Source organism: Nocardioides sp. IC4_145 (assembly GCF_011250565.1).
Lineage (GTDB): Bacteria > Actinomycetota > Actinomycetes > Propionibacteriales > Nocardioidaceae > Nocardioides.
The window spans coordinates 57,672-100,190 of sequence record NZ_JAANMS010000009.1 but is presented as its reverse complement, the minus strand read 5'-3'; the positions used below and the strand labels follow the sequence as shown (position 1 = coordinate 100,190).

The 42,519-nt window shown below is 73.4% G+C and carries 39 protein-coding genes, 1 tRNA gene and 3 pseudogenes (1 of these 43 cut by a window edge); 22 read left to right on the top strand and 21 right to left on the bottom strand.

Annotation, left to right across the window (positions count from 1 at the left end; all coding sequences use genetic code 11):
- The 6 genes and pseudogenes from G6553_RS06580 to G6553_RS06555 all read left to right on the top strand — a co-directional run.
- Positions 1–241, top strand: a pseudogene (locus G6553_RS06580) (DNA polymerase III subunit gamma/tau); the annotation flags it as partial.
- A gap of 120 nt (positions 242–361) precedes the next feature.
- The gene (locus tag G6553_RS06575; protein WP_166190290.1) at positions 362–745 is read left to right on the top strand and encodes a YbaB/EbfC family nucleoid-associated protein; all 384 of its coding nucleotides are present in this window, start codon (positions 362–364) and stop codon (positions 743–745) included.
- Positions 746–759: 14 nt separating this feature from the next.
- Positions 760–1,359 (top strand): recombination mediator RecR, encoded by a 600-nt coding sequence (recR, locus tag G6553_RS06570; RefSeq protein WP_166190288.1) that lies wholly within the window; start codon positions 760–762, stop codon positions 1,357–1,359.
- Positions 1,352–2,113 (top strand): DUF5063 domain-containing protein, encoded by a 762-nt coding sequence (locus G6553_RS06565; protein WP_242680068.1) that lies wholly within the window; start codon positions 1,352–1,354, stop codon positions 2,111–2,113. Before recR ends, G6553_RS06565 begins: the two co-directional genes overlap by 8 nt.
- Before the next feature lie 42 nt (positions 2,114–2,155).
- Positions 2,156–3,430 carry an aspartate kinase gene (locus G6553_RS06560; protein WP_166190287.1) on the top strand — a complete coding sequence of 425 codons (1,275 nt, stop codon included), beginning with the start codon at positions 2,156–2,158 and terminating at the stop codon, positions 3,428–3,430.
- A 73-nt stretch (positions 3,431–3,503) separates the two neighbouring features.
- Positions 3,504–4,544 carry an aspartate-semialdehyde dehydrogenase gene (locus tag G6553_RS06555; protein WP_166190285.1) on the top strand — a complete coding sequence of 347 codons (1,041 nt, stop codon included), beginning with the start codon at positions 3,504–3,506 and terminating at the stop codon, positions 4,542–4,544.
- Positions 4,545–4,573: 29 nt separating this feature from the next.
- On the opposite strand, the gene G6553_RS06550 is transcribed toward G6553_RS06555, so the two are convergent.
- The 3 genes from G6553_RS06550 to G6553_RS06540 form a co-directional block, all read right to left on the bottom strand.
- Positions 4,574–5,398 carry a hypothetical protein gene (locus tag G6553_RS06550; protein WP_166190283.1) on the bottom strand — a complete coding sequence of 275 codons (825 nt, stop codon included), beginning with the start codon at positions 5,396–5,398 and terminating at the stop codon, positions 4,574–4,576.
- A gap of 85 nt (positions 5,399–5,483) precedes the next feature.
- Positions 5,484–5,557: transfer RNA gene (locus G6553_RS06545), tRNA-Pro, on the bottom strand.
- 138 nt (positions 5,558–5,695) lie between these two features.
- Complete coding sequence (locus tag G6553_RS06540; RefSeq protein ID WP_242680082.1) at positions 5,696–6,631, bottom strand: metallophosphoesterase; 936 nt, start codon at positions 6,629–6,631, stop codon at positions 5,696–5,698.
- A 34-nt stretch (positions 6,632–6,665) separates the two neighbouring features.
- On the opposite strand from G6553_RS06540, the gene G6553_RS06535 reads away from it, so the two are divergent.
- Positions 6,666–7,124 carry a GatB/YqeY domain-containing protein gene (locus G6553_RS06535; RefSeq protein WP_166190281.1) on the top strand — a complete coding sequence of 153 codons (459 nt, stop codon included), beginning with the start codon at positions 6,666–6,668 and terminating at the stop codon, positions 7,122–7,124.
- Between the two features lie 59 nt (positions 7,125–7,183).
- On the opposite strand, the gene G6553_RS06530 is transcribed toward G6553_RS06535, so the two are convergent.
- Complete coding sequence (locus tag G6553_RS06530; RefSeq protein ID WP_166190279.1) at positions 7,184–9,298, bottom strand: transglycosylase domain-containing protein; 2,115 nt, start codon at positions 9,296–9,298, stop codon at positions 7,184–7,186.
- 195 nt (positions 9,299–9,493) lie between these two features.
- Here G6553_RS06530 and G6553_RS06525 point away from each other — a divergent pair, with 195 nt between their 5' ends.
- Positions 9,494–9,790, top strand: a complete 297-nt coding sequence (locus G6553_RS06525; RefSeq protein WP_166190277.1) for a WhiB family transcriptional regulator — start codon at positions 9,494–9,496, stop codon at positions 9,788–9,790.
- Positions 9,791–9,846: 56 nt separating this feature from the next.
- Here G6553_RS06525 and G6553_RS06520 read toward each other — a convergent pair whose 3' ends face one another.
- Together G6553_RS06520 and G6553_RS06515 are read right to left on the bottom strand one after the other, a co-directional pair.
- Positions 9,847–11,040, bottom strand: a complete 1,194-nt coding sequence (locus G6553_RS06520) for an ArsA-related P-loop ATPase (RefSeq protein WP_166190275.1) — start codon at positions 11,038–11,040, stop codon at positions 9,847–9,849.
- A gap of 10 nt (positions 11,041–11,050) precedes the next feature.
- The gene (locus G6553_RS06515) at positions 11,051–12,079 is read right to left on the bottom strand and encodes an ArsA-related P-loop ATPase (RefSeq protein WP_166190273.1); all 1,029 of its coding nucleotides are present in this window, start codon (positions 12,077–12,079) and stop codon (positions 11,051–11,053) included.
- Between the two features lie 47 nt (positions 12,080–12,126).
- Between G6553_RS06515 and G6553_RS06510 the strand changes: the two genes are divergently transcribed.
- A complete protein-coding gene (locus tag G6553_RS06510) occupies positions 12,127–13,461 on the top strand; it encodes an Nramp family divalent metal transporter (protein WP_166190271.1) in 1,335 nt (444 codons plus the stop codon).
- Between the two features lies 1 nt (position 13,462).
- Positions 13,463–14,056, top strand: a complete 594-nt coding sequence (locus G6553_RS06505) for a YdeI/OmpD-associated family protein (protein ID WP_166190269.1) — start codon at positions 13,463–13,465, stop codon at positions 14,054–14,056.
- A 17-nt stretch (positions 14,057–14,073) separates the two neighbouring features.
- Here G6553_RS06505 and G6553_RS06500 read toward each other — a convergent pair whose 3' ends face one another.
- The 4 genes and pseudogenes from G6553_RS06500 to G6553_RS22070 form a co-directional block, all read right to left on the bottom strand.
- Positions 14,074–16,482 carry an ABC transporter permease gene (locus tag G6553_RS06500; RefSeq protein ID WP_166190267.1) on the bottom strand — a complete coding sequence of 803 codons (2,409 nt, stop codon included), beginning with the start codon at positions 16,480–16,482 and terminating at the stop codon, positions 14,074–14,076.
- A pseudogene (locus G6553_RS06495) lies at positions 16,479–17,135 on the bottom strand (ABC transporter ATP-binding protein); the annotation flags it as partial. The gene G6553_RS06500 and the pseudogene G6553_RS06495, both read right to left, overlap by 4 nt.
- Positions 17,136–17,319: 184 nt before the next feature.
- On the bottom strand, positions 17,320–18,024 hold the full coding sequence (locus G6553_RS21005) for a response regulator transcription factor (protein WP_347565546.1): 705 nt from the start codon (positions 18,022–18,024) through the stop codon (positions 17,320–17,322).
- Positions 18,025–18,465: 441 nt separating this feature from the next.
- A pseudogene (locus G6553_RS22070) lies at positions 18,466–18,858 on the bottom strand (histidine kinase dimerization/phosphoacceptor domain-containing protein); the annotation flags it as partial.
- Between the two features lie 439 nt (positions 18,859–19,297).
- On the opposite strand from G6553_RS22070, the gene G6553_RS06475 reads away from it, so the two are divergent.
- The 6 genes from G6553_RS06475 (at position 19,298) to G6553_RS06450 (ending at position 23,945) form a co-directional block, all read left to right on the top strand.
- On the top strand, positions 19,298–19,456 hold the full coding sequence (locus G6553_RS06475) for a DUF4177 domain-containing protein (protein ID WP_091025199.1): 159 nt from the start codon (positions 19,298–19,300) through the stop codon (positions 19,454–19,456).
- A 3-nt stretch (positions 19,457–19,459) separates the two neighbouring features.
- A complete protein-coding gene (locus G6553_RS06470) occupies positions 19,460–19,936 on the top strand; it encodes a RidA family protein (RefSeq protein WP_166190265.1) in 477 nt (158 codons plus the stop codon).
- Positions 19,933–20,811, top strand: coding sequence for an NUDIX hydrolase (locus G6553_RS06465; RefSeq protein ID WP_166190263.1), 879 nt, complete (start codon positions 19,933–19,935; stop codon positions 20,809–20,811). The genes G6553_RS06470 and G6553_RS06465 overlap by 4 nt, the downstream gene beginning before the upstream one ends.
- The gene (locus tag G6553_RS06460) at positions 20,808–21,620 is read left to right on the top strand and encodes an MBL fold metallo-hydrolase (RefSeq protein WP_347565545.1); all 813 of its coding nucleotides are present in this window, start codon (positions 20,808–20,810) and stop codon (positions 21,618–21,620) included. Before G6553_RS06465 ends, G6553_RS06460 begins: the two co-directional genes overlap by 4 nt.
- A gap of 132 nt (positions 21,621–21,752) precedes the next feature.
- Positions 21,753–22,850, top strand: coding sequence for an endonuclease/exonuclease/phosphatase family protein (locus G6553_RS06455; RefSeq protein WP_166190261.1), 1,098 nt, complete (start codon positions 21,753–21,755; stop codon positions 22,848–22,850).
- A 180-nt stretch (positions 22,851–23,030) separates the two neighbouring features.
- The gene (locus G6553_RS06450) at positions 23,031–23,945 is read left to right on the top strand and encodes a type IV toxin-antitoxin system AbiEi family antitoxin domain-containing protein (protein ID WP_166190259.1); all 915 of its coding nucleotides are present in this window, start codon (positions 23,031–23,033) and stop codon (positions 23,943–23,945) included.
- Between the two features lie 60 nt (positions 23,946–24,005).
- Here G6553_RS06450 and G6553_RS06445 read toward each other — a convergent pair whose 3' ends face one another.
- A complete protein-coding gene (locus G6553_RS06445; protein WP_166190257.1) occupies positions 24,006–24,734 on the bottom strand; it encodes a Crp/Fnr family transcriptional regulator in 729 nt (242 codons plus the stop codon).
- A 145-nt stretch (positions 24,735–24,879) separates the two neighbouring features.
- On the opposite strand from G6553_RS06445, the gene nth reads away from it, so the two are divergent.
- Genes nth through G6553_RS06430 form a run of 3 tightly spaced genes read left to right on the top strand, consistent with a single transcriptional unit; the run spans position 24,880 to position 27,547 of the window.
- Complete coding sequence (gene nth / locus G6553_RS06440; RefSeq protein ID WP_347565544.1) at positions 24,880–25,602, top strand: endonuclease III; 723 nt, start codon at positions 24,880–24,882, stop codon at positions 25,600–25,602.
- Positions 25,599–26,360 (top strand): CoA pyrophosphatase, encoded by a 762-nt coding sequence (locus G6553_RS06435; protein WP_347565543.1) that lies wholly within the window; start codon positions 25,599–25,601, stop codon positions 26,358–26,360. Before nth ends, G6553_RS06435 begins: the two co-directional genes overlap by 4 nt.
- Complete coding sequence (locus G6553_RS06430; protein WP_166190255.1) at positions 26,357–27,547, top strand: MarP family serine protease; 1,191 nt, start codon at positions 26,357–26,359, stop codon at positions 27,545–27,547. The genes G6553_RS06435 and G6553_RS06430 overlap by 4 nt, the downstream gene beginning before the upstream one ends.
- A gap of 49 nt (positions 27,548–27,596) precedes the next feature.
- Here the strand turns inward: G6553_RS06430 and G6553_RS06425 are convergent, their stop codons facing one another.
- The 7 genes from G6553_RS06425 to G6553_RS06395 all read right to left on the bottom strand — a co-directional run bounded on the left by G6553_RS06425 (position 27,597) and on the right by G6553_RS06395 (position 33,824).
- Positions 27,597–28,007, bottom strand: a complete 411-nt coding sequence (locus G6553_RS06425; protein ID WP_166190253.1) for a phage holin family protein — start codon at positions 28,005–28,007, stop codon at positions 27,597–27,599.
- 62 nt (positions 28,008–28,069) lie between these two features.
- The gene (locus tag G6553_RS06420; protein ID WP_166190251.1) at positions 28,070–28,459 is read right to left on the bottom strand and encodes a monovalent cation/H(+) antiporter subunit G; all 390 of its coding nucleotides are present in this window, start codon (positions 28,457–28,459) and stop codon (positions 28,070–28,072) included.
- Positions 28,456–28,716 carry a monovalent cation/H+ antiporter complex subunit F gene (locus G6553_RS06415; protein WP_166190249.1) on the bottom strand — a complete coding sequence of 87 codons (261 nt, stop codon included), beginning with the start codon at positions 28,714–28,716 and terminating at the stop codon, positions 28,456–28,458. The genes G6553_RS06420 and G6553_RS06415 overlap by 4 nt, the downstream gene beginning before the upstream one ends.
- Positions 28,713–29,123 (bottom strand): Na+/H+ antiporter subunit E, encoded by a 411-nt coding sequence (locus tag G6553_RS06410; RefSeq protein ID WP_166190247.1) that lies wholly within the window; start codon positions 29,121–29,123, stop codon positions 28,713–28,715. The genes G6553_RS06415 and G6553_RS06410 overlap by 4 nt, the downstream gene beginning before the upstream one ends.
- Positions 29,120–30,628, bottom strand: coding sequence for a monovalent cation/H+ antiporter subunit D family protein (locus tag G6553_RS06405; RefSeq protein WP_166190245.1), 1,509 nt, complete (start codon positions 30,626–30,628; stop codon positions 29,120–29,122). Before G6553_RS06405 ends, G6553_RS06410 begins: the two co-directional genes overlap by 4 nt.
- Positions 30,625–30,957 (bottom strand): cation:proton antiporter subunit C, encoded by a 333-nt coding sequence (locus G6553_RS06400; protein WP_166190243.1) that lies wholly within the window; start codon positions 30,955–30,957, stop codon positions 30,625–30,627. The genes G6553_RS06405 and G6553_RS06400 overlap by 4 nt, the downstream gene beginning before the upstream one ends.
- Complete coding sequence (locus tag G6553_RS06395; RefSeq protein WP_166190241.1) at positions 30,954–33,824, bottom strand: DUF4040 family protein; 2,871 nt, start codon at positions 33,822–33,824, stop codon at positions 30,954–30,956. Before G6553_RS06395 ends, G6553_RS06400 begins: the two co-directional genes overlap by 4 nt.
- A 205-nt stretch (positions 33,825–34,029) precedes the next feature.
- On the opposite strand from G6553_RS06395, the gene G6553_RS06390 reads away from it, so the two are divergent.
- Positions 34,030–35,172: an alpha/beta hydrolase-fold protein gene (locus G6553_RS06390; RefSeq protein WP_166190239.1), complete on the top strand. Its 1,143-nt coding sequence runs from the start codon at positions 34,030–34,032 to the stop codon at positions 35,170–35,172.
- A gap of 177 nt (positions 35,173–35,349) precedes the next feature.
- On the opposite strand, the gene acs is transcribed toward G6553_RS06390, so the two are convergent.
- The 3 genes from acs to G6553_RS06375 form a co-directional block, all read right to left on the bottom strand.
- Positions 35,350–37,335, bottom strand: coding sequence for an acetate--CoA ligase (gene acs / locus G6553_RS06385; protein ID WP_166190237.1), 1,986 nt, complete (start codon positions 37,333–37,335; stop codon positions 35,350–35,352).
- A gap of 150 nt (positions 37,336–37,485) precedes the next feature.
- The gene (locus G6553_RS06380) at positions 37,486–39,120 is read right to left on the bottom strand and encodes a cation acetate symporter (RefSeq protein WP_166190236.1); all 1,635 of its coding nucleotides are present in this window, start codon (positions 39,118–39,120) and stop codon (positions 37,486–37,488) included.
- Entirely contained in the window at positions 39,120–39,512 is a 393-nt protein-coding gene (locus tag G6553_RS06375; RefSeq protein ID WP_166190234.1) for a DUF485 domain-containing protein, read from the bottom strand. The genes G6553_RS06380 and G6553_RS06375 overlap by 1 nt, the downstream gene beginning before the upstream one ends.
- A gap of 374 nt (positions 39,513–39,886) precedes the next feature.
- Here G6553_RS06375 and G6553_RS06370 point away from each other — a divergent pair, with 374 nt between their 5' ends.
- Complete coding sequence (locus G6553_RS06370) at positions 39,887–41,392, top strand: MFS transporter (protein WP_166190232.1); 1,506 nt, start codon at positions 39,887–39,889, stop codon at positions 41,390–41,392.
- Positions 41,393–42,519: the 5' portion of a molybdopterin oxidoreductase family protein gene (locus G6553_RS06365; RefSeq protein ID WP_347565542.1), read on the top strand. The gene runs 940 nt beyond the window's last position; 1,127 of the gene's 2,067 nt are visible here — the first part of the coding sequence; its start codon is at positions 41,393–41,395; its stop codon lies off the right edge, out of view.

The window sequence follows — 42,519 nt, the reverse complement described above, 5'->3', positions numbered from 1 at the left end:
CCCCCAGCCGCCGGCGCGTCCCGCCGCCGACCCGCAAACGATCGCGGCCGCCCGTGCGCGGATCCAGCAGACCCGGACCGGCGGGCCGGAGCAGCCGGGGCCGGTCGACACCGAGCGGCAGGACCGGGACGCCGACGCGCACCCCGACGACCCGGACGCCGACTCCGAGGGTCTCGCCGGCACCGACCTGCTCGAGCGCGAGCTCGGTGCGCGCATCATCGAGGAGATCCGGCACCAGTAGGCGGCGCCCGCTGGTCGGCACCGGCCGGCGAGCACCCACCCACCCGACAGACTGACGAGGTCCGGACGACACCTCGCTCCCAGCAGCACCGGACCCACCACCCACCAGCGGAGGACCCCCATGAGCCAGAACCCCTTCGACGCCCTCGGCGGCGGCGGACTCGACATGAACGCCCTGCTCCAGCAGGCCCAGCAGATGCAGGAGCAGCTGCAGGCCGCGCAGCAGCGGCTGGCCGAGACGACCGTGCAGGGCTCGGTCGCCGGCGGCGCGGTGACGGTCGAGGTCAACGGCGTGGGCGACCTGACGAAGGTCGCGGTCGCGCCGGGCACGGTCGACGGCGACGACGCCGACAGCCTGGCCGACCTCGGCGACCTCGTGGTCGCGGCGTACCGCGACGCCAAGGCGCAGGCCGACACCATCGCCGGCGAGGCCCTCGGCCCGCTGGCCGGTGGCGGCGCGGGCGGGCCCGGCGAGGGCGGCCCGCTCGGCCAGCTCGGGTTCTAGGGGGACGACCCTCCTTGTACGAAGGTGTCGTCCAGGACCTGATCGACGAGCTCGGCCGGTTGCCGGGCGTGGGTCCCAAGAGCGCCCAGCGGATCGCGTTCCACCTGCTGCAGGCCGACCCGGTCGACGTACGCCGCCTGGCGGACGTGCTGGTCCAGGTCAAGGCGCGGGTGAAGTTCTGCTCGGTGTGCTTCAACGTCTCCGAGGACGAGCAGTGCCGGATCTGCCGCGACCCGCGGCGGGACCCGTCGGTGCTGTGCGTGGTCGAGGAGTACAAGGACGTGGTGGCGATCGAGCGGACCCGTGAGTTCCGCGGCCGCTACCACGTGCTCGGCGGGGCGATCTCGCCGATCGACGGCATCGGGCCCGACCAGCTGCGCATCCGCGAGCTGATGCAGCGGCTGGCCGACGGCGCGATCACCGAGACGATCCTCGCCACCGACCCGAACCTCGAGGGCGAGGCGACGGCGACGTACCTCACCCGGATGCTCAAGCCGCTCGGGTTGCGTGTGACGCGATTGGCGAGTGGACTTCCGGTGGGTGGGGACCTTGAGTACGCCGACGAGGTCACCCTCGGCCGGGCATTCGTGGGAAGGCGAAGCGCAGATGACTGACCAGCAGCAGCACCCGGGGCCGATCTCCGGCGACCTCGACCCGACGACCCTGCTCGAGCAGGCGGTCCTGGCCGGCGCCCTGCCGCCCATGGACGAGCACCCCATCGACGTGGACAAGGCGCTGGCCGAGCTGGCCCGTCCGCTGCCGGGCGCGGCCGACGCCGTGGCCAAGGTGGACGTGGGCACCCAGGCGCTGGCCCAGCAGGTCGCCGACTCCGCGGCCAGCTTCCTGCTGGCGTTGCGCGAGATCTCGCGGGACGCCGACGGGGGCGGCCGGGCGATCAGCCTGCTGCTGCTCGAGATCAGCCAGGCGCTGCTCGCCGGCGCCCAGCTCGGTGCGCAGCGCGACTTCACGCCGCGGGCGGAGTACCAGCCCGACATCGGCCCGGAGACCGACCTCGACCCGATGCGGATGCGGCTGGCGGCGATCCTGGAGCCGGTCGACACCTACAGCCTGGTCTTCGACCCCTACGCCCCCGAGGTGGTCGAGAGCCAGCTATCCGACGACCTCACCAGCATCGCCTCCGACCTCGAGACGGGCCTGCGCCACTTCCGGCAGGGCAACACCGAGGAGGCGCTCTGGTGGTGGCAGTTCTCCTACGTCTCCTCGTGGGGCAACCTGGCCGGCGCCGCGCTGAACGCCCTGCTGTCGGTGGTCTCCCACGACCGGCTCGACCGCGACGTACCGGGTGAGGACGACGTGCTCGCGGTGGCCGATGAGATGCTCGGCGGAGGCACCCCCGCCCCTCGGTAGACTCGGGCGCGGTCTTTCTTCCCCCAACCCGAGGACGTCGTCGTGGGCATTGTCGTGCAGAAGTACGGCGGATCGTCGGTCGCCGACGCCGCCGGCATCAAGCGGGTGGCCCAGCGCATCGTGAACACCCGCAAGGCGGGCAACGACGTGGTCGTGGTGGTCTCCGCGATGGGCGACACCACCGACGACCTGCGCGACCTGGCCGAGCAGGTGACGCCGCTCCCGCCGCCGCGCGAGATGGACATGCTGCTGACGGCCGGCGAGCGGATCTCGATGGCGCTGGTCGCGATGGCGATCGCGCAGCTGGGCCACAAGGCGCAGTCGTTCACCGGCTCGCAGGCGGGCGTCATCACCGACTCCGCCCACGGCAAGGCGAAGATCATCGACATCACGCCGGGCCGGATCGAGGCCGCGATCCGCGACGGCGCGATCGCGATCGTCGCGGGCTTCCAGGGCGTCTCGCAGGACACCAAGGACGTCACGACCCTGGGTCGCGGCGCCTCCGACACCACCGCGGTCGCGCTCGCCGCCGCGCTGGGCGCCGATGTGTGCGAGATCTACAGCGACGTCGACGGCGTCTTCACCGCCGACCCCCGGATCGTCCCCGCCGCGCGCAAGCTCGACCGCGTCTCCACCGAGGAGATGCTCGAGATGGCCGCGTCCGGCGCGAAGATCCTCCACCTGCGGTGCGTCGAGTACGCCCGCCGCTACAACATGCCGATCCACGTCCGGTCCTCCTTCTCCCTGAAGGAGGGGACCTGGATCATCCCCGAGCCCCGAGAGGGAGAAGAGCCCATGGAGCAGGCGATCATCTCCGGCGTCGCGCACGACCGCAGCGAGGCCAAGATCACCGTGGTCGGCGTGCCCGACAAGGTGGGCGAGGCGGCGCGGATCTTCGAGACGCTCGCCGCGACCGAGGTCAACATCGACATGGTCGTGCAGAACGTCTCGGCGGCCGCCACGGGGCTCACCGACATCTCGTTCACGCTGCCGCGCAGCGACGGCCAGGCCGCGATGGGCGCGCTCGCGCGCATCCAGGACGAGGTCGGCTACGACAAGCTGCTCTACGACGACCAGATCGGCAAGGTCTCGCTGATCGGCGCCGGCATGCGCTCGCACCCGGGCATCACCGCGAAGTTCTTCGCCTCGCTCGCCTCCGCCGGGGTCAACATCGAGATGATCTCGACCTCGGAGATCCGGATCTCGGTCATCGTCGACGAGGCGCAGGTCGACGACGCCGTGCGCGCCACGCACACGGCGTTCGACCTGGACGCCGACGAGGTCGAGGCCGTCGTCTACGGCGGCACCGGCCGATAACCCCCACCACGTTCTCGCTCCCGCGCTTCGCTCCTCCGCGACAACGCGGCGGGGGCCCCGAAAGGACCACGGCATGACCACCATCGGAATCGTCGGCGCCACCGGGCAGGTCGGCGTCGCGATGCGGCAGATCCTCGAGGAGCGGTCGTTCCCCGCCGACGAGGTCCGGTTCTTCGCCTCCGCGCGCTCGGCCGGCACCGTCCTGCCGTTCGCGGGTGGCGAGATCACCGTCGAGGACGCCTCGACCGCCGACCCGTCGGGGCTCGACATCGCGCTGTTCTCGGCCGGTGCGACCACCTCGCGCAACCTGGCCCAGAAGTTCGTCGACGCCGGCGTCATCGTCGTCGACAACTCCTCGGCGTTCCGCAAGGACCCCGCGATCCCGCTCGTCGTCTCCGAGGTCAACCCCGAGGCGATGCAGCCGGTCATCGAGGCCGGTCGCGGGATCATCGCGAACCCGAACTGCACGACCATGGCCGCCATGCCGGTGCTCAAGCCGCTGCACGACGAGGCCGGGCTGGTCCGGATGATCGCCTCGACCTACCAGGCCGTCTCCGGCTCCGGCGTCGCCGGCGTCGAGGAGCTGGCCACGCAGGTCGCCGCGGGCGGCGAGAAGGCGCGGGAGCTGGCGTACGACGGCACCGCGGTCGCCTTCCCCGAGCCGCAGACCTACGTCCGCACCATCGCGCACAACGTGCTCCCGATGGCCGGCTCGCTCGTCGACGACGGCTCCCACGAGACCGACGAGGAGCAGAAGCTCCGCAACGAGTCCCGCAAGATCCTCGGCATCCCGGAGCTGCGCGTCTCCGGGATCTGCGTGCGGGTGCCGGTCTTCACCGGGCACTCGCTGGCGCTGAACGTCGAGTTCGAGCGGGCGCTGACCGTCGAGCGGGCCCACGAGCTGCTGCGCGGCGCCCTGGGCGTCGAGCTGACCGACGTGCCGACGCCGCTCCAGGCGGCCGGCCGGGACCCGTCGTACGTCGGTCGCATCCGGCAGGACCCGGGTGTCGACGGCGACCGCGGCCTGGCGCTGTTCGTCTCCAACGACAACCTGCGCAAGGGCGCGGCGCTCAACACCGTGCAGCTCGCCGAGCTGGTCGTCGCCGCGCGCTGAAGGCGTCCGGCGGCGGCTGAGCTCCGGGCTCAGTCGTCGGCGTCGGTCACCAGCGTGGTGACCCAGTGCGAGACGGCGAAGCAGCCGATCGCGAGCAGCGGGATCACGATCACCATCGTCCAGCTGAAGAGCGCCTCGATCAGGAACAGCAGCACCAGCACGGTCAGCAGGCCGACCGCCAGGAAGCTGGTCGAGGTCGGCTCGGCGACCCGGAACGCCCGCAGCAGCGCCGACCCGGCCAGCACCATCGCGACGAGGATCGCGATGAGCAGCAGGAAGCCGGGGTTGCCGCACGAGCTGGTGCCGCGCGCGACCTCGCAGGCGCGCAGGCCGAGCCAGGTGAGGCCGACCGTTGCGAGGCCGACCAGCGCGCCGGTCAGGCAGGCCGCCGGCATGCCGGTGACGAAGGGCTCCCGCGGTTCGCGGGGTGCCGGGGCCTCCACCGGCGGCTCGGGCCGGGCCTGCTCGGTGAGCACCGGCGCCGGCGCGGGTCGGGGCGTCTCGTCGACGAAGAGCGTCGGCGGCGTCGGCTCGGGCGTCCGCTCGACCACCGGCTCTGCGACCGGCTCTGCGACCGGCTCTGCGACCGGCTCTGCGACCGGCTCTGCAGCCGGCTCGGGACGTCGCGCGACGACCGGCTCGGGAGCGGGTTCGGGGGCACGTCCGGGCGCAGGCTCGACGACGGGCTCGACGACGGCGGTGGGGGTCTCGTCCGGCTCGACGGCCGGCAGGTCGACGCGGGTCGTCTCGGCGGCGGCCGGGGCCTCGGGAGCGTTCTTCTTGCGGCGCTTGCGACCGAACAGGGTGGGCGGCTCCAGGCTCGGAGCGTCCGTGTCGCGGTCCTTCCCACTCATGGGCGCCAGTGTGTCACGCCGACCCGGGTCCGGAACGGCGAAGGACCCGGATCCCAGGTGTTCCTGGGGTCCGGGTCCTCTGCTGTCGGGCTGACAGGATTTGAACCTGCGGCCTCCTCGTCCCGAACGAGGCGCGCTACCAAGCTGCGCCACAGCCCGATTCTGCGAGTCCGGGATCACCGGGCTCACGAGCACCGGAGCATACCGGAGCACCTCCGGCCCGCCCCAATCGGGCCGCCCCGCGCCTCGAGAGGCGGCCTCGTGCTGCCCGGCGTGCGCCATGGCGCACTCCTGGCATCACGAGGCGGGTGGGAGGAGGGTGAGGAGGGTGGCCTCGGGGCGGCAGGCGAGGCGGAAGCGGACGTAGGGGCTGGTGCCGAGGCCGGCGCTGACGTGCAGCCAGGCCGAGCCGGGGTCGCCGGGCCGGGAGTCGGCCGGGTGGCGGTGCAGGCCACGGGCCCGGGCCGGCTCGAGGTCGCAGTTGGTGGTGAGCGCGCGGCCGCCGGGGAGGCAGACCTGGCCGCCGTGGGTGTGGCCCGCGAGCACGGCGTCGCAGCCGTCGGCGGCGAAGGCGTCGAGGACGCGGAGGTACGGCGCGTGGGCGACGCCGAGGCGCACGTCGGCGTGCCGGTCGGCGCCGGCGACGCCCGTGACGTCCCCGAGCCGGTCGTAGCCGAGGTGCGGGTCGTCGACGCCGGCGAAGGAGATCGTCGTGTCCCCGACGGTGAGCGCGTCGGTGCGGTTGGTGAGGTCGAGCCAGCCGGAGCCCGTGAACGCCGCCACGAGCTCGCGCCAGGGCAGGTGCGGGGTGTCGGTGTGCCGGCGGCCGTCGTCGGGCAGCAGGTAGCGCAGCGGGTTGCGCATGGTCGGCTCGAAGTAGTCGTTCGACCCCAGGACGAACACCCCCGGCACGTCGAGCAGCGGCCCGAGCGCCTCGAGCAGCGGTCCGACGCTGTCCCGGTGGGCGAGGTTGTCGCCGGTGTCGACGACCAGGTCGGGGCGCAGCTCGGCCAGCCCGGCGATCCAGGCGAGCTTGCGCCCCTGGCCCGGCGTCACGTGCAGGTCGGAGAGGTGCAGCACCCGGAGCGGACGGTGCCCTCGGGGCAGCAGCGGCACCTCGACCCGCCGCAAGGTGTAGGCCCGCGCCTCGCACGCGGCGTACGTCGCCAGGCCGGCGCCCAGCACGGCTCCGGCGCCGGCCACGCCGGCCAGGGTGCGGGTGGCGACGGGCAACGGGCTCACGCCGTCAGGCTGCCACAATGGCCCCATGAGCCAGCTCAAGGACCGACTGCGCACCGACCTCACCGCCGCCATCAAGGCCCGCGACGAGGTGCGCTCCTCGACCCTGCGGATGGTCCTCACCGCCGTCACGAACGCGGAGGTCGCCGGCAAGGTCCAGCGCGAGCTGACCGACGAGCAGGTCGTCGAGGTGCTCGCCAGCGAGGCCAAGAAGCGCCGCGAGGCCGCGATCGCCTTCGACGACGGCGGCCGCAGCGAGATGGCCGCCAAGGAGCGCGCCGAGGCGAAGGTGCTGGCCGACTACCTGCCCGAGCAGCTCTCGGTCGAGGAGATCTCCCGGATCGTCAGCGAGGCCGTCGGGCGGACGGGCGCGGCCGACGAGGGCATGAAGGCCATGGGCAAGGTGATGGGCGTCGTGCAGCCGCAGGTGAAGGGGCGGGCCGACGGTGCCGCGGTGGCCGCGGAGGTACGTCGGCAGCTCGGGTGAGCGTCCGGCCCGGGGGTTTCGAGGCAGGCGCCAGCGCGCCTTCCCCGACCACCCGGGGCTCAGTCGTCGTCGAAGGAGTCGGTGGTGGTCGACCCCGTGCTCGTCACCGACGACGGCGGGGTGAACGACTCCGGCGGCAGCTTGTCGAGGATGCCGCGCATCGCGTTGCCCCAGACCGGCGCCGCGTAGTACGAGCCGGACGCGCCGTAGATCGTGGTGGGGCCGATGTTGACGCCCTCGAGGCTCTTCGGCGTGCCGGACTCGTTGGCGCCCGCGATCATCGAGGCGGCCGCCATGTTCGGGGTGTAGCCGACGAACCACACGGCCTGGCCGTTCTGGGTGGTGCCGGTCTTGCCGGCGGCGTCGCGGCCGAGGTTCTGCGCCGAGGCGAAGCCACCCTCGATCACGCCGCGGAGGATGTCGTTGACCGCGTCGGCGGTCGTCTCCTGCATGACCTGCTGGCACTCGGCCGGGTACTCCTTGAGCAGGTTCCCGCGCGCGTCCTCGATCGCGACGACCGGGCGGGAGTCGCAGTGCAGGCCGCGGGCGGCGAAGGTGGCGTACGCCTCGGCCAGCTCCAGCGGGCTGGCATCGGGGATGCCGAGCACGAACGACGGCACCCGCTCCGGGAGGCCCGGGCCCTTGCCCTCGGGGTTGGTGAGCTCGACGCCCATCGCCTTGGCCAGCTCGTAGGGCTCGCAGATGCCGGTCTCTGCCTCGAGCTGGGCGAAGTAGGTGTTCACCGACTCCCGCGTGCCGCGGTACATGTCCATGTAGCCCGACGAGGTCGAGTTGCCGACCGACCAGGTGCCGTAGCCGTACGGCTCGCCGTCGCAGTCCTCGAACTCGTACTCCGGGATCTCCATCTGCGGCTGCGCGTTGAAGCTCGTCGACGTCGACAGGCCCTGCTCGAGCGCGGCGGCCAGCACGAAGACCTTGAACGTCGAGCCCGGCTGGAAGCCGGCGGAGTCGCCGTACTTCTGGTTGACGACGTAGTTGAGGTAGGTCTGGCCGATGGACCGGTCGCTGCCCATCGGGCGCGACTGTGCGACCGCGCGGACCTTGCCGGTGCCCGGCTCGACCATGGCCAGGCCGCCGATGGCCTCGGCCTCGGGGTAGACGGCGGCCGAGACCGCCTCGTCGGCGGCGGCCTGCGCGTCGAGGTCGATGGTGGTGCGGATGGTGAGGCCGCCGGAGAAGATCAGCTCGCGGCGCTCCTTGACGTTGCGGCCGAGCGAGCGGTCCTTCTGCAGGTAGTTGAGGACGTAGTCGCAGAAGAACGGCGCGCGGGCGTTGACGCACCCGTTCGGCGTCGCCTGCACCTTCAAGCCGAGCTTCTGGTCCTTGACCCTGTCCGCCCGGCGCTCCTTGATGATGCCGAGCTCGGCCATCCGGTCCAGGACGACGTTGCGGCGCGCCACGGCGCGGTCGGCGAACTTGGTCGGGTCGTAGCCGTAGGGGTTCTTGACCAGGCCGGCGAGCAGCGCGGACTGCTTGAGGTCGAGGTCCTTGGCGTTGACGTCGAAGAAGTGGCGGGCCGCCGACTGGATGCCCCAGGCGCCGTCGCCGAAGTAGGCGGTGTTGAGGTAGCGCTCGAGGATCCAGTCCTTGGTGTGGCGCTGCTCCAGCGCGACGGCGTACCGCAGCTCCCGCAGCTTGCGCGCGTAGCTCTCGTCGGTCGCCGCCGCCTGCTCCTTCTTGGACTTCGCCTGGTCCACCAGGGTCAGCTTGACCAGCTGCTGTGTGATCGACGAGCCGCCCTGGACCACGCCGGAGCTGGCCTGGTTGGTGATGAACGCGCGCAGCGTGCCCTTCAGGTCCAGCGCGCCGTGCTGGTAGAAGCGGTAGTCCTCGATCGCGACGATCGCCTTGATCATCATCCGGGAGACGTCGGTGAGCTGGACGTTCACGCGGTTCTGGTCGTAGAGGGTCGCGATGACCTCGCCGTCCTCGTCGAGGACCTGGGTGCGCTGCGCGAGCGCCTCGGTCTCGAGCTCGGCGGGGAGCTGGTCCATGGTCTCCGCGACGTTCTTCGCGCCGATCCCGACCACGCCCGCGAACGGGATCGCCAGGCCGGCGACCACGACGCCGAGGACGGCCGCGACGGCGAGCATGACGCCCAGGTGGGAGGCCACCCGGCCAGGGGTGAGGTGCTCGGGGCGCTGCGCGGTCATGGGGATCAGGCTACGCGAGCGCGCGAAGCCCCAGTTCCGCCTGACGCGGACGGACTAGTCACTTCGGACTACTCCAGTTGGGCTGAACGTGTCTGTACCGGTTGCCGGACCCGCCTTTACCTTGGCAGTCGAGGGGACTTCCCGGGTAGGCGTCATGGGGACGCGGACCTATCTCGGAACAGATGTGGGGACATCATGTGGGTTGAGGACTGGACGCCGCGCGCCGCCTGCAAGGCCGCGCAGCCGGACCAGCTGTTCGTGCGTGGAGCCGAGCAGAACAAGGCCAAGCAGCTGTGCGCCGGTTGCCCGGTGCGCACCGAGTGCCTCGCGGAGGCGCTCGACAACCAGATCGAGTGGGGGGTCTGGGGCGGCATGACCGAGCGCGAGCGCCGTGCGCTGCTGCGCCGGCGCCCGAACGCCTCCTGGCGCACGGTCCTCGAGACCGCCCGCGAGCAGTCGGCCCCCGCGCCGGCCGCCCGCACCACCGTCTGACTTCCCACGGGAGTCCCGCGCTTCCCACGGGAGATCTGCCGTGGGAAGCGCGGGGGTCACCGGTGAACCGGTGACCCCCGCGCCCCGTCGGCCAGCAGCTCGCCCACCCGGCGCAGCCCGTCGAGGTCGTGGACGTCGCCCGCGAGCGCGGGCACGACGGCGGTGGGGACCTCGGGGTGGGCGGCGGCGAAGCGCTCGCGCAGCGCCGCCTCGCGCTCGACCATCCGCGCGCGGTCGGCGTGCAGCCGGAGCAGGCCCGCCGTCAACGAGCCCGGCTCGTCGGCGCGCAGCCGCGCGGCCGCGGCCATCGCCTCGTCGCCGGACAGCTCGCCCTGCGGGGCGGGGCTGGCCCGGTTGACGACCAGCCCGGCGAGCGGCATCCGGTCCTCGGCGAGCCGCTCGACGAAGTACGCCGCCTCGCGCAGCGCGTCCGGCTCCGGCGCTGCGACCACGAGGAACGCCGTCTCGTCGGCCTGCAGCAGCGCGTAGGTCTTCTGCGCGCGGGCGCGGAAGCCGCCGAAGACCGTGTCCAGCGCGGCCACGAAGGTCTGCAGGTCGCGCAGCACCTGGCCGCCGAGGATCTTGGTCAGGGCGTTGGTGATGATCCCGAACCCCGCGGTCATCAGCTTCGCCGGACCGCGCGCCGGCGCCAGCATCAGCCGGATGAACCGGCCGTCGAGGAAGCTCGAGAGCCGCTCGGGGGCGTCGAGGAAGTCCAGCGCGGACCGCGAGGGCGGGGTGTCGACGACGACGAGGTCGTAGGTGCCCGCCCGCTTCGCGTCGGCGTGGATCTGGCCGAGCTTCTCCATCGCCATGTACTCCTGCGTGCCCGCGAACGAGCTCGACAGCGCGATGTAGAACGGGTTGGCCAGGATCTGCTCGGCCTTCTCGGGGGTGGCCTGGCTGAGCACGACCTCGTCGAAGGTGCGCTTCATGTCCAGCATCATCGCGTCGAGCCGGCCGCCCGCCGCAGGGTCGACGCCCGCGACCGGTCGCGGGGTGTTGTCGAGCACCTCGATGCCCATGGACTGCGCCAGCCGCCGGGCCGGGTCGATCGTGAGCACCACGACCTTGCGGCCGCGCTCCGCCGCCCGCAGCGCCAGCGCGGCCGACGTGGTGGTCTTGCCGACGCCGCCGGAGCCGCAGCAGACGATGATCCCGGTGCCGCGGTCGTCGAGCAGCGCGTCGACGTCGAGCGGCGCCGCCCGTCCGCGGCCGCTCTGCGGTCCGACCCGCGTGCGCGCGCTCATGCCGGGCCCCTCACGCCAGACCCTGCGCGCGCAGCTCGCCGGCGAGCTCGTAGAGCCCGCCGAGGTCGACGCCGCCCGGCAGCCGGGGCAGCTCGTACGTCGGTCGGTCCAGCTCGGCGACCACCTCGCGCTGGCTGTCCTCGAGCGCGCGCCGCACGGCGTGGTCGTGCGCCTCGACGACCAGCCCGTCCACGAGCCCCTCGACCAGGTCGTCGTCGGCGGGCAGGCCGGCCGCGGCGAGGTCCTTGGCGAGCCGGTCGCGGTCGAGCGTGCCGGCGCGGGCCGCGGCCAGGTCGTCGGCCTCGAGGTCGCGGGGACGCACGAGGTTGACCACGACCCCGCCGACCGGGAGGCGGGCGGCCTCGAGCTCGGCGATGCCGTCGGCGGTCTCCTGCACGGGCATCTCCTCCAGCACGGTGACCAGGTGGACGGCCGTCCGCGGGGAGCGGAACAGGGTCATCATCGTGTCGGCCTGGTGCTTGATCGGGCCGACCTTGGCCAGCCCCGCGAGCTCGTCGCTGACGTTGAGGAACTGCACGATCCGGCCGGTCGGCGGCGCGTCGAGCACGACGGCGTCGTACTGCGTGGCGCCCTTGTTGCGGCTGTTGCGCTGCACCGCCTCGAAGACCTTGCCGGTGAGCAGGACGTCGCGGACGCCGGGCGCGATGGTCGTGGCGAACTCGATCACGCCGAACTTGTCGAGCGCCCGGCCGGCCCGGCCGAGCTTGTAGTACATGGAGAGGTACTCCAGGAGTGCCGCCTCCGGGTCGATGTGCAGCGCGTGCACGACCCCGGGCGGGCCGGGCTCGCCGGCCTCGCCCGGTGCGACGGGCAGGCCGGTCGCGATGCGGCGCTCGGCGTACGGCAGCGGGTCGACGTCGAACATCCGGGCGATGCCCTGGCGGCCCTCCACCTCGCACAGGAGCACGTTGCGCCCCGAGGTGGCCAGCGCGAGGGCCAGCGCGGCGGCGACCGTCGACTTGCCGGTGCCGCCCTTGCCGGTCACCACGTGCAGCTGCACGCGCGGCCAGTCGGTCATGGGGGCGAGCGTAGCCAGCGGCGGCCAGCACAGGTGATGATGCGGCGATGACGTCCTCGGGAGACACGACGGACCCCACCGGAACGGCCGGAGCGGCCGGGACGGCCGACCACCCGCCCCGGTGGAAGGTCATCGGGCCCGGCCTGGTGGTGGCCGCGACCGGCGTCGGCGCCGCGGACCTGGTGGCGACACTGGTGGCCGGCGCGAAGTTCGGCTACACGCTGCTGTGGGTCGCGGTCCTCGGGGCGGTGCTGAAGGTGGTGCTGGTCGAGGGCGCGGGCCGCTACTCGCTGGCGACGCAGCGGACGATCTTCGAGGGCTGGCGCAGCCTCGGCCGGTGGACGACGTGGTACTTCGCGCCGTACATCCTCGTGTGGGGCGTCGTGTACGGCGCCACCGCGATGTCGTCCACGGCGCTGCCGGTCGTCGCGCTCCTCCCCGACCTGCCGCTGCGCTGGACGGCGGTCGCCTTCGGGCTGGTCGGCCTGGTGCTGGTGTGGTTCGGCAGCTACGGCGTCTTCGAGAAGATCACCGCGGCGCTGGTCGGCGTCATGTTCGTGACCGTCGTCGGCGCGGCCGTCCTCACGCTGCCGAACCTCGGCGAGGTGCTCGGCGGCCTGCGTCCGGCCCTGCCCGACGACTCGCTGGTCAACGTGCTGGGCATCGCCGGCGGCGTCGGCGGCACGATCACGCTCGCGGCCTACGGCTACTGGCTGCGGGAGAAGGGCTGGCACACCCCGCGGTTCATGCGGGTGATGCGGATCGACAACGGGGTCGCGTACGCCGTCACCGGGGTCTTCGTCGTCTCCATGCTCATCGTCGGGGCCGAGCTGCTCTACTCCGCCGGCATCGCGATGGAGACCGGCGACCAGGCGCTCGTGCAGCTCTCCGACGTGCTGGCCGACCGGTACGGCGAGGTCTTCGGCACGGTCTTCCTCGTCGGCTTCTGGGCCTCGTCGTTCTCCTCGCTCATCGGCGTGTGGAGCGGCGTGAGCCTGATGTTCGCCGACTTCGTGGGCAACCTGCGCGACCTGCCCTCGGGCCACCCCGAGACCCGCACCGGCGGGCGGCTGTTCAAGGCCTACCTGCTGTGGCTGACCTTTCCGCCGATGCTCCTGCTGCTGCTCGACGAGCCGGTCGGGCTGATCCTGGCCTACGGCGTGCTCGGGGCGTTGTTCATGCCGTTCCTCGCGATCACGCTGCTGGTGCTGCTCAACAAGCGCCGGCCGGGCGCGCTCCCGCACTCCGACGTCCCGCCGGAGTGGCGCAACGGCTGGTTGTCGAACACCGGGCTCGCGGTGTGCGCGGTGCTCTTCCTCCTGCTCGGCGCCAACGAGCTGCGCGAGGTGCTGGCGCCCTACGTCCCGTTCCTGGAGGGCTGACGTGGCCGGTCCGGAGCTGCCCGAGCTGCTGGTCCCCGACGCCGCCGCCTGGCGGGCGTGGCTCGAGGAGCACCACGCCGACTCGCCCGGCGTGTGGCTGGTGCTCAGCAAGTTGGGCGGCGACGTCACCACGCTGACCCGGGCGGCGGCGCTGGACGAGGCGCTGTGCTTCGGGTGGATCGACGGCCAGGCCCGCAGCCGCGACGCGGCGACCTCGTTGCAGCGGATGACCCGGCGCGCGCCGCGCAGCCGCTGGTCGCAGGTGAACGTCGACCTCGTCGCCCGGCTCGAGGCCGAGGGCCGGATGGCGCCGGCCGGCCGGGCCGCCGTGGAGGCGGCTCGGGCCGACGGGCGGTGGGCGGCGGCGTACGCACCGCCCTCGCGGCTCGAGATCCCCGAGGACCTGCGGGCCGCGGTCGCCGCGGACCCGCGGGCCCAGGCGATGTTCGACGTGCTGACCTCGGCGAACCGGTTCGCGATGGTAACCCGGCTGGACACGGTCAAGCGGGCCGAGACGCGCGAGCGCAAGATCCGGGAGTACGTCGCGATGCTGGCCCGCCACGAGACGATCCACCCGCAGCGGGCCCGCCCCTGACCGCCGCCGGGCCGGGCTCAGTCCATCCCGAGCCCGGCCGCGGGCGCGGTACGGACCGCCCGACGGGTGGGGAGCACGCTCGAGGCGAGCCCGGCCAGCCCGGCGACGACCACCACGAGGAGCAGCTGGCCCCAGGGGAGCACCATCGCGGCGTCGTCGGCGACCACGTCGACCATCGTCCGCAGCGCGACCCAGGCGTACGCCGTCCCGACGACGACCCCCACGACGGTGGCGACCAGCGAGAGCAGCAGCCCCTCGACGGCCAGCGTGCCCCGCAGCTGCCGGCGGGTGAGGCCGAGCGCGCGGAGCAGCGCGTTCTCCCGCCCTCGCTCGAGCACCGAGAGCCCCAGGGTGTTGCCGATGCCGATGAGCGCGATGACCACGGCGATCCCCAGCAGGCCCACGACCGTGCCGGTGATGACGTCGAGCTGGAGGTCGACCCAGTCGCGCTCCCCGAGGGCGCTGACCAGGTCGGCGCCGGCCGGCACGGCGAGCGCGTCCAGGTCGCCGGCGAGGTCCTCGGGGTCGGTGGCGTCGTCGGCGCGGGCCCAGACCGCCCGCGGGGTCGTGGAGTCCGCCAGCCGCGCCAGGGTGGCCGGCGCGACGACCGCGGCGTCGCCCCAGCCCTCACCGGTGTTGAGGCTGAGCCGACGCGTGCGGCCCTCGACGGAGACCGTCACCCGGCCGTCCTCCGGCCAGTCGGTGACCAGGCCGTCGGGCAGCCAGATCGAGCCGGGCTCCGGGGACGCGACCCCGGAGGTGCCGCGCAGCACGTCAGTCGCGTCCACCGGGGCGGCCACCAGCGTCACCGGGCCCTGGCCGTCCACCTCCGCCGTCGTGCCCGGCAGCTCGACCGCGTCCAGGACGCCCTCGGTCGCCCGGACGTCGGCGAGCAGGTCGTCGGCCAGCGGTGCGTCGGCCGTCATGGTGAGGTCCACGGGGTACTGCTGGTCCATCTCCTCCTCGACCGTGTGCCGCGAGCTGGCCAGCCCGATGAGCACGGCGGTGGTCAGCGTGACGCCGACGAGGAGGGACGCGGTGGTCGCGGCGGTGCGGCGCGGGTTGCGCACCGCGTTGCCGGTCGCGATCCGTCCCGGCGTGCCGGTCAGGCGCGTCACGCCCGCCCCGACGAGCCGCACCGCGGCCGGCACCAGCACCGGCCCGAGGAGCAGCAGCCCGGAGAACGAGGCGATCCCGCCGGCCAGCATCGGGACCACCTCGTGGGAGGCGATCGCGAACGCCAGCAGCGCGCAGCCCCCGGCGACCGCCACGAGGCCCAGCGCGACGCGGACCCGACCGGCGGTGGTGCGGACGTCGACGTCGTGCGGGCGCAGCGCGGACAGCGGGTCGGCCGCCGTGGCCCGTCGGGTCGGGAGCCAGGCCGCCACGAGCGTGACGACCAGCCCGGTCGCCAGCGCGGCGACGTACCAGGTCGGGGAGGGGAGGGCGGTGCCCATCACGTCGTCGGCGACGACCTGCCGCACGACCGCGACGATCGCGAGACCCAGCACGGTGCCGGCGACGACGCCGACCACCGAGGCGACGACAGCGAGGACGAGTGCCTCGACCCGGACCGAGCGCAGCACCTGTCGGCGGGTCGCGCCGACGCACCGCAGCAGGGCGAAGTCCCGCGCCCGCTGGGCGAAGAGGATCGTGAAGGTGTTGGCGATGACCAGGACCGAGACGAAGAGCGCGATCGCGGCGAAGACCAGCAGCATCGCCGCCAGCACGTCGACGCCGCGGGTGATGCTGGCCTGCACCTCCTGGACGTGCTCCGCGGCCGGCACGACGTCGCGGTCGGTGCGTTGCCCGAGGCTGCCCGCACCGGGGCCTGCGTAGACCACGCTGTCGACCCAGAGGCCGTCGACGAAGGTCTCGAGGTCCGCGAAGGTCAGCAGGAAGTCCGTGCCCGGCGCGGCGGACGGGGTGTCGACGAGGCCGACGACCTCCGCCTCGACGACCCGGTCGCCCGAGCCGAGCCGGACGGTGTCGCCGAGACCGACCCGGTCGGACTTGGCGGCGTTGACGTCGACGGCGACCTCGCTCGGCGCGTCGGGCAGCCGGCCCTCGCGGACCTCCTGCCAGCGCAGCCGCTCGTCGTCGGCGACGGCGCCGACGCTGACGTTGTCGGCCAGCAGCCGGTCCTCGACCCGAGCCCGCTCGGTCGCGAACCCGAGGACCGCGGCCCGGTCGCCGCGGCCGGCGGCGGCGCGGACGATCGCCCGGGCCTCGGCGCCGTCGAGACCGGTGACCACGACGTCGGCCTCGGCGTAGGGGAGGCCGACCGAGGCGGTCATCCCGGTGCGGGCCGAGGCCGAGAGCATCCCGGTCACCACGACGAACGCGACGCCGATGACGATGGCGACCGCGGCGGCGACGTACCGCCGCGTGTGCGTGCGCAGCGAGGCCAGCAGCACCGTCCTCATCGGACCTGCTCCCCGCGCAGCGCGGCGACGAGCTGGTCGGCGGTCGGCTCGACCAGGTGGGCGCGGACGGCGCCGTCGGCGAGGACCACGACGTCGTCGGCGTACGCCGCTGCGTCGAGCTCGTGGGTGACCATCACGACGGTCTGGCCCAGCTCGCGCACCGACCGCCGCAGGAACCCGAGCACCTCCGCGGAGGCGGCGCTGTCGAGGTTGCCGGTCGGCTCGTCGGCGAAGACGATCTCCGGCTCGGTCACCAGCGCGCGGGCGATCGCCACCCGCTGCTGCTGGCCGCCGGAGAGCTCGGCGGGGCGGTGGGTCAGCCGGTCGCGCAGGCCGAGCACGTCGACGACGAGGTCGTGGCGCTCCTTCACGGCGCCGGTGAGGCGGCGGCCGGCGAGCTCGAGGGGGAGGGCGATGTTCTGGCCGGCGGTCAGCATCGGCAGCAGGTTGAAGGCCTGGAAGACGAAGCCGACGTGCTCGCGGCGGAAGAGCGTGAGCGCGGTGTCGTCCATGCCGTCCAGCGCGCGGCCGGCCACCTCCACGGTGCCGGAGGTGGGGCTGTCCAGGCCCGCGAGGCAGTGCATGAGGGTCGACTTGCCGGAGCCCGACGGGCCCATGACCGCGGTGAACCGGCCGGCCGGGAGGTCGAGGTCGACGCCGCGGAGGGCGGAGACGGCGGCGTCGCCGCGGCCGTGGACCCGGGTGAGGCCGCGGGCGGTCGCAGCGAGGGTCGTGAGGCCCGGGGAAGGGGGGGGGAGGTCGTCGTGGTCATGCCACGACCATCCCGTCCCGGGAGGGGTCGGGTCGTCAGCCTGCGGGCGGGACCCGGCGTACGACTCAGGTCGTACGCGCCAGGCCGGTCTCGTACGCCAGGACCACCGACTGCACGCGGTCGCGCGACCCGGTCTTGGCCAGCAGCCGGCCGACGTGGGTCTTCACGGTCGTCTCCGCGACGACCAGCTCGGCGGCGATCTCGGTGTTGCTGAGGCCGCGGCCGACCAGCGCCAGCACCTCGCGCTCGCGCTCGGTCAGCGGCGCGAGCCGGTCGTCGGCGGGCGCCGTGGACGTGCCGGGGCTCGCGGGGTCGGGCAGGACCGCAGCGAACTGCTCGAGCAGCCGCCGCGTCGTGCTGGGCGCGACCACCGAGTCCCCGGCGTGCACGGTGCGGATCGCCGCGAGCAGCTCCTCGGGACCGGCGTCCTTGAGCAGGAACGCCGCCGCGCCGGCCCGGATCGCGGCGAAGGCGTACTCGTCGAGGTCGAACGTCGTCAGCACCAGCACCCGGGGCGCGTCCGCACGCTCCGCCAGCCGGCGGGTCGCCTCGACGCCGTCCATCCGCGGCATCCGGACGTCCATGAGCACCACGTCGGCCCGGGTGACCGAGAGCCGCTCGAGCGCCTCCGCGCCGTCGCCGGCCTCGCCCACGACCTCCAGGTCGGGCTGGCTGTCGACGAGCATCCGGAAGCCGCCGCGGACCATCTGCTGGTCGTCGACGAGGAAGACCCGGATCGTCGCCCCGCCAGCGTCGTCGGCTGCGGTCACGCCGGGATCCTCGCAGAGACCGCGAACCCGCCGCCCGGCCGAGGTCCGGCCTCGATCGTGCCGCCGTGCACGCCGACGCGCTCGCGCATCCCGAGCAGGCCCAGCCCGTGGCCGTCGTCGGTGGCGGCGGCCCCGCGGCCGTCGTCCTCCACCCGCAGCTCCACCGCCCGGTCGCGACCGGTGCCGGCCACCGCGACCTCGACCCGCACGGAAGGATCGGGTCCGGCGTGCTTGCGGACGTTGGTGAGCGCCTCCTGGACGACGCGGTACGCCGCGAGGCCGACGCCGTCGGGCACGTCGCGGGCCGCCATCGGGGTTGGGCAGCCGCGCCTCGACCTGCGCGCCCGCGGTCCGCGCCTCGGCGACCAGCGCGTCCAGGTCGCCCAGGCCGGGCTGCGGCCGCAGCGCCGGCCCGCTGCCGTCGCCGTCCTCGGCGCGGAGCAGCCCGAGCATCCGCCGCATCTCGGTCAGCGCCTCGCGCCCGGTCGCCGCCACGGTCTCCAGGGTGCGGGCCGCGACGTCGGGGTCGGTGCGGGCGGCGTACCGCGCGCCGTCGGCCTGCACGACGATCACCGACAACCCGTGCGCGACGACGTCGTGCATCTCCCGGGCGATCCGCGCCCGCTCGTCGGCCGCGGCGAGCGCGACCTGCTGGGCGGCCTCCTTCTCGACCCGCTCGCTGCGCTCGACCAGCGCGTCGACGTACGCCTCGCGGGTGCGGCCGAGCGTGCCCAGCGCCCACGCGGTCGCGGCGATCGCGCCGAGGAAGAGGGCGTTGACGAGCAGCGTGGCCGGAGGCTCGGGGAAGTCGCGCGCCCAGTCCCAGGACGCCACGAGCGAGGCGACCGCGCTGACGGCGAGCGCGGCCCAGCCGTGCGGGGCCGCCGCGTAGCGCGCCACCGAGTAGACCGCCACCGGCCAGGCCGCCTGGCCCGCCGTCGGCTCGTCGAGCAGCAGGACCTGCAGCGCGTGGGCGGCGGTGACCGCCCAGAAGACCGTCACGGCGCGCCGGCGGCGCCACAGCAGCGGGACCAGCTCGAGGAGCGTCAGCCCGACCGGGAGCACGCCGAGGGAGTAGCCGAGGGGGAGCAGGGGCAGCGCGAGCCCGCCGACCAGCAGCACGTCGAACCAGCGCCGGCCGCGCGGGCCCAGCCGGGGCGGGCGGCGCACGAGCGTGGAGGCGGACGCGGTCACGCGCCGACCCTAGGTGGCCGGTCCCGCCCCGCGCGTCCGACCACGGGAGGACGTCGGCGGCCGCGAGTAGGGTGCGGCCATGACCAAGTGGGAGTACCTGACCGCCCCGATCCTCACGCACGCCGCGAAGCAGATCCTCGACAACTTCGGCGCCGACGGGTGGGAGCTCGTGCAGGTCGCGCCGGGGATGAACCCCGAGAACCTCGTCGGCTACTTCAAGCGCCCGGTTGAGGGCTGAGCCGTGGCTGGGACGTCCCCCGAGGAGCGCCTCGCCGAGCTCGGCCTGGCAGTGCCGGAGGTGGCCGCACCGGTCGCGGCGTACGTGCCCGCGGTCCGCAACGGTGACCTGGTCTTCACCTCCGGCCAGCTGCCGATGAAGGACGGCGAGCTGCTCGTCACCGGCAAGGTCGGCGGCGAGGTGAGCGCTGAGGAGGCCTACGCCTGCGCCCAGCAGTGCGCCCTCAACGCCATCGCCGCGGTCAAGGCGCAGGTCGGCGACCTCGCGCACGTCGAGCGGGTCGTCAAGGTCACCGCCTTCATCGCCTCCACCCCGGACTTCACCGGCCAGCCCGGCGTCGCCAACGGCGCCTCGGAGCTCTTCGGCAACGTCTTCGGCGACGCCGGCGTCCACGCCCGCTCCGCCGTCGGCGTGCCGGTCCTGCCCCTGGACGCGCCGGTCGAGGTCGAGGTCGTCGTCGCCGTCCGGCCGGGCGCGTGAGGATCCCCCTCCCGCCCGTGCCGCTGCCCGAGCACCTGCTCGACGTGGCCCGGGAGTACGACGACGGCACCCGCACCCCCGTGCAGCCGCGCGACGCCGCGACCGTCGTGGTCATGCGCGACGGCGCCGACGCGGCCGCGGGGCCGGAGGTCTACCTGCTGCGTCGCCAGGTCTCCATGGACTTCGCCGGGGGCATGGCCGTCTTCCCCGGCGGCGGGGTCGACCAGCGTGACTTCGACGCCTCCGTCGCCTGGGCCGGCCCTGACGCCGCCGACTGGGCCCGCCGGCTCGGCACCGACACCGAGCTGGCCCGCGCGCTGGTCTGCGCCGCGGTGCGCGAGACCTTCGAGGAGTCTGGCGTGCTGCTCGCCGGCGAGTCCGCCGACACCGTCGTCGCCGACACCACCGGCGCCGACTGGGAGGCCGACCGCGAGGCGCTGGTCTCGCGCGACCTCGCCATGACCGACTTCCTCAACCGCCGCGGGCTGGTGCTGCGCACCGACCTGCTCGGCACCTGGGACGGCTGGCTGACGCCGGTCTTCGAGCCCAAGCGCTACCGGACCTGGTTCTTCGTGGCCGTCCTTCCCGCCGGGCAGCGCACGCGCGACGTGTCCACCGAGTCCTCCTCGGTCACGTGGCTGCCCGCGAAGGTCGCGGCCGAGCAGGCGGACAGTGGCTCGCTGGCGATGCTGCCGCCGACGTACCTCACGTGCCTGGAGGTGGGCACCCACGCCACCTCCGCCGAGGTGCTGGCGGAGGCGGAGGGCCGGACGGTCGAGATGTTCTGCCCCGCGGTCGAGCCGCTCGGCGAGGGCTGGACCCTGTCGATGCCCGACCGGCTGCGGCCGCTGGTCGCGGAGCGACGCCGGTCGTGAGCGCGGGGGGCGCCGGCGCCTGGGCCGGCGGGTCGTTCGGCGAGCGCGGCTCGTGCGTGCTCGCGCCGAACCCGGACCTGATGACCCTCGACGGCACCAACACCTGGGTGCTGCGCGAGCCGGGCGCCCGGCGCTCGGTCGTGGTCGACCCCGGCCCCTCGATCCTCGAGCACCTCGACGCGGTCGCGGAGACCGCCGGCGAGGTCGGCGCCGTGCTGCTCACCCACCACCACCTCGACCACTCCGAGGCGGCGCGGGAGTTCGCGGAGCGGATGGGCTGCGGGGTGCGCGCGCTCGACCCGGCGTACCGGCTGGGCTCCGAGGGGCTCGGCGACGGCGACGTGGTCGAGGTCGACGGCCTCGAGGTGCGCGTCGTCGCGACGCCGGGGCACACCGCCGACTCGCTGTCGTTCCTGCTCCCGGCCGAGGGGGCGCTGCTCACCGGGGACACCGTGCTCGGCCGCGGCACCACCGTCGTCGCGCACCCCGACGGGCAGCTCGGCGCCTACCTCGACAGCCTCGACCGGCTGCACGCGCTGGCCGAGCGGGCCGAGGCGCGCACGATCTGGCCCGGCCACGGGCCGGTCATCGACGACGCGCTCGGCGTGCTCGACTTCTACATCGCCCACCGGCGCGACCGGCTCGCGCAGGTCGAGGCCGCGGTCGGAGCTCTGGCGGAGGTGCCGGCCCTGGAGCTGCCGCGTCGGGTCGTCGAGGTCGTGTACGCCGACGTCGACCCCGTCCTCTGGGGCGCCGCGGAGCTGTCGGTCCGCGCCCAGCTGACCCACCTGGGGCACCTCGGCCACTGAGTCGGCCGCATCGGGCCGGCCGGGGGGTCACCGGTCGGTCTCGACTTCGCCGAACCGCCCGCGAGCGGCCGCGCGCTCTGGCACCCTGGCGCCGGTCGGACAGGGACGGACGTGGGCTGGAGGAAGCCGCCGATGCGGGTGCGCACCGTTGTGGGGACGATGCCGCGGCAGGTCCGGGTGATCATGTCGGTGCTGGTCGTGACGGCCGCACTGCTGGTGCCGCTGCTGGCGGTGCCGACGCCGACGTCGCGGGCCGCCGTCGAGGCGGCCGGGCCGCGGGCGACGTACCGGCTCTCGGTGGTGACCGCCAACATCGACGGCGCCGAGCGCGGCCGGGGCGGGGACAAGCTCGGGACCGTGCAACGCGTGCTCCGCGGCAGCGACCCCGACGTCGTGATGCTCCAAGAGGTCTGCTGGAAGCACTTCCGCCGGTTCATCGACGCCAACCGCGCCTGGATCGGGCCGGGGGAGACCTGGCGCGACCACTTCCGGTTCCAGAAGCTGCGTCACCACCCCGGCTGCGCGAGCGGCAAGGGGACCCAGCGGCACGGTCTCGTGCTCGCCTCGCGGCACCGCCTCTCCGGCCTCACCACCCACCGGCTGCCCAACCCGCGCAGCCGCACGCCGCACCGATTCCAGGTGATGTGCGCGAACGTCGCCGTCCGCGGGACGCTCGTCGCGTTCGCCCAGGACGCCGTGCGCGCCTGCACGACCCAGCTCCGGGCCGGCCGCGGTCGCGCCTCGGGGGCGGGCCCGGCCCGGCAGGCACAGGCGGTGGCCGTGCGCCGGGTGCTCGCCCCCGTCGTCGAGCGGGACCGCGCCGCGGTGGTGCTCGGCGGCGACTTCAACGCGGTGCCGCAGAAGGGCACGATGAGCCAGCTCTACCGGCTCTCGCGCCACGGCTGGCTGACCAACCGGCGGGGGCTGTTCTTCGAGGCCGACCAGACCGGTGCGTACGCCTCCCGCCCCGCCGGCCGCGCCGCCGGCCTCGAGCAGATCGTCTGCCGGCTGGCGCCGCGGGTCTGCCGCTGGGGCGAGCCCACCCACCGCTCCCGGGGCCAGGCGCGCAAGCTCGACTACGTCTTCTTCGGCGTCAACCGCGCCCAGCCGGCCGCCACCACCGGCCTCCTCGGCACCCAGCAGCACCTCGGCGGCGACGTCGTCCGCTCCCCCTCGGCCACCCACGAGGTCTACCTCGGCTGGGCCGACCTCGCCCTCGATCTCTCCTGACCCCAGACCGTCGAGTCGTCACCTCTGACGGGCCGAGTTGCCACGTCTGACGGGCCGAGTCCTCACCGCTGGGAGCGGCCCGCGCCGCCTCATGTCCACAGGCGTACGGCGAACGGCGGCCTTCCACAGGTGCGCCCCATCCACGGAGCAGCCCGCCTCTGCAGGCGGCACGGTCCGGGCATGACGATCGTGTGGCCCGACGGGCCGTTCACCCCGGCCGAGCTGATCCACCTCGGCATCACCCCGACCGACCTCCGGCGCGGGCGTGCTGCCGGGGACGTGCGGTCCCCGGCGCGCGGGGTGTTCGTCCCGGCGCACCTGCCCGACACGATCGACCTGCGCGCCCGGGCGATCGCGAAGGTGCTCAGCGAGCACCACGTCGTCACCGACCGGACCGCGGCCTGGCTGCACGGTGTCGACGCCCACGTGGAGGCGGAGCACGAGGACGGACCGCTGATCGAGTCGTGCGCGTTGCGCGGTCACCGGGCTACGAGGCTGGCCGCCGCCGACGGCCGCACCCGGGACCTGGCGCCAGGCGACGTGACGATGCTGCACGGCGTCCGTGTGACCACGCCGTTGCGCACCGCGCTCGACCTCGGCTGCTGTCTGCGGCGGCGTGAGGGGTACGCCGCCATGGTGATGCTGGCGCGGCAGCACGAGCTGACCGCGGCCGACCTCGTGCGGGAGACCGCCCGCTACCGGGGGCGTCGTGGAGTGGTGCAGCTGCGGAGCCTCGCGCCGTTGGTCGACCCACGGCTCGAGTCACCCCGCGAGGCGTGGGTGCTGCTCGAGATCGCCGACGCCGGACTGCCGCTGCCCGAGCCGCAGGTGTGGGTCGAGGTCGACGGCGTGCCGACGTACCGGCTCGACCTCGCCTACCGGCAGCGCCGGGTCTGCGTGGAGTACGACGGGCACGACGCGCACGCGACCGTCGAGCAGCGCCGCTACGACGAGCGTCGCCGGTCGTGGCTGCGCCGCCAGGGGTGGGTCGTCATCGTGGTCCGGAGCGGCGACTTCTCCGGCGCTGCGCTCGACCGGTGGCTCGACGAGCTCCGGCACGAGCTGCGGTCCGGGTACTCGAACCGGCGGTGGTGACGCGACCACTCGACCTGTCGGAAGTGGCGACTCGGCCCGCAGGAGGTGGCGACTCGGCGGTCAGCGGGCGCGGCGGGAGAGCCGCTCGACGTCCATGATGACGACCGAGCGGGGCTCGAGGCGCAGCCAGCCGCGGGAGGCGAAGTCGGCCAGGGCCTTGTTGACCGTCTCGCGGGAGGCGCCGACCAGCTGGGCGAGCTCCTCCTGGGTGAGGTCGTGGTGGACGTGGACGCCGTCGTCGGCGGTGCGGCCGAAGCGGTCGGCGAGGTCGAGCAGCGCCTTGGCGACGCGACCGGGCACGTCGGAGAAGACCAGGTCGGCGACGACGTCGTTGGCCTTGCGCAGCCGGCCGGCGAGCTGGGTGAGCAGGCCGCGGGCGACGACCGGGCGGCCCTCGAGCCAGCGCAGGAGGTCCTCGTGGGAGAGCGAGGCGAACGACGCGTCGGTCACCGCGGTCACCGTCGCCGAGCGCGGGCCCGGGTCGAAGAGCGAGAGCTCGCCGAACATCTGGCCGGGGCCGAGGATCGCGAGGAGGTTCTCGCGGCCGTCGGAGGAGGTGCGGCCGAGCTTCACCTTGCCGTCGAGGACGATGTAGAGCTTGTCGCCCGAGTCGCCCTCGTGGAAGAGCACGTCACCGCGGCGCAGGCGGCTCTCGGACATCGAGGTCCGCAGCGCCGTCGCCGCCTCGTCGTCGAGCGCGCTGAACAGCGGCGCCTGACGAAGTACGTCGTTGTCCACGGGTCCTCCTCCTCGACGGGCCCACCGGGCATGGGCCAGTCCCTGGCGCATCCTACTCAGTGCCGTTGCTCACAAGCACCATCGGCACCGGCGGGTCGGCACGGCCGCACCGCCACCGCACCGCTACCGGACCGCCGCCGGTCCGCCGGTGAGCCGCGGCGCCCCGATGTCGGCGCCGGTCCGTACCCTGGGCGCCGTGCCAGCAGAGCCCGCCGCGACAGCCGAGGAGTCGCCGACCGCGCTCGTGCGGCGTGCCCGCAAGATCGACCGCGTCCTCGCCGAGACCTATCCCGAGGCGCGTTGCGAGCTCGACTTCGCGAACCCCTTCGAGCTGCTCGTGGTCACGGTGCTCAGCGCGCAGACCACCGACCGCCGGGTCAACGCCGCGCGGCCCGCACTGTTCGCGGCGTACCCCGACGCCAAGGCGATGGCTGCCGCCGACCGCGCCCACCTCGAGCAGCTGGTCGGCCCGCTGGGGTTCTTCCGCGCCAAGACCGAGTCGCTGCTCAAGCTGAGCGCCGCGCTGGTGGCCGACCACGGGGGCGAGGTGCCGCCGCGCCTCGACGACCTGGTCAAGCTGCCGGGCGTGGGTCGCAAGACCGCGAACGTCGTCCTCGGCAACGCCTTCGACATCCCGGGCATCACCGTCGACACCCACTTCGGGCGGCTGGTCCGTCGCTTCGGCTGGACCGCCGAGACCGACCCGGTCAAGGTCGAGCACGCCGTCGGCGCGCTGTTCCCGAAGCGCGACTGGACGATGCTCAGCCACCACGTGATCTGGCACGGCCGCCGGATCTGCCACGCGAAGAAGCCGGCGTGCGGTGCCTGCCCGGTCGCGCGCTGGTGCCCGTCGTACGGCGCCGGGCCGACCGACCCCGAGACGGCTGCGGCCCTGGTCAAGACCCAGGGCCCCGCGTGAGCGCCGGGCGGCAGGCACCCGGCTGCCCCGGCACGCCGAGCGACCGCGTGCCGGGCCTGCCGGAGTGGATGCGCCCGGTCGAGGAGGCGGTCGCGGCGATCGAGGCGACCGACCTGACGCGGTACGTCCCGCCGGAGGGCTCCGACGCGCGCCAGGGCGCGGTGCTGATGCTGTTCGCGGAGGGCCCGCGCGGCGGGGAGGTGCTGCTGACCGAGCGCGCTCACGACATGCGCAGCCACCCCGGCCAGGTGTCGTTCCCGGGCGGCTCGATCGACCCGGGCGAGACGGTCGTCGGGGCGGCGCTGCGCGAGGCCGAGGAGGAGATCGGGCTGGTGCCCGACTCGGTCGACGTGGTCGGCTGCCTGCCGCAGCTGTGGCTGCCGCCGAGCAACTTCGCGGTCACGCCGGTCGTCGGCTGGTGGCGCGAGCCGTCCGACGTGAGCGTGGTCAGCCGCGCGGAGGTGCACGCGATCCACCACGCGGCGATCGCGGACCTGGTCGACCCGGAGAACCGGATCACCGTGCGCCACCCGATCGGCTACACCAGCCCCGGCTTCCTGATCGGCCCCGACCGCGACGTCATCCTGTGGGGCTTCACCGGCGGGATCATCGCCCGGCTGTTCGACTTCCTGGGCTGGACCCGGGAGTGGGACGAGTCCCGGGTGCGCGACCTGCCGGCGTACATGCTCGCCGGCGACTCCCGCGTCCAGCGCAACGCCCGCGCCGGCATGCTGGACATCGAGGAGCCCGACCGGTGAACCCGCTCGACTGGCTGCTGGTGCTGCTGGTCCTCGCCTACGCCCTCTCGGGCTACTGGCAGGGCTTCGTCACCGGCGCCTTCGCCACCGCCGGCCTGCTGCTCGGCGGCCTCGCCGGGGTGTGGCTGGCGCCGGTGGCGCTCGGCGACGCGGCGCCGTCGTTGGTAGTCTCGCTCGGGGCGCTGTTCATCGTCATCCTCACCGCCTCGCTCGGCCAGGCGGTGCTGCAGTACGCCGGCGGGCGGATCCGCGACCGGATCACGTGGCAGCCCGCCCGTGCCGTGGACGCGGTCGGCGGCGCGGCGCTCAGCGCGGCGGCCGTCCTGCTCGTCGCCTGGGCGCTGGGCGTGGCGATCTCCGGCTCGGCGATCGCGGGGGTGACCCCGTTGGTCCGCGGCTCGACCGTGCTGGCCGAGGTCGACCGCACCCTGCCGGGCTCGGCCGACAACGTGCTGGAGGCGTTCAACGACGTCGTCGGCACGACGTTCTTCCCCCGCTACCTCGAGCCGTTCGCCCCGGAGCGGATCGTCGAAGTCGGCCCGGGCCCGAAGCGTCTCCTGCGCGACCCGGACGTCGAGGCCGCCCGCGAGAGCGTGCTGAAGATCCGCGGCACCAACGCCTGCGGTCGGGGCATCGAGGGGACCGGCTTCCTCTACGCGCAGGGCCAGGACGGGGAGGGCCGGATGATGACCAACGCGCACGTCGTCGCCGGCGTCGCGGACCCGGAGGTCGAGCTCGGCGACGAGTCGGTCCCCGCCGACGTCGTCTACTACAACGCCGACCTCGACGTCGCCGTGCTGTCGCTGGACAGCGGGGGCCGCCGCTCGCTGGCCTTCGACCAGGGCGCGCAGCCGGAGGACGGGGTGGCGATCCTGGGCTACCCGCAGGACGGCCCCTACCACGTGAGCGCCGGCCGGATCCGCTCCGAGCAGCGGCTGCGATCACCCAACATCTACGGCGACGGCACGGTCATCCGCGAGGTCTACTCGTTGCGCGGCCTGGTCCGCCCCGGGAACTCCGGTGGCCCGATCGTCTCGTCCGGTGGTGACGTCGTCGGTGTCGTCTTCGCGGCCTCGGTCACCGACCAGGACACCGGCTACGCGCTGACCGCGGAGCAGGTCGAGGAGCCCCGCCGGATCGGCATCGCCAACACCGAGGAGGTCTCGACCGGCGACTGCGCCGGTTGAGCGTCCGGCCGCTCCGGCAGGCGCAGCCGACGACTGGTCGGTCAGCGGGTCAGGACTGGCCCTTCAGCGCGCGGGGGATCTCCCGGCCCTGCTCGATGGCCTTCTCCGGGGCGCGGACCTGCTTGACCTTCTTCAGGCCGATGAAGCCGAGGAGCCCGGCGAGCAGGAGGTAGAACCCGAAGACGATGAGGAAGGCCCAGTGCAGCTCGAGGCCCTTGTCGTCCCAGTGGATGAAGTAGGCGATCGCGACCGACAGCATGATGATCGCGAGCACGGCGAGGAAGCCGGCCGCGGCGAAGAGCCCGATGCCGATGCCGCCGGCCTTGACGCTGACCTTGAGCTCGGACTTGGCGAGCTCGATCTCTTTCGAGACCAGCGTCGAGATGTCGCGGCTCGCGTCGGCGACGAGGCGACCGATGGTGGGGTCCCCCTCCTGGGGCGGCCGGACCGGATGCGACATGCGTTCGTTCCCCTTGCGTCGAGATGTGGGTCTGACCCTACAGAACCCCTTGCGGGCCCAGGTCAGTCCTGCGGGCGGTCGGGTGCGGTGCCGGGTCGGTCGGGGTCCGCGCCGAGGGCGTCGGCGATCGTCCGGGGGTCGAGCTCGCGCTGGGTGCGGTACGCCGCTCGGCCCAGCATGTTGCTCGCCACCGACGAGACGACGAGCGAGGCGGCGATCGCGAGCACCGCCTTCAGGCCGTCGAGCACCGTGAGGTCGCCGCGGGCCAGCTCGTGCACGGCCGCGCCGAGGATGATCAGCGGCAGCCCCGCCCCGGTCGCCGGGCTGAGGTTGTTGACCCGGCTGACCGCGTCGCGGGCCCGCAGCATGCCCAGCGCGGTGACGAGGAAGAAGAGCGATCCCGTCACCAGGAGCACGCCGCCGGCCAGGGCGCCGGCGTCCCCGGAGCTCATCGCGCGCCCCGCGTGAGCATGCGGGAGAAGGCGGCCGTGGCCAGGATCCCGCACAGCGTCCCGAGGAGGACGACGTCGAAGAGCACGCTCGTCTCGCGGAGCACGCCGGTGACCACGAAGATCGCGATGGCGCAGAAGAACAGCAGGTCGCCGACGACGGCGCGGGTGGCGTCGTCGGGCCCGCGCGCGATGCGCACGGTCCCGAGGACCGAGGACACCACGAGGACGGCGATCGCGATCGCAGCCAGTGCGGTCATGGGAGGGTTCCTTCCTCGTGGGTGCCGTCCCGCCGGGGGCCGCGACGTCCGTGCCTCGTGCCGCGGGTGGCGTCCAGCAGCCGGTCCCGCATCTCCTCCAGCCCCGCGACGAGGGCGGCCCCGTCCTCACCGAAGAGTCCCTGCACGTACGCCGCCGCCGGACCGTGCTCGTCGGCCGGTGCGACAGCGAGGACCAGGGTGCCGGGCGTGATCGTGATCGAGCTGGTGAGCAGGGTGATCTCCACGTCGCCCATGCCCGCCAGGGAGAGCTTGACGATCCGCGGGCGCTGCGTGGAGCCCGGGGTGCCCACGTCGCGGGCCAGCGTCAGCGTGGAGGCGACGAGCTGTCCGACGAGCCACGGTCCGAAGCGGAGCAGCACGCGCAGGGTCGCGGTCAGGGCGTTCACCGGCCGGTCACCTCCGCGGCGTACCGGGAGACGTCCAGCAGGCCGTCGGCGGCGTCCACCGCCAGGTCCCACGCGGGGCCGGGGACGAGGAAGAGGCCGAGCGACGCGACGAGGAGGACGGTCGAGGGCAGCACCAGCCGCCGCGGTGCGCGGGTGCCGGGGGGCACGTCGATCGGGTCGGTGTCGGTGCTGCCCCGCGACGGCATCTCCTCCAGCGACGGGCCCCAGAACACCTCGCGCCACAGCCGCAGCATCGCGACCAGGGCGCCGATGCTGGCCACCACGACGACCACCAGCACGACGACCCGCTCGGGGGCGTCGAGCGCGGCGGCGGCGCGGACGATGCCGACCTTGCCGAAGAAGCCCGACGACGGCGGGAACCCGACGAGCGACAGCAGCGCCAGCGCCGTGCCGGTCGCCAGGAGCGGCTCGCGTCGCATCAACCCCGAGATCCGCACGAACTGCCCGCTGCGGTAGGTCTGCTCGATCGCAGCGGCGGCGAGCAGGAGCGAGCCCATCACCAGGATGTGGTGGACCATGTAGAACAGGCCGGCGGCCAGGCCGAGCCGGCTGCCGATGGCCAGCCCGAGCAGGATGTAGCCGACGCCGGCCACCATCTGCCACGACAGGCTGCGCCGGATGACCTTCTCGCCGAGCGAGCCGTAGGAGCCGACCAGCATCGTCAGCAGGGCGAGCCCGAGCGCCAGCAGCGTCCAGTCCGGTGCGCCGTCGAGCACGACGCTGTGGATGCGGTAGATCGCGTAGATCGCCACCTTGGTGTGGAGGGCGGAGAACAACGCCATCACCGTGCCCGAGGTCGCCGGGTAGGCCCGCGGCAGCCACCCGTGCATCGGCACGACCCCGGCCTTGACCGTCAGCGCCAGCAGCACGACTGCGACCGCCAGGACGAACCGGGGGTCGTCGTGGTCCGCGTCGGCGAGCACGGCCATGTTGACCGAGCCGGCGACGCCGTAGACCAGGCCGACGCCCACGAGGAAGATCGTGGAGGTCAGCAGGTTGACCACGACGAACAGCCGGCCGATCCCGAGCCGGCGCCAGGTGCCGGTCATCGCGATCAGGGCGTACGACGGCAGCAGCATGACCTCGACGAAGACGAAGAGGTTGAACAGGTCACCGGTCAGCAGCGCGCCGTTCACACCGGCGGTCAGCATCAGCGCCAGGCTGGGGAAGAACCGCAGCCGGGCGTCGCCGCCCAGCACGGCGTACGCCACGCAGACGGCGCTGGTGAGCCCGGTGACCGTGAGCATCACGGCGGAGAGCGTGTCGGAGACCAGGGGGATCGCGATCCCCGGCACGAACGCGCCGACCTGGTGCACCAGCACGGGGTTCTCGGCGTGCTCGACGAGCAGCGCGACCGCACCCGCGGTGCTCACCAGGGGCGTCGCGACGAGGACGGCCCGGGCCAGGCGCGGCGGGAGCACGACGGCGAGCGCCGCGGCCGCCAGCGGGACGGCGACGAAGAACGGGAGGACGGCGCCGGTCATCCGTGGTGGTCCTCTCCGGTGTCGGGCATCTGGTAGGTGTCGTCGTCGCCGCCGATGCGCGCCAGCGCGAGCATCAGGACGGTGACGGCGAGCGTGATGACGATGGCGGTCAGGACGAACGCCATCGGCAGCGGGTCGGCGCTGCGGGAGGCGCCCTCGGTGCCGAGCGGCTCGGTACGCCAGGCGGAGACGCCGGCGGCGAGCAGCATCAGGTTCGCCCCGTGGCTGAGGAGGGTGATCCCGAAGATGATCCGGACCAGGCCGGCCTGGAGCATCAGGTAGGTACCGCCGGCGACCAGCACGGCGACCGTCAGGGGCAGGACACTCATGCGCGCTCCTCCTGGGCCGACGCGTGCTCGGCGTGCGACGGAGCCGGTGTCCCCGGTCCGGTGGTGCGGTGCTCGACCGCGGCGGCGCCGAGCCGGTCGAAGGCGACCATGACGAGCCCGAGCACCGCGGCGTACACCCCCACGTCGAAGAGCATCGAGGTGCTGACGTGCACTCCGCCGACGTAGCCGTGGAGGGGCTCGAGGAAGGAGGAGTGCGCGTAGCCGATGAGGCCGGTGCCGAGCGCGGTGAGCACGCCGCCGGCGATCAGTCCGAGGTGCAGTCCCGGCCGGGCGACCGGCCGGTCCTCGGGCCGCGCGAGGTAGACCAGCGCGACGGCCGCCGAGGCCACGAGGGCCGCGATGAACCCGCCGCCGGGTTCGTTGTGCCCGCGCCAGAAGATCAGCGCGGAGAGCAGGACCAGGCCGGGGGTCAGCAGGCGCAGCAGCAGCTGCATGGCGCGCAGGTTGCTCGCCGGGTCGGCGAGCGCCCGGGCGGCCTGCGGGTCCTGCGGTGCCGCGTCGGGGCTCGGGCGGAGCTCGGCCGGTGCGGCACCGTCCTCCGAGCGCCGGTCCGGGACCGTGGCGAGGACCGCGACGATCGCGACCCCGGCGAGCCCCAGGACGGCCAGCTCGCCGAGCGTGTCGAGGGCGCGGAACTCGACCAGGATGACGTTGACCAGGTTGTCGCCGCCGGTCACCTCGGTCCCCTCGTCGATGAAGTAGCGCGCGGGCCCCGACTGCTCGCGACGACCGGTCAGCAGCCAGGTCGCCCCGCCGGCGGCCGCTCCGAGCAGGAGCGCGAGCACCACGGGACCGGGTCGGCGGCTGTGCCGGCGGTGACCGAAGCCCGCGGGCAGGCCGCGGAGGACGAGCATGATGACGGTGACCGTCAGGACCTCGACCATCAGCTGGGTCAGTCCCACGTCGGGTGCGCCGAGGGCGAACAGCTGCACGGTGACGGCGATGCCGACGCCACCCAGGTAGACCGTGGCCGCGATCCGCGACTGCGCCAGGCACACGCCGGCGACGCCCAGCGCGACCAGCACGAGGAGCGCGGCGTCGATCGGCCGGCCGAGGTCGGGCTGGGCTGCGGGCACGTCCGTGCCGAGCGTGACGGCGAGCGTGCCCGCCCCGAGCAGGAGGGTGAGCACCACGAGGATCGGGCCGACGTGGCGGCCGGGGTGGTCCGCCGTCACGAGCCGGGCCAGCCAGGACCCGCCGCGGGTCGCCCCGCGCACCGCCTGCTCGATGAGCTGGACGCCGCTGCGGGGGAGCAGGTCGCGCTCGAGCCGCGGCCGCAGCCAGCGGCGTCGGCTCACGACGAGCGTCCCGCCGAGGACGACGACGGCGGTCGCGAGGAGCTCGGGGGTGATGCCGTGCCACAGGTGCAGGGCGTAGCCGCCGCCGTCGCTGATGGCGCTGACCGCACGGTCCACCGGCGGGTCGAGCACCCAGACGGCCAGCGCCAGGGGCAGGCCGGCCCAGATCGGCAGCATGGCGGGGACCAGCAGGGCGGGCCCGGCCTCGCGGACCTCGGGGACCGAGCAGTCCTCGAGCTCCCGCTCGCCGTCGACGAACGCGCCCAGCACGATCTTGGCGCAGTAGGCAAAGGTCAGCACGGCGCCGGCGGCGGCCGCCGCGAAGGCCACCGGCCCGGTCCAGGCAGGTCCGGGCGCGTCCAGCATCGAGCCGAGGACCATCTCCTTGCTGACGAAACCGAGCAGCGGCGGGAGACCGGCCATGGCGCCGGCGCCGGCGATGACGGTCGCGAAGCTCCACGGCATCACCCGCCACAGCGGGGGCAGGCGGCGTACGTCGCGGGTCCCCGTCTGGTGGTCGACGATGCCGACCATCATGAACAGGCCGGACTTGAACAGCGCGTGGGCGATCGTGTGGAGGACGGCGGCGGTCAGCGCCTTCGGCGTGCCCACGCCGATGGCGGCGGTGATCAGGCCGAGCTGGCTGACCGTGGAGTAGGCCATCAGCCTCTTGAGGTCGGTCTGCCCCAGGGCGAAGAGGGCCGCCATCGCCGCGGTGAACAGGCCGGTCGTGATGAGCAGCGCGTTCCAGGCCGGCACCGAGGAGAAAGCCTCGGAGAAGCGCAGCATCAGGTAGATGCCGGCCTTCACCACCGCTGCGGCGTGGAGGTAGGCGCTGACCGGCGTGGCCGCGGCCATCGCGTCCGGCAACCAGGGGTGGAAGGGGAACTGGGCCGCCTTGGTGAAGCCGCTGACCGCCACCAGCAGGGCGACCGTCGTGGTCAGCGCCCCGTTCTCCTGCCAGACGGGGGAGGCCAGCGCCTCGGAGAGGCTGGTGGTGCCGGTGGCGACGATCATCAGCACGACCGCCACGAGCAGGGTCAGTCCGCCGACGAAGGTGATGAGCAGCGTGCGCGTCGACGCGGCCTCGCCGCCCGAGCCGGAGCGCGCGATCAGCAGGAACGATGCGAGGGAGGTGATCTCCCAGCACAGGAAGACCAGCACCAGGTCGTCGGCCAGGACCAGGCCCACCATGCCCAGCGCGAAGACGGTCATCCACAGGTAGAAGCCGAGCTGCCGGCCCGGCGACAGGTACGCCGCCGAGTAGGCGAGCACCGCGGCGCCGATGACCAGCGCGATCATCACGAAGACCAGGCCGAGCCCGTCGAGGCGCAGCGCCAGGTCCACGTCGAGCTGCGGGACCCACGCCCGCGACCAGGTGACCTCCTCGCCGCGCAGCACGTCGCGACCCGCCGGGACGAGGGCGGCAGCTAGGCCCAGGAAGACCGCGGCCAGCACCCACCCCGTCCGGCGGCCGAGCGCGAGCGTCATCGGCACGACCAGCACCGGTACGGCGGCGAGCGCCACCAGGAGCAGCAGGACCGTCACCGGACGTCGTCCGTCGGCGTCGGCATCCGTCGCGGCGCTCGTGGCGTGCGCGGGCCGCGGGACGGCCGGTCGGGCATGGGCCGGCAGGGCATGGAGATCCTTCGAGGGGTCGGCAGCAGGACTGCCGACCAGACTTCCCGGCGCACCGGCTCCAGCCTAGAGGGCGGTCCGTGACCTCGGTGCCCCCGCCGTCGTTGCCCCAGTCGTGAATCCCGTCGCGAACGCTCGACCCCGGCCCCCGCGCCGCACCCTCGCCGCTCTGGTCGGCTCCGTCGTGCTCGCGCTGGCCGCGCTGGTGGCCGCCGGCGGCGGCACCTCCGCGGCGGCCGACACCGGGGACGACGTCCATGTCGAGAAGACGACGACCCAGACCGGCACGTCGGGGTCGTCGTGGCAGTCCTTCCTCGACCTGATGCTCGTGCCCTCGATGCCGACGAGCTACCAGCCCGCCGACGAGTCGCCGGGCGCAGACGGTCCGCGGGCCTGCCCGCCGTCGCGCTGCCGCGACTTCCGAGTGCCGGTCCCCTCGGACGTGAGGGTCACCAGCAATATGGTGCGCGTCCTCTTCCCGACCGGCTACCAGGCCAAGAAGAACAGGAAGAAGCGCTACCCGGTCGTCTACCTCTTCAACGGCGCCCGCAGCCCGTACATCCGCTGGAGCGTCGGCACCGAGCTCACCGCCGTCACCAAGCCGCTCAAGGCGATCTTCGTGATGCCCGAGGGCGGCATCGGCGACGAGGCCGGGATGTTCAGCGACTGGAAGGACGGCTCCTGGCAGTGGGAGACCTTCCACACCGAGGTCCTCACCCGCTGGGTGGACCGGAAGTTCCGCACGACCGGCAAGCGCGCCGCTGTCGGCGCCTCGATGGGCGGCCTCGGTGCACTCATCTACCCGGCGCGGCACCCCGGCCTCTACCAGGCGGCGTTCACGCTGTCCGGCGCCGTCGACACCAACCTGATGGTCGCCAACGTCCTGCCGCCGGAGATCGCCAAGGCGATCGGCGTCAGCCCGCCGAACCTGCTCCGCGTCTGGGGCAACCCGGTGCTCGAGCGGGCCACCTGGGACGCGCACAACCCGGTCTCGCTCGCGCCGAGGCTCAAGGGTGTCGAGCTCTTCGTCGCGGCCGGCACCGGCTCGATGAGCACCGCCAGCGAGACGACCGACCCGCTGCACACGGGCTACACCGAGCAGCTGATGTGGACCGGCCACCGCTCGTTCCTCGGCGCCCTCACCCGGGCCGGCGTGCCGTACTCCGCGTGGATCCGCCAGGGCGGCGTCCACAACTGGCCGTGGTTCGACGCGCCGCTGCGGTGGGGGCTGCCGAAGGTCGTCGCCGCGCTGCGGTGAGCCGGTACGCCGTACCCACCGGGGTCGCGCGCAGGCTGCGGCGCCGCGGTGGCCGGTCGGGGGAGTCGGGGTAGTAACGGACGAAAATGACCGTCGGCGGGGTAGTCACGGACGTTCCTGACCGTTACTACCCCGCCGACCGGTCCTCGGACGAGGGCGAGCGCGAGCGGGCGACCGTCAGTCGTCGCCGCCCTTGCCGGACGTGAGCTTGCCGGAGATCAGGTCCATGACGGTGGAGTCGGCGAGCGTGGTGACGTCGCCGACCTCCCGGTGCTCGGCCACGTCGCGGAGCAGACGCCGCATGATCTTGCCCGAGCGGGTCTTGGGCAGCTCGGGGACGACCATCACCTGGCGCGGCTTGGCGATCGCGCCGATCTCCTTGCGCACGTGGTTGCGCAGCTCCTCGACGATGTCCTCGCCGCCGTCGCCGGCCTCGTCGCGGAGGATGACGAAGGCGCAGACCGCCTGGCCGGTGTCCTCGTCCTTGGCGCCCACGACCGCGGCCTCGGCGACCTTCGGGTGGGAGACGAGCGCGGACTCGATCTCGGTGGTGGAGAGCCGGTGGCCGGAGACGTTCATGACGTCGTCGACGCGGCCGAGGACCCACAGGTCGCCGTCGGTGTCCTTCTTGGCGCCGTCGCCGGCGAAGTACCAGCCCTGGTCGGCGTAGCGCGACCAGTAGGTGTCCTTGAACCGCTGGTCGTCGCCCCAGATCGTGCGGAGCATCGAGGGCCACGGCTCGGTGAGCACGAGGTAGCCGCCGGAACCGTTCGGGACCGACTCGCCCTCCTCGGTGACGACGTCGGCGGCGACGCCGGGGATCGGGATCATCGCCGAGCCGGGCTTGCCCGCGGTGACGCCGGGCAGCGGGCTGATCATGATCGCGCCGGTCTCGGTCTGCCACCAGGTGTCGACGACCGGGGTGCGGTCGCCGCCGATGACCTGGCGGTACCAGACGTAGGCCTCCGGGTTGATCGGCTCACCGACCGACCCCAGCACGCGCAGCGACGACAGGTCACGGGCGTCGGGGATCTCGCGGCCCTGCTTCATGAACGAGCGGATCGCGGTGGGCGCGGTGTAGAAGATCGTGACGCCGTACTCCTCGATGACCTGCCACCAGCGGCCCTTCTCCGGGGAGTCGGGCGTGCCCTCGTAGAGCACCTGCGTGGCGCCGTTCGCGAGCGGGCCGTAGACGATGTAGGAGTGGCCGGTCACCCAGCCGATGTCGGCGGTGCACCAGTAGACGTCGGTCTCGGGCTTGAGGTCGAAGACCGCCCAGTGGGTGTAGGCGCAGCCGGTGAGGTAGCCGCCGGTGGTGTGCAGGATGCCCTTGGGCTTGCCGGTGGTGCCGGAGGTGTACATGACGTAGAGCGGGTGCTCGGAGTCGAACGCCTGCCACTGGTGCTCGGTCGGGGCCTCGGCCACGGTGTCGTGCCACCAGACGTCGACGGAGTCGTCCCAGTCGACCTCCTGGCCGGTGCGCTTGACGACGAGCACCTTCTCGACGGTGTGCCCGTCGCGCTCGGCGGCCTTGGCGCGGGCCTCGTCGACCGCGGGCTTCAACGCCGAGGGAGCGCCGCGGCGGTAGCCGCCGTCGGCGGTCACCACGACCTTCGCCTGGCAGTCGACGACCCGGGAGGCGAGCGCGTCGGAGGAGAAGCCGCCGAAGACGACCGTGTGCGGGGCACCGATCCGCGCGCAGGCGAGCATCGTGACGATCGCCTCGGGGATCATCGGCATGTAGATCGCGACCCGGTCGCCGGCGCCGACACCGAGGTCGGTCAGCGCGTTCGCGGCCTGGCTGACCTCGGCCTGCAGCTCGGCGTAGGTGATGGAGCGCTTGTCGTCGACCGGCTCACCGACCCAGTGGATCGCGACCTTGTCGCCGTTGCCGGCCTCGACGTGCCGGTCCACGCAGTTGTACGCCGCGTTGAGCTCGCCGCCGACGTACCACTTCGCGAACGGGGGATTGCTCCAGTCGAGCACCTGGTCCCACTTCTTGGTCCACGTCAGCCGCTCGGCCTGCTCGGCCCAGAAGCCCTCCCGGTCCTCGGCGGCCCGGGCGTAGGCCTCCTCGGTGAGGTTGGCGTTCGCGGCGAGCTCGGCGGGCGGCTCGAACCGACGGTCCTCCTTGAGGAGGTTGGACAGGGTCTCTTCGCTCATCTTCAAGCTCCTGGTCGTCCGGCGGGGGTGGCCCCCGCCACAGTAGTGAAGGTCGTGTGCCCCAGCACGCGGCGCTGCGCGTCCTGGGGCACACGACCCGGGGGTGGCCCCAGTGGCTGGCTCAGTGGCTGGCTCAGCCGCTGGCCGGGGTCAGTGCTGCACGGCCTGCTCGGCGCCGGCGCCGGTGAGCGCGCGGACCTCGAGCTCGGTGTAGCGGTCCTCCGCAGCCGGCTCGCGGCTGGTGACGGTGCCGAGCCAGCCGAAGAAGAAGCCGAGCGGGATCGAGACGATGCCCGGGTTCTCCAGCGGGAACCACGAGATGTCGATGCTGGTCGGCAGCAGCGACAGGTTCTTGCCGGTCGGGTCCTCGCCCTTGCCCGAGACGACCGGCGAGAAGATCACCAGGCCCACGGCGGAGATGAGGCCGCCGTAGATGCTCCACAGCGCGCCGCGGGTGTTGAACCGGCGCCAGAACATGTTGTAGATGATCGTCGGCAGGTTCGCCGAGGCGGCGACCGCGAAGGCCAGCGCCACGAGGAAGGCGATGTTGAGGCTCTGCGCCGGGATCGCCAGCAGGATCGAGACCAGGCCGATGCCGGCGGCCGCGAAGCGGGTCACCTTGATCTCCTGCTCCTCGGTCGCGGTGCCGTTCTTCATGACCGAGTTGTAGATGTCGTGTGCCACCGACGCCGACGAGGTCAGGGTCAGGCCCGCCACGACCGCGAGGATCGTCGCGAACGCGACCGCCGCGATCAGCGCCAGCAGGATCGCGCCGCCCGTGGACCCGGCGCCGCCACCGACGGACTCGGCGAGCAGCGGAGCGGCCAGGTTGCCGGAGGCGTCCAGCTCGCCGGACTCCCGCAGGCCCGGGATGTCCAGGAGCGCCGCCGCGCCGAAGCCGAGCACCAGCGTGAACAGGTAGAACACGCCGATCAGCCCGATCGCCCACAGGACCGACTTCCGCGCGTCGCGGGAGGTCGGGACGGTGTAGAAGCGGATCAGGATGTGCGGCAGGCCGGCGGTGCCGAGGACCAGCGCGAGGCCCAGGCTGATGAAGTCGATCTTGCTGGTGGCGCTCACGCCGTACTTCAGGCCCGGCTCGAGGAACGCCGAGCCCTGGCCGGAGCTGCTGGCGGCGGCGCCCAGGAGCTCGGAGAGGTTGAAGTCGAACTTCGCGAGCACCAGCACGACGATGAGCGCCGAGCCGGTCATCAGCAGGATCGCCTTGACGATCTGCACCCAGGTGGTGCCCTTCATGCCGCCGACGGTGACGTAGAAGATCATCAGCGCGCCGACGCCGAAGATGACGATGTTCTTGACCGCCTGGTCGTCGACGCCGAGCAGCAGCGCGACCAGCGCGCCCGCGCCGACCATCTGCGCGAGCAGGTAGAAGATCGACACCACGACGGTCGAGGTCGCCGCCGCCATGCGCACCGGGCGCTGGCGCATGCGGAACGCCAGCTGGTCGGCCATCGTGTAGCGGCCGGAGTTGCGCAGCATCTCCGCCACCAGCAGCAGCGCGACCAGCCAGGCGACCAGGAAGCCGATCGAGTAGAGGAAGCCGTCGTAGCCCGACAGCGCGATCGCGCCCGAGATGCCGAGGAACGACGCCGCGGACATGTAGTCGCCGCCGATGGCCAGGCCGTTCTGCACCGGGCTGAACGAGCGGCCGCCTGCGTAGAAGTCGTTCGTGCCCGACGTCTGCCGGCTGGCCCAGAAGGTGATGCCGACCGTCAGCGCGACGACGGCGAGGAACAGGATCGTGGTGAGCACCTGGTCGTCCATCAGGCGGACCCTCCCTCGTGGTGGCGGCGCGGCGAGTGGGTGCCGTGCTGCTTGACGTACTCGTCGTTGAGCTGGCGGGCCAGCGGGTCGAGCTTGCTCTCGGAGTAGCGGGCGTAGAGGAAAGCCAGGCCGAACGTCGTCACGAACTGCAGCAGCCCGAAGACCAGGGCGACGTTGATGTTGCCGATGACCTTGGTGTTCATGAAGTCGCCGGCGTAGTTCGACATCAGGACGTACAGCAGGTACCAGACGAGGAACGCGGCGGTCGCCGGGAGCACGAAGCCCCGGTAGCGCTTGCGCAGCTCGTGGAACTCGGGTGCGGCGGACAGCTGGTCGTAGACCGGGTCGTGGCGGCTCGCCTGCTCCGGCACGTCGGGTGGCGGTGTGGTCACCGGTGACCCCTTCCGTGGGCTTCGTGTGGTCGACGGTGTGATCGGCGTCACCGTAGGAGTGCGCGCGGGCACGCCGGCAGGGCCGCGCGCGGGCACGTCGCCGAGCGGCGAGCGCTCGTCGGTGAGCGGTCGTTCCGGCGCGACGAACGGTCGTGCCTCGGCTGGTCCCGGGACTGGTGCCGGGGTAGTCCGTGACGTTCGGCAGGCGCTGGTGGCCGACCGGCCTGCGAAACGTCACGGACTACGCCCCCGGCCGGCGCGGGCCTGTGGACACGCGGTGAGGTGGTGAGGGCCGTGAGGTCGTGAGGACAAGTTGACCTCGGCGATCCCGGGGCTCGCCGTGAGGGAAACGTCGGCCGCCGAGGGTCGGTGGCATGACGACGACCGCACCCCCGCCCGTGGCGGCCGCGCCGGCGGCCGCAGCACCCACCCGGCGTACCGGCCGGTGGGTCGACGACTGGCGGCCCGAGGACCCGGGGTTCTGGGAGACGACCGGCCGCGCGGTGGCCCGCCGCAACTTGGTGTGGTCGATCTTCGCCGAGCACCTGGGGTTCTCGGTCTGGCTGATCTGGAGCGTCAGCTCGGCGTTCCTGGTGTCGATGGGCTTCGACTTCAGCGCGCAGCAGCTGTTCCTGCTGGTGGCGCTGCCGAACCTGGTCGGCTCGCTGCTGCGGCTGCCCTACACGTTCGCGGTGCCGCGCTTCGGCGGCCGCAACTGGACGATGGCGAGCGCGGCGCTGCTGCTGGTGCCCACGCTGCTGTTCGCGTACGCCGTGCAGCAGCCGGCGACGCCGTACTGGGTCTTCTGCCTGATCGCCGCGACGGCCGGTCTCGGCGGCGGCAACTTCGCCTCGTCGATGGCGAACATCAACTTCTTCTACCCCGCCGCGAAGAAGGGCGCCGCCCTCGGCCTCAACGCGGCCGGTGGCAACCTCGGCGTCGCGCTGATCCAGCTCCTGCTGCCGGTCATCGTCGGCGGCGCGGGCATCTTCGGGCTCGTGCAGGCCTCCGACGGCGGGGTCCACCTCGAGCGGGCGGCCTGGGTCTACGCGGGGCTGGCGGTCGTCGCGACGTTCGCCGCCTGGCGCTGGATGGACAACCTCGGCACCGCCGTCTCCCGGCCGCGCGAGCAGCTGCGGGTGGTGCGGCACCGCCAGACCTGGGTGATGGCGTTCCTCTACATCGGGACGTTCGGCTCGTTCATCGGCTACTCCGCGGCGATGCCGCTGCTCATCAAGCTCAACTTCTGGGTGCCCGACCCGGCCCCGCTCGGCACCGGCATCTACTTCGCCTACTACGCCTTCCTCGGCGCGCTCGTCGGCTCCGCGACCCGGCCGCTCGGCGGCTGGCTGGCCGACCGGGTGGGCGGCGCGAAGGTCACCCTCGGCGCCTTCGCCGCGATGATCGTCTCCACGCTCGCGGTGCTGTGGACGCTCACCCAGCTCACGCCGAACCCGGCCCAGGACCCGGCGATCGCCACCGACAACCGCTCGTGGTTCCCCTGGTTCCTCGGCTTCTTCCTCTGTGTCTTCGCGGCGACCGGCATCGGCAACGGGTCGACGTACAAGATGATCCCCGCCATCTGGCGCACCGAGGCCGAGCGGACCACCACCCCCGGCACGCCGCAGCGGGCTGCCGCGCTCGACACCGCGACCAAGCAGGCCTCGGCCGCGATCGGCGTCATCGGGTCGGTCGGCGCGGTCGGCGGCTTCCTCGTCCCGCTCGCGTTCAGCTCGCCGTGGGTCGCAGACCCGATGTCGGCCACCAAGGGCGCGTTCACGGTCTTCACCGCGTTCTACGTCGTCTGCGCCGCCGTCGTGTACGCCGTGTTCCTCCGCCGCAGGACCGGTGCGGGCAGCCTGGCGCGGGCGGGGATCTGAGTGTCCCCGACCTCGGTGGCCGGCACCCGCACGCACTGCCCCTACTGCAGCCTCCAGTGCGGCATGACCCTGGAGCGGGTCGGTCGCGCGCTGGAGGTGCAGCCGTGGCCGGAGTTCCCCGCCAACGAGGGGGCGCTGTGCCGCAAGGGCTGGACCGCGACCGGCCTGCACGGCCACCGCGAGCGGCTCACCACGCCGCTGGTCCGCGACCGCGCGACCGGCGCGCTGCGCGCGGCTGGCTGGGACGAGGCGCTCGACCTGGTCGCCGGAGGACTCCGCGCCGTGCAGGAGGCCCACGGCAGGGACGCGGTCGCCGTGTTCGGCGGCGGCGGGCTGACCAACGAGAAGGCCTACCAGCTCGGCAAGCTGGCCCGCGTCGCGCTGCGCACCAGCCAGGTCGACTACAACGGCCGCTGGTGCATGAGCTCGGCCGCCTCGGCCGGCAACCAGGCGTTCGGCATCGACCGCGGGCTGCCGTTCCCGCTGGCCGACGTCGAGCAGGCCGACGTGGTCGTGCTGGTCGGCTCGAACCTGGCCGAGACCATGCCTCCGGCCGCGCGCCACCTCGACCGGCTCCGCGAGCGCGGCGGCCGGGTGGTCGTCGTCGACCCGCGGCGGACGCCGACCGCGGACCGCGCCGACGTGTTCGTCCAGCCGGTCCCGGGAACGGACCTGCCGATCGCGCTCGGGCTGCTGCACCTGCTCGACGCGGCCGGCGCCGTCGACGAGGAGTACGTCGCCACGCGCACCACCGGCTACGACGCGGTCCGCCGGTCGGTGGCCGCGTGGTGGCCGGAGCGGGTCGAGCGGGTCAGCGGGGTGCCGGCCGCACAGCTGAGGGAGCTGGCCGACCTGCTCGCCGGTTCCGAGCGGGTGATGGTGCTGACCGCCCGCGGGGCCGAGCAGCACAGCCAGGGCACCGCGACGGTGCTGGCGTGGATCGACGTGGCGCTCGCGCTCGGGATGCCCGGCAAGGTCGGCGCCGGCTACGGCTGCCTCACCGGCCAGGGCAACGGGCAGGGCGGCCGCGAGCACGGCCAGAAGGCCGACCAGCTGCCCGGCTACCGGATGATCGACGACCCGGCGGCGCGGGCGCACGTGGCCGGCGTCTGGGGCGTGGACCCGGA

Coding starts and splice junctions, on each gene's coding strand:
- G6553_RS06575 (WP_166190290.1), top strand. CDS start 362: ATGAGCCAGAACCCCTTCGACGCCCTCGGCGGCGGCGGACTCGACATG.
- G6553_RS06565 (WP_242680068.1), top strand. CDS start 1,352: ATGACTGACCAGCAGCAGCACCCGGGGCCGATCTCCGGCGACCTCGAC.
- G6553_RS06555 (WP_166190285.1), top strand. CDS start 3,504: ATGACCACCATCGGAATCGTCGGCGCCACCGGGCAGGTCGGCGTCGCG.
- G6553_RS06550 (WP_166190283.1), bottom strand. CDS start 5,398: ATGAGTGGGAAGGACCGCGACACGGACGCTCCGAGCCTGGAGCCGCCC.
- G6553_RS06535 (WP_166190281.1), top strand. CDS start 6,666: ATGAGCCAGCTCAAGGACCGACTGCGCACCGACCTCACCGCCGCCATC.
- G6553_RS06530 (WP_166190279.1), bottom strand. CDS start 9,298: ATGACCGCGCAGCGCCCCGAGCACCTCACCCCTGGCCGGGTGGCCTCC.
- G6553_RS06525 (WP_166190277.1), top strand. CDS start 9,494: ATGTGGGTTGAGGACTGGACGCCGCGCGCCGCCTGCAAGGCCGCGCAG.
- G6553_RS06520 (WP_166190275.1), bottom strand. CDS start 11,040: ATGAGCGCGCGCACGCGGGTCGGACCGCAGAGCGGCCGCGGACGGGCG.
- G6553_RS06515 (WP_166190273.1), bottom strand. CDS start 12,079: ATGACCGACTGGCCGCGCGTGCAGCTGCACGTGGTGACCGGCAAGGGC.
- G6553_RS06510 (WP_166190271.1), top strand. CDS start 12,127: ATGACGTCCTCGGGAGACACGACGGACCCCACCGGAACGGCCGGAGCG.
- G6553_RS06500 (WP_166190267.1), bottom strand. CDS start 16,482: ATGAGGACGGTGCTGCTGGCCTCGCTGCGCACGCACACGCGGCGGTAC.
- G6553_RS06475 (WP_091025199.1), top strand. CDS start 19,298: ATGACCAAGTGGGAGTACCTGACCGCCCCGATCCTCACGCACGCCGCG.
- G6553_RS06455 (WP_166190261.1), top strand. CDS start 21,753: ATGCGGGTGCGCACCGTTGTGGGGACGATGCCGCGGCAGGTCCGGGTG.
- G6553_RS06450 (WP_166190259.1), top strand. CDS start 23,031: ATGACGATCGTGTGGCCCGACGGGCCGTTCACCCCGGCCGAGCTGATC.
- G6553_RS06445 (WP_166190257.1), bottom strand. CDS start 24,734: ATGCGCCAGGGACTGGCCCATGCCCGGTGGGCCCGTCGAGGAGGAGGA.
- G6553_RS06425 (WP_166190253.1), bottom strand. CDS start 28,007: ATGTCGCATCCGGTCCGGCCGCCCCAGGAGGGGGACCCCACCATCGGT.
- G6553_RS06420 (WP_166190251.1), bottom strand. CDS start 28,459: ATGAGCTCCGGGGACGCCGGCGCCCTGGCCGGCGGCGTGCTCCTGGTG.
- G6553_RS06415 (WP_166190249.1), bottom strand. CDS start 28,716: ATGACCGCACTGGCTGCGATCGCGATCGCCGTCCTCGTGGTGTCCTCG.
- G6553_RS06405 (WP_166190245.1), bottom strand. CDS start 30,628: ATGACCGGCGCCGTCCTCCCGTTCTTCGTCGCCGTCCCGCTGGCGGCC.
- G6553_RS06400 (WP_166190243.1), bottom strand. CDS start 30,957: ATGAGTGTCCTGCCCCTGACGGTCGCCGTGCTGGTCGCCGGCGGTACC.
- acs (WP_166190237.1), bottom strand. CDS start 37,335: ATGAGCGAAGAGACCCTGTCCAACCTCCTCAAGGAGGACCGTCGGTTC.
- G6553_RS06380 (WP_166190236.1), bottom strand. CDS start 39,120: ATGGACGACCAGGTGCTCACCACGATCCTGTTCCTCGCCGTCGTCGCG.
- G6553_RS06370 (WP_166190232.1), top strand. CDS start 39,887: ATGACGACGACCGCACCCCCGCCCGTGGCGGCCGCGCCGGCGGCCGCA.